48 protein-coding genes and 1 pseudogene (1 of these 49 running past the window's edge) are annotated in these 57,671 nt (G+C 66.4%); 13 read left to right on the forward strand and 36 right to left on the reverse strand.

Features of this window, described 5'->3' with window-relative positions:
• The first annotated feature begins 108 nt into the window (after positions 1–108).
• Positions 109–615, forward strand: a complete 507-nt coding sequence (locus AB0I12_RS24675; protein WP_359933797.1) for a hypothetical protein — start codon at positions 109–111, stop codon at positions 613–615.
• Between the two features lie 67 nt (positions 616–682).
• Here the strand turns inward: AB0I12_RS24675 and AB0I12_RS24680 are convergent, their stop codons facing one another.
• From AB0I12_RS24680 to AB0I12_RS24700, 5 genes are all read right to left on the reverse strand, one after another.
• Positions 683–1,393 (reverse strand): hypothetical protein, encoded by a 711-nt coding sequence (locus tag AB0I12_RS24680; RefSeq protein ID WP_359933798.1) that lies wholly within the window; start codon positions 1,391–1,393, stop codon positions 683–685.
• A 99-nt stretch (positions 1,394–1,492) separates the two neighbouring features.
• Positions 1,493–2,353, reverse strand: coding sequence for a hypothetical protein (locus AB0I12_RS24685; protein ID WP_359933799.1), 861 nt, complete (start codon positions 2,351–2,353; stop codon positions 1,493–1,495).
• Between the two features lie 158 nt (positions 2,354–2,511).
• On the reverse strand, positions 2,512–2,676 hold the full coding sequence (locus tag AB0I12_RS24690; protein WP_359933800.1) for a recombinase family protein: 165 nt from the start codon (positions 2,674–2,676) through the stop codon (positions 2,512–2,514).
• A gap of 39 nt (positions 2,677–2,715) precedes the next feature.
• On the reverse strand, positions 2,716–3,021 hold the full coding sequence (locus AB0I12_RS24695; protein WP_359933801.1) for a hypothetical protein: 306 nt from the start codon (positions 3,019–3,021) through the stop codon (positions 2,716–2,718).
• Between the two features lie 7 nt (positions 3,022–3,028).
• On the reverse strand, positions 3,029–3,922 hold the full coding sequence (locus tag AB0I12_RS24700) for a hypothetical protein (protein ID WP_359933802.1): 894 nt from the start codon (positions 3,920–3,922) through the stop codon (positions 3,029–3,031).
• Positions 3,923–4,141: 219 nt separating this feature from the next.
• Between AB0I12_RS24700 and AB0I12_RS24705 the strand changes: the two genes are divergently transcribed.
• Positions 4,142–5,569, forward strand: coding sequence for an RICIN domain-containing protein (locus AB0I12_RS24705; protein WP_359933803.1), 1,428 nt, complete (start codon positions 4,142–4,144; stop codon positions 5,567–5,569).
• Positions 5,570–6,109: 540 nt separating this feature from the next.
• Here the strand turns inward: AB0I12_RS24705 and AB0I12_RS24710 are convergent.
• From AB0I12_RS24710 to AB0I12_RS24730, 5 genes are all read right to left on the reverse strand, one after another.
• Complete coding sequence (locus tag AB0I12_RS24710; RefSeq protein ID WP_359933804.1) at positions 6,110–6,922, reverse strand: SDR family NAD(P)-dependent oxidoreductase; 813 nt, start codon at positions 6,920–6,922, stop codon at positions 6,110–6,112.
• Positions 6,919–7,377, reverse strand: coding sequence for a hypothetical protein (locus AB0I12_RS24715; RefSeq protein ID WP_359933805.1), 459 nt, complete (start codon positions 7,375–7,377; stop codon positions 6,919–6,921). Before AB0I12_RS24715 ends, AB0I12_RS24710 begins: the two co-directional genes overlap by 4 nt.
• Positions 7,378–7,647: 270 nt before the next feature.
• Positions 7,648–8,043 (reverse strand): RidA family protein, encoded by a 396-nt coding sequence (locus AB0I12_RS24720; protein WP_359933806.1) that lies wholly within the window; start codon positions 8,041–8,043, stop codon positions 7,648–7,650.
• Positions 8,044–8,053: 10 nt separating this feature from the next.
• Positions 8,054–9,544, reverse strand: a complete 1,491-nt coding sequence (locus tag AB0I12_RS24725; RefSeq protein ID WP_359933807.1) for a M81 family metallopeptidase — start codon at positions 9,542–9,544, stop codon at positions 8,054–8,056.
• Positions 9,541–10,869, reverse strand: coding sequence for an aspartate aminotransferase family protein (locus tag AB0I12_RS24730; protein ID WP_359933810.1), 1,329 nt, complete (start codon positions 10,867–10,869; stop codon positions 9,541–9,543). Before AB0I12_RS24730 ends, AB0I12_RS24725 begins: the two co-directional genes overlap by 4 nt.
• Before the next feature lie 843 nt (positions 10,870–11,712).
• On the opposite strand from AB0I12_RS24730, the gene AB0I12_RS24735 reads away from it, so the two are divergent.
• Positions 11,713–12,480 (forward strand): IclR family transcriptional regulator, encoded by a 768-nt coding sequence (locus tag AB0I12_RS24735; protein ID WP_359933812.1) that lies wholly within the window; start codon positions 11,713–11,715, stop codon positions 12,478–12,480.
• Positions 12,481–12,851: 371 nt separating this feature from the next.
• On the opposite strand, the gene AB0I12_RS24740 is transcribed toward AB0I12_RS24735, so the two are convergent.
• Genes AB0I12_RS24740 through AB0I12_RS24755 form a run of 4 tightly spaced genes read right to left on the reverse strand, consistent with a single transcriptional unit; the run spans position 12,852 to position 19,306 of the window.
• The gene (locus tag AB0I12_RS24740; protein ID WP_359933814.1) at positions 12,852–13,556 is read right to left on the reverse strand and encodes a GntR family transcriptional regulator; all 705 of its coding nucleotides are present in this window, start codon (positions 13,554–13,556) and stop codon (positions 12,852–12,854) included.
• A gap of 26 nt (positions 13,557–13,582) precedes the next feature.
• Complete coding sequence (locus AB0I12_RS24745; protein ID WP_359933816.1) at positions 13,583–14,629, reverse strand: SGNH/GDSL hydrolase family protein; 1,047 nt, start codon at positions 14,627–14,629, stop codon at positions 13,583–13,585.
• Between the two features lie 21 nt (positions 14,630–14,650).
• Positions 14,651–16,477: a hypothetical protein gene (locus tag AB0I12_RS24750; RefSeq protein WP_359933818.1), complete on the reverse strand. Its 1,827-nt coding sequence runs from the start codon at positions 16,475–16,477 to the stop codon at positions 14,651–14,653.
• A gap of 39 nt (positions 16,478–16,516) precedes the next feature.
• A complete protein-coding gene (locus AB0I12_RS24755; protein WP_359933820.1) occupies positions 16,517–19,306 on the reverse strand; it encodes a DUF4838 domain-containing protein in 2,790 nt (929 codons plus the stop codon).
• A 200-nt stretch (positions 19,307–19,506) separates the two neighbouring features.
• On the opposite strand from AB0I12_RS24755, the gene AB0I12_RS24760 reads away from it, so the two are divergent.
• On the forward strand, positions 19,507–20,721 hold the full coding sequence (locus AB0I12_RS24760) for a GntR family transcriptional regulator (protein WP_359933822.1): 1,215 nt from the start codon (positions 19,507–19,509) through the stop codon (positions 20,719–20,721).
• Between the two features lie 61 nt (positions 20,722–20,782).
• Here the strand turns inward: AB0I12_RS24760 and AB0I12_RS24765 are convergent, their stop codons facing one another.
• Complete coding sequence (locus AB0I12_RS24765) at positions 20,783–20,917, reverse strand: hypothetical protein (RefSeq protein WP_359933824.1); 135 nt, start codon at positions 20,915–20,917, stop codon at positions 20,783–20,785.
• A 44-nt stretch (positions 20,918–20,961) separates the two neighbouring features.
• Between AB0I12_RS24765 and AB0I12_RS24770 the strand changes: the two genes are divergently transcribed.
• Positions 20,962–23,214, forward strand: coding sequence for an FAD-dependent oxidoreductase (locus AB0I12_RS24770; RefSeq protein ID WP_359933826.1), 2,253 nt, complete (start codon positions 20,962–20,964; stop codon positions 23,212–23,214).
• Positions 23,215–23,288: 74 nt separating this feature from the next.
• Positions 23,289–24,559, forward strand: a protein-coding gene (locus AB0I12_RS24775) for an IS3 family transposase (RefSeq protein WP_359933828.1) whose coding sequence is annotated in 2 segments (ribosomal slippage) — positions 23,289–23,562 and positions 23,562–24,559 — 1,272 coding nt in all. Because the reading frame shifts where the segments join, the coding sequence is not laid out codon by codon here.
• A 42-nt stretch (positions 24,560–24,601) separates the two neighbouring features.
• Here AB0I12_RS24775 and AB0I12_RS24780 read toward each other — a convergent pair.
• From AB0I12_RS24780 to AB0I12_RS24810, 7 genes are all read right to left on the reverse strand, one after another.
• Positions 24,602–26,071, reverse strand: coding sequence for a right-handed parallel beta-helix repeat-containing protein (locus AB0I12_RS24780; protein WP_359933830.1), 1,470 nt, complete (start codon positions 26,069–26,071; stop codon positions 24,602–24,604).
• Between the two features lie 94 nt (positions 26,072–26,165).
• Complete coding sequence (locus AB0I12_RS24785; protein ID WP_359933832.1) at positions 26,166–28,961, reverse strand: DUF4838 domain-containing protein; 2,796 nt, start codon at positions 28,959–28,961, stop codon at positions 26,166–26,168.
• Complete coding sequence (locus AB0I12_RS24790; protein WP_359933834.1) at positions 28,958–29,692, reverse strand: NAD(P)-dependent oxidoreductase; 735 nt, start codon at positions 29,690–29,692, stop codon at positions 28,958–28,960. The genes AB0I12_RS24785 and AB0I12_RS24790 overlap by 4 nt, the downstream gene beginning before the upstream one ends.
• A 25-nt stretch (positions 29,693–29,717) precedes the next feature.
• The gene (locus tag AB0I12_RS24795) at positions 29,718–30,914 is read right to left on the reverse strand and encodes a hypothetical protein (protein ID WP_359933836.1); all 1,197 of its coding nucleotides are present in this window, start codon (positions 30,912–30,914) and stop codon (positions 29,718–29,720) included.
• A 33-nt stretch (positions 30,915–30,947) separates the two neighbouring features.
• Positions 30,948–31,826 (reverse strand): carbohydrate ABC transporter permease, encoded by an 879-nt coding sequence (locus AB0I12_RS24800; RefSeq protein ID WP_359933838.1) that lies wholly within the window; start codon positions 31,824–31,826, stop codon positions 30,948–30,950.
• Positions 31,827–31,834: 8 nt separating this feature from the next.
• Positions 31,835–32,695: a sugar ABC transporter permease gene (locus AB0I12_RS24805; protein ID WP_359933840.1), complete on the reverse strand. Its 861-nt coding sequence runs from the start codon at positions 32,693–32,695 to the stop codon at positions 31,835–31,837.
• 130 nt (positions 32,696–32,825) lie between these two features.
• Complete coding sequence (locus AB0I12_RS24810) at positions 32,826–34,142, reverse strand: ABC transporter substrate-binding protein (RefSeq protein WP_359933842.1); 1,317 nt, start codon at positions 34,140–34,142, stop codon at positions 32,826–32,828.
• 148 nt (positions 34,143–34,290) lie between these two features.
• On the opposite strand from AB0I12_RS24810, the gene AB0I12_RS24815 reads away from it, so the two are divergent.
• The 3 genes and pseudogenes from AB0I12_RS24815 to AB0I12_RS24825 all read left to right on the forward strand — a co-directional run bounded on the left by AB0I12_RS24815 (position 34,291) and on the right by AB0I12_RS24825 (position 36,053).
• On the forward strand, positions 34,291–35,049 hold the full coding sequence (locus AB0I12_RS24815; RefSeq protein ID WP_359933844.1) for a creatininase family protein: 759 nt from the start codon (positions 34,291–34,293) through the stop codon (positions 35,047–35,049).
• 301 nt (positions 35,050–35,350) lie between these two features.
• Positions 35,351–35,839, forward strand: a pseudogene (locus AB0I12_RS24820) (DDE-type integrase/transposase/recombinase); the annotation flags it as partial.
• The gene (locus AB0I12_RS24825; RefSeq protein ID WP_359934405.1) at positions 35,724–36,053 is read left to right on the forward strand and encodes an integrase core domain-containing protein; all 330 of its coding nucleotides are present in this window, start codon (positions 35,724–35,726) and stop codon (positions 36,051–36,053) included. The pseudogene AB0I12_RS24820 and the gene AB0I12_RS24825, both read left to right, overlap by 116 nt.
• Before the next feature lie 146 nt (positions 36,054–36,199).
• On the opposite strand, the gene AB0I12_RS24830 is transcribed toward AB0I12_RS24825, so the two are convergent.
• The 7 genes from AB0I12_RS24830 to AB0I12_RS24860 all read right to left on the reverse strand — a co-directional run bounded on the left by AB0I12_RS24830 (position 36,200) and on the right by AB0I12_RS24860 (position 44,192).
• Positions 36,200–36,556 (reverse strand): hypothetical protein, encoded by a 357-nt coding sequence (locus AB0I12_RS24830; protein WP_359934413.1) that lies wholly within the window; start codon positions 36,554–36,556, stop codon positions 36,200–36,202.
• 212 nt (positions 36,557–36,768) lie between these two features.
• Positions 36,769–38,322 (reverse strand): amidohydrolase family protein, encoded by a 1,554-nt coding sequence (locus AB0I12_RS24835; RefSeq protein WP_359933846.1) that lies wholly within the window; start codon positions 38,320–38,322, stop codon positions 36,769–36,771.
• A gap of 72 nt (positions 38,323–38,394) precedes the next feature.
• On the reverse strand, positions 38,395–39,633 hold the full coding sequence (locus AB0I12_RS24840; protein ID WP_359933847.1) for an alanine racemase: 1,239 nt from the start codon (positions 39,631–39,633) through the stop codon (positions 38,395–38,397).
• 2 nt (positions 39,634–39,635) lie between these two features.
• Entirely contained in the window at positions 39,636–40,499 is an 864-nt protein-coding gene (locus AB0I12_RS24845) for a Gfo/Idh/MocA family oxidoreductase (RefSeq protein WP_359933849.1), read from the reverse strand.
• Positions 40,500–40,510: 11 nt separating this feature from the next.
• Entirely contained in the window at positions 40,511–41,566 is a 1,056-nt protein-coding gene (locus AB0I12_RS24850) for a Gfo/Idh/MocA family oxidoreductase (RefSeq protein ID WP_359933851.1), read from the reverse strand.
• 17 nt (positions 41,567–41,583) lie between these two features.
• Complete coding sequence (locus tag AB0I12_RS24855) at positions 41,584–42,876, reverse strand: enolase C-terminal domain-like protein (RefSeq protein ID WP_359933853.1); 1,293 nt, start codon at positions 42,874–42,876, stop codon at positions 41,584–41,586.
• A 38-nt stretch (positions 42,877–42,914) separates the two neighbouring features.
• Positions 42,915–44,192, reverse strand: a complete 1,278-nt coding sequence (locus AB0I12_RS24860; RefSeq protein WP_359933855.1) for an ROK family transcriptional regulator — start codon at positions 44,190–44,192, stop codon at positions 42,915–42,917.
• Positions 44,193–44,465: 273 nt separating this feature from the next.
• On the opposite strand from AB0I12_RS24860, the gene AB0I12_RS24865 reads away from it, so the two are divergent.
• The 4 genes from AB0I12_RS24865 (at position 44,466) to AB0I12_RS24880 (ending at position 49,843) form a co-directional block, all read left to right on the forward strand.
• The gene (locus tag AB0I12_RS24865) at positions 44,466–45,491 is read left to right on the forward strand and encodes a helix-turn-helix domain-containing protein (RefSeq protein ID WP_359933857.1); all 1,026 of its coding nucleotides are present in this window, start codon (positions 44,466–44,468) and stop codon (positions 45,489–45,491) included.
• An 83-nt stretch (positions 45,492–45,574) separates the two neighbouring features.
• Complete coding sequence (locus AB0I12_RS24870) at positions 45,575–46,633, forward strand: Gfo/Idh/MocA family oxidoreductase (protein ID WP_359933859.1); 1,059 nt, start codon at positions 45,575–45,577, stop codon at positions 46,631–46,633.
• A 627-nt stretch (positions 46,634–47,260) separates the two neighbouring features.
• Positions 47,261–48,874: a right-handed parallel beta-helix repeat-containing protein gene (locus AB0I12_RS24875; RefSeq protein WP_359933861.1), complete on the forward strand. Its 1,614-nt coding sequence runs from the start codon at positions 47,261–47,263 to the stop codon at positions 48,872–48,874.
• A gap of 21 nt (positions 48,875–48,895) precedes the next feature.
• Positions 48,896–49,843, forward strand: coding sequence for a hypothetical protein (locus AB0I12_RS24880; RefSeq protein ID WP_359933863.1), 948 nt, complete (start codon positions 48,896–48,898; stop codon positions 49,841–49,843).
• A 47-nt stretch (positions 49,844–49,890) separates the two neighbouring features.
• Here AB0I12_RS24880 and AB0I12_RS24885 read toward each other — a convergent pair whose 3' ends face one another.
• From AB0I12_RS24885 to AB0I12_RS24915, 7 genes are all read right to left on the reverse strand, one after another.
• Positions 49,891–51,177 carry a Gfo/Idh/MocA family oxidoreductase gene (locus AB0I12_RS24885; protein ID WP_359933865.1) on the reverse strand — a complete coding sequence of 429 codons (1,287 nt, stop codon included), beginning with the start codon at positions 51,175–51,177 and terminating at the stop codon, positions 49,891–49,893.
• Positions 51,087–52,709, reverse strand: coding sequence for a hypothetical protein (locus AB0I12_RS24890; protein WP_359933867.1), 1,623 nt, complete (start codon positions 52,707–52,709; stop codon positions 51,087–51,089). Before AB0I12_RS24890 ends, AB0I12_RS24885 begins: the two co-directional genes overlap by 91 nt.
• 78 nt (positions 52,710–52,787) lie before the next feature.
• On the reverse strand, positions 52,788–53,714 hold the full coding sequence (locus AB0I12_RS24895; RefSeq protein ID WP_359933869.1) for a carbohydrate ABC transporter permease: 927 nt from the start codon (positions 53,712–53,714) through the stop codon (positions 52,788–52,790).
• The gene (locus AB0I12_RS24900) at positions 53,711–54,703 is read right to left on the reverse strand and encodes an ABC transporter permease subunit (RefSeq protein ID WP_359933871.1); all 993 of its coding nucleotides are present in this window, start codon (positions 54,701–54,703) and stop codon (positions 53,711–53,713) included. Before AB0I12_RS24900 ends, AB0I12_RS24895 begins: the two co-directional genes overlap by 4 nt.
• Positions 54,704–54,784: 81 nt before the next feature.
• Positions 54,785–55,765: a dihydrodipicolinate synthase family protein gene (locus AB0I12_RS24905; RefSeq protein WP_359933873.1), complete on the reverse strand. Its 981-nt coding sequence runs from the start codon at positions 55,763–55,765 to the stop codon at positions 54,785–54,787.
• The gene (locus AB0I12_RS24910; protein ID WP_359933875.1) at positions 55,765–56,796 is read right to left on the reverse strand and encodes an epimerase; all 1,032 of its coding nucleotides are present in this window, start codon (positions 56,794–56,796) and stop codon (positions 55,765–55,767) included. Before AB0I12_RS24910 ends, AB0I12_RS24905 begins: the two co-directional genes overlap by 1 nt.
• Positions 56,793–57,671, reverse strand: partial view of a right-handed parallel beta-helix repeat-containing protein gene (locus tag AB0I12_RS24915; protein ID WP_359933877.1) — the 3' portion only. 807 nt of this gene lie beyond the right edge of the window; only the last 879 of its 1,686 coding nucleotides appear in the window; the start codon falls outside the window, past its right edge; the stop codon is at positions 56,793–56,795. Before AB0I12_RS24915 ends, AB0I12_RS24910 begins: the two co-directional genes overlap by 4 nt.

The following is a 57,671-nucleotide window of genomic DNA, read 5'->3' on the forward strand; positions in this document are numbered from 1 at the left end:
ACGACAAGTACGCCCTCACCTACCTCGGTGGCGTACTCCTCGCCGCCATAGTCACCCACCACCGCATCACCAATTAACAGACACGACCTAGTCGCATTGTGGACGGTCATGACGACTGTCAGCCTCGCGGCGTCGCGCGTCGCGCGGCTCTTCGGAGCCGAGCACATTGTCGACGTCGGGCTGATCGGTTTGATTGCTCTCGCCCTACCGCTGTCAATCTGGGCGTATCTGCTCGGGCGTAACCACCAACTCGCCCAACTCGAGTCCGCGACTCCGCCCGCGCTCCGGCGCGCACATCGGCTCCATGATCAGGCAAAAGCCCTCGAGGACGCCATGCACGAGGCGACTCTGATGGCCGACGATCTCCAGGAGGTGATCGACGCGGAGAAACGTCTGATCACCGAACTCTTGGAGGAGTCGACTGAGGCCCGGAGGATCGCGGAGATCGAGTCCGGCCAACTGAACGCGCTGCTGGCTCACCAGGAGCGGCAACAACGCCGCTCCACACTCCGCGAGCGATGGATCAACATCGCTGTCGCCGCGGTCAGCCTCGTCGCGGGATATCTCCTGAACCTGGTGAGTCCGACGTTCCTGAAGGACCTTCTCCACCACTGATCGACAAGCTCAGCATCACCTCACCCCAAGGCCAACGCTCCGCGTCACCGGGCCGTCGGCGGGCTCACTATGGGGTCGCTGCACGGCTGGGCTGGCGGGGATCGGTGATAAAGGCGAGGAATCGGTCGCCGAGCGGAGTTGTGGAAGGCGCCCACATACCCGATCCGGACATGGTGACGTGCAGGTTGGACTGGGTCAGAGCGGCGGATTCGAGGTCGTGGGCGAGTAGGTCGTACCACGAGCGGTTGTCTCGGAATTCCGGGATGGCGTTCTCCAGGAGGTGACTTCTGCCGCCCATCATGTAGGTCTCCTGCTGTAGCTTGCGGTCGTCGAACCAGCCGCGAGGGTCGTGCAGGAAGGTCAGCATCGTTAGGTGCGCGACCCCGAACTCGTCGACCAGACGGAAGAATCTGCTCTGTTCGTCGACCGGCGGCGCTCCAGGGCCGAGGCTATTCAGTACACCGTTGCGGAGTGCGTCAAGTTTCTCTTGCTGGTGTGTCGCCTGGGCGGCGCGGGTTGCATTGATCACCGCGTCGGTGAAGATCGGGTCATCGGCCAGTTGGTCGAAGGTCAGGCCGGAGCCCTGCTCCTGCAGCTCGGTAACGGCTTCAGCTAGATCCTCGAGCCATTGCGTCATTCGTTTGTTGTGGGTCCACCCCATCGCGACCGCGAAGGCAACGGCCAGGGGGCTGCCGACCACCGGAATCATGCCTGCCGCGCCCTCGACGGTGGCTTCGACAACTTCCCGGGCAGTGGTCTTCTGGGGCGGCTTCTCCATGCTCTCCTCCTAGCAGCTCAAGTGGATTCGAGAACAAGGTCGCCTGTCGCTGCCGGTGATACGTCCGGCCGCACGGAGATTTGCTGTCATGCAGGCGCTCTATCCAAAGTCCAGTCTTGCGAGCACGTCTGTGTCTCGTGGGGTGATCCGAAGGCACTCGAGCGGTCTGGTTTTGGTGGGATGCACGACCTCGATCCATTCCTTGCCTCCGAACTCCGTCAGGCAGCGCGGGATGGAGCGAAAGTAGCGCAGGTTGAAGCCGGCGAAGTACGGCGTGACGGCCTTGTCGACATCCACGCCATGCAAGTGGCCACGCCTTGGATTGACGCCGCAAATCTCCCAGTACCGGAGAACTGCCACGCCTGCGCGGAACAGCGGGCTGGATGGCGTCCAACGATCCTCAGCGTGCTCCATCGCGAACCGGCTACGGACAGAACCCTCTTCGAGCGTAAGTCGTTCGAGGCCGATCGCTCCCTTGTCGAGCGCGTTGCACAACACCTCACGGTCGGCTCGTGGAATCCAGTCCTCCAGGCCTTCGAACTCCGGCAGCATCGCGTGACGCGGCGCCCTGCCGGCGGTCGGATCGATCGGGATCGCTCGGAGCCGCTGCCGCGCGGTCTCGACCGAATCACCGACCCGCCACAAGACGATCGGGCTGAGTTCAGCTGAATCACCGTATTCGAAAACGAGCTGACAACCACGGCGTCGCCCGATCAGCTCCTGCCGGAACACGCTGTAGGGATCTCGCCCGTAGGACAGACAGGAGACAAAGTGCGAGACCCAACGTTCGTCCGTATCCCGGGTGATCAGGAGGTCGATGTCCTTGGGCTGCACTGCTCCGCGCGCGAACGACCCGAACACAGCGACCTCGCGCACCAGGCTGAGTGGCCACTCCGTCTTCCCGGCGTCGAGGTGATCGAGCATCACATCGACCAACGCGATGGCCTTCTCACGCTCCATTCCCCACCGCCTCACACAGCTCAGGGAACGACTTGCCCAACGCGATCATCCGGAATGCCTCCATCTCGCGCACATGTGCGGCGTGAACCAACGGAGCTATCGCAGCCCGTACCGCGGCCTTGCAAGCGCCATAGCCAAGCTCGTACACCGGATGCCCGTCAGCCGGCGCCGGGTCGTCCGGCGCGATCCCCGGCGCGGTTGGTGCCGGAGTAGGCCTTGTCCAGGTAAATCGGTTCGACCGCGACGCCGAGCTCGAGCAGGATCTGCCGGTTCGCTTCGAGGTCTTGTTTGTCGGTCGAACAGCGGGCGTAGCCGATCAGCATGCCCGCACTGTAACGGATAGCCCCCGCTCACCGGACAAATCACGGGACACCTATGTGAGACACCGTGTCAAGCGTGAAGCGATGGCCGTCGATGGCGTCGGCCGGGTGTCCGGTGGGGGTTCGTCTAACGGACACCCGACACCGCGCGGTCTCCAGCAGTGCAGGCGACTTCGATACATCGCAATGACTCGCACTCGCCTGCAAACGATTCGCTCTGAGCGCTGAATCTGTGCAGCCGACTTCGGACATCGACATCGGTGCGATCCGGTTCACGCCGGCGGCCAGTTCTACCTGGATGACCCGCGGATCCACGTGCATGCCGTAGTTGTTGATCTCGAGCAGCATCGAATCCTCACCCGGTAGCGCCGCTGCGGAGCCACAGCGTGAGGATCCAGTCCTGGTCGTTGGCCAGCGAGTCGGCGCGGTAGCCGGGGATGCCGTCCACGCAGCTGGGCATCACGAACGCGCAGGTCGCCGAGCCGTCCGCGGCGAGGTTGGCGAGGTTGGCCCGGAGAATCCCGTCGGCTTCCGCGGAGGCGGGAACCGGCAGCTGGGTGAGGGCAACCGCGTTCAAGATGCTCCAGTAGTGTGGGAAGACATCACCCCACTGGCGGTTGCGGCCGAACCAGTAGCCGTCCCAGTGCCGGATTGCTATGCCGCGCAGTCGGACATGTGGTTGGGGGCCGGCGAAGGCTCGCATCCAGCGAAGCGACCGTTCAAGGGCGGATTCGAAGGCTGGTGACGGCCAGTTCCGCACGGTGAGTGCGAACAGCGACACTAGCGGCGCCACCAGGGATTGTTCGTAGTTGACCTCGTGACTTGGCAAGACCTGGCCCACCGCGGCGAAGTGTTCTGCGCTGTCCAGCAATGCCGCCCGCAGAGCATCGGCGCGGGCCGTATCTCCTTCAGCGTCCAGCACGGCTGCGATGTGCAGGACTGCTTCGGGCTGGCCGATGGACAGGTGCCTGCGCGCGTCCAGTTCGTATGATCGCTCCAGCAGGCTGGCCGCGAGTTGAAGGTCGTCAGTGTGACGGTAGAGCTGGAACTGGTCGGCGAAGAAGTGCGCCAACCAGGGGTAGTTGTATAGCCGGGGCTTGGCGACTGTCGTGTCGCTGCCCCAGCGGACGTCGCCGGTGGCGTCGATGAGTTCGGCGCGGGCGAATCGGGCCCAGTCGGCCAGGGCACCGTCGATCCGCGCGGCGTCACCCCAGTCGCGCAGCCGCATCTGCTGGAGCAGCGCGGCCATGCCGACTCGCTCGGCGCCGTCGGACCAGTCGGCCCAGCCGGCTGTCGGCTGGGTCAGGCCCGTGCAGTTGTCATACGGGACGAACCCCCACCTCTCCGGTTCGGCGACGGCGACCAGCGGCTGTTCGCGGACCCGGCGTCAGGCTACTTCTACGTCTACTACGGCACCCGCGTCGTCCCAAAGGGCGGGGTCGGCGGCAAGAACGGCGACCTGGCACACGTGGCGCGCGCCCCGATGTCGGGCAAGATGGCCCCCGGGACCTGGCAGAAGTGGTACGACGGCGCCTGGTCCCAGCCCGGCGTCGGCGGCCGGGAGAGCAACATCGTGCCGGTGGACTCGTCCAACGCCAACGGATACACCCCCGTTGCCGACGACTACGACCCTGCCAACACCGGCAACGTGGACCAGCAGATCGCGGCCGGCACCCTGCCGGCGAACTCGAAGCTGACCCTCATGAGCGTCGCCTACAACGCCCAACTCGGCCTGTACCTCGGCGCGCCGCAGGTGATGACGCCGACACCAGGGCCCCAGGACTTCTACGTGACCGACGACCTATCGACACAGAAGTGGCACCTCATCGGCAACACCGGCAACTACAAGCACCAGGCCTGGTACCGGTGGTTCCTCGACAGCGTGAACAAGACCAGCTCCACGATTCTCGGGAAAAGCTTCCGCATCTACTGCTCGATCGATTGTTCAACGGGCGGCGGTGAATACGTCAACGTGAGCATCGACTCGTCCTCGCCCGCGGCACCGCCCGTCGACTCGTCCACGACCTACGCCATCGCCAACGGGGGCGGACGAGTTCTGGCGCAGGTCTCGGGCAGCTCGGCGACCACATCCCTGTCGGCGGCGACGGGGTCCGGCCTGGAGTCATGGGTGTTCCGCGGTAACGGCGACGGCTCCTACCGGATCGTCAACGCGAGCACCGGGCAACTCCTGGGCGTCGACTCGTCCTCGGCTGCCTACCGGGCCTGGGGCACCAAGCCGACCGTCACCGCGCCCGGTCCGGGCGGCCCCACAGTGGGGCAGCAGTGGTTCATCGTCGCCGACACCTCCCCGGCCAACGTGAAAAGCGGCGCGTACCGGCTGGTCAACCGCTACAGCGGCCTCGTACTCGGCCTGTCGTCGGACTCCACCCGGCTCGCTGAGACCACCCCCCAACGCAACTGGACCGACAGCACAGGGAGCACGGTCGGCAAAGGCCGCAGCGCCGCCGAGCAGAAGCTGACCTTCACCCCGACCGGTACAGCGCCCGGCACCGCGTCGGGCCCGATCACCGGCGTCGGCGGCAAGTGCGTCGACGTCACGAACGGCGACAGCGCCGACAGCACACCGCTGCAGCTGTACGTGTGCAACGGCACCCCCGCACAAACCTGGACCGTACAAGGTGACGGCACGGTGCGGGCGCTCGGCAAGTGCATGGACGTCCGGGACGGAGCCACAACCGCCGGCACCGTCGTCCAGCTCTACACCTGCAACGGCACACCGGCGCAGAACTGGACCTACCAGACCGACAAAACCCTGAAGAACCCCCAATCGGGGCTGTGCCTCGACGCCAGCGGCGGCAGCAGCGCCGACGGAACCCCGCTGATCATCTGGACCTGCACCGCCACCCAGAACCAGCAGTGGACCCTGCCCAGCTAACCGGGAACCAGCCGCTCCCCGGCTCCCCGCCGCCCGGGCGACGGCGGGGAGCCGGCGTCAAGCGGCGGCCGGTGCCCGCAGGAGGTGGCGTGTCATCACCGAGATGCGGGGGCCGTCCGCCGCGCGCGGACGCCGGCAGATGACGAGCCACCCCGAATAGCACGGAAGCGTGCTCGTCCTGGTTGCGGAGCAAGTCCACTAGGCCGGTGGACCTAGCCACGAACCCCGCCGGCACCCACGCCTTCTCCACCGGCACCGGCGGATCGACCCTCCGGATGTGATCCGTCGACCGCAGTCCGCACACGTCGTACTGCAGCTCGAGGTCCGCCTCGTCGATCGACTACAACGCCCAGACCTGCTGAGCCACAGCGGAAGGGGCCCGCTGCGGAGGGGTCTCGCTGCAGGAACCCTCCCCCGTTACCTTCTCGGACTGAAGGCCCTCGCACTCCCCACCCCCGTTGACTCCGTCACCACCGCCGCACCCGCCTCACCGACTTCCACAGCCGCTACCCCGACCTGGCACAACTCCTCCGCTGAAAGTCAGTAGTGCACCCAGCCGCCGTCGACGCACAGGACCTGGCCGGTGACGAAGGTCGAGTCGTCGCCGGCAAGGAACAGGAAGGCGCCGGATAGGTCGTCGGGGGTGCCTCGGCGCTGTAGGCACTGTAGGGGGAGGATCTGGGCGGCGACGGCGTCGGCGTCCGGCATGGTTTCGGCCTCGTGCTCGGTGCGGATCGCCCCGGGCATGATGGCGTTCACCCGGATCCCGTCGGGGCCCCATTCGCGGGCCAGCGTTCGGGTCATTCCGAGTATCGCCGCTTTGGAGGCGGTGTAGTGCACGGCGCCGGGTTGCCCTGTCGCGACCATCACCGATGACACGGTGATGAGGCTGCCGTGACCAGATGCGACCAGGTCCGGGTAGGCGGCCCGTGCGAGCAGCCAGGTCCCGCGGGTGTTGACCGCCTGCACAGCGTCGAACTGCTCCACGTCCAGTTCCACGGCTGCGCCCCGACCTGTCGCCGCGGCGTTCGCGACCACGATGTCCAACGGCCCCATCGCCTGTCGGGCTGCCTCGACGAGCGCGGCCGGACCGTCGATGGTGCCGAGGTCGACCGGAAGCGCGACAGCCTCGCCGCCGTCCCCCCGGAGCCGGGCCGCCAGTTCTTCGGCGAAGGCGGTCATGTCCGCCCTCGGGTGATGGGCGAGCACGACCCGCGCGCCCTCGGCGGCAAACCGCTGAGCAACCGCTGCACCGATGCCTCGCGAGGCCCCGGTAATCAGCGCGGTACGGCCCGCCAGCCGCCCGAGGGCGGCACCGCCGGTATCCGCGGCCGGCATAGTGGACCCGATCACCGGGCAGTCTCAGCGACGCGGCCAGACAGCTCGCAACCCATGCGATCCGCGAGCCTGTCCACCGGACAGATCTCCGACGGGGCGCCGGAATCCGTCTGCCGCCGGAGATCCTTGGCCGGCTGCAGGCCGGATATCATCGTTCGACCTTCCGCGACCACGGCGCCCTCGAGGTCGCCGGGCGCGGCCAACTCAATGGGCGCGCAGCCCTCCGGCTGGCACGCGATCACCGCAGAGCCGGGCATCTTCGTGTCGGCCAGTCGCCTGGCCGTCCCCGCCGGCAACCCACCGGCAGACTCAGCGATCCGCTCGAACTCGTCTGTTACTGCGGGGCCCATGCCGGGAACCTCGATCATCAGTACGGCGTACGGACGGATCGACGCCAGCTTCTTCGCGGGCGTCCCGGACTGCACGCACAAGATGCCGATCGGCCCGACTCGCCGTCCGTACGCCGCCATCGCCGCACCACCATCACCGCGCGACGTGGCCCCCAGTCCCGCAGGCCCCGTTCGGTGGCGTGCTGTCTCGAAGCCGCGGTGATCCAGTCCTTGGAGGAGCCAGTCGACTTGAGGTGTTCGCACGTTGCCACAGCCCGCCTAGTCCCCCAGCGCCGAGCCAGGCCGTCGAGGGACACCAGCGGGGCGTATCCTCCGCCGAGAACGCTCTCTGCCGCACGAGTACCGTTCATGAAAGTCCTCCGAAGGATCCGGGTACAGCAGCGGGGTTGCTCATCGGTTCGCTCCATCGGTCGCCGGGATGTGTGCGATGACATCGATCTCGAACTTCAGGTGACCGATGCCGCCGAAGGTGGTGGTCCGCGCCGGGTACGGTTCGGAGAAGTACTGCGGATACAGTCGATTGAACTCGTCCCGGTCCTCCCATTGGCCGACGTAGCAGCGCACGGAGACCACGTCGTCCATCGACCCGCCGGCGGCGGTGAGGATCCGCTCGGCGTTGGCCATCGACCGCGCCAGTTCGCCGGCAAAGGTGTCGTCGACGATCTGGCCGGTCTCGTCCACGGATGCCTGTCCGGACACGAAGACGAGATCCCCGGCCCGTACGGCGGGCGAGAACGGCAGGTGCGACCGAGGTGTCCCCGGTGGGCTGACAGCTGTGCGTGGCATGGTTCGTTCCTCAGTTCGGATAGGTTGTGTCTAGCTCGTACGGGTACATCGGGACTCGCCGATGTTCGTACCTCAACTCGGTCACGGAATTGCGGGTGATGCCCGGGGAGTCGGCCACCACAACGTCCGGCGCGCAGACGCTCGCGTACCCGGCGCGCGGACCGTTGACGCCCTTGGCGACGTGCGCCCGCAAACCGGCAGGTTCGATACCGACCGCGCGGTACTGCGCGGGCGAGACAGGCTGGATCACCTTCGACGTCAGCACCACCAGCACGCCTTCGTCGGTGCGGACGCCCACCATCTCGCCGCCGTCGAAGAACCGGAAGCCTCCGTGCGCGACGTGTTCCTCTTCGTAGAGACCGCGGTGCCGGCCCACCAGCACCCCGGTCAGGCGTACCGGCGTACCCTCCTGGTCGACCGACCGGCCGCCCGCCGAGACGTCGACCTGGGCACCGACGGCAACACCGGTCAACTGTGCGACGGCGGCCGGATCGTGCAGCGTGGTCCCGGCGCCGGAGGCCCCGCGCCGCAGCGCCTCCGCGAGCAGCACCGTGGAGTCGCCCGGACCACCGCCGCCGATGTTGTCGCCGACATCGAGCACCAGCAACGGCTGCTCCCCCTGGTGATCGAGGATCGCCTGGATCGCCTCGGCCACGCCGACGCCGCGTCCTTGCAGTTCCCGCCGCTGCGACCACACGATCGCGGCGACGCATCGAGCCGCGGCGACGGCCCGGGAGCGATCGTTGTGCATGGCAATCACCGACATACCCATCTGCGGCGCGTCGGCGTACGGGAAGCCTTCCAGGATACTCACGTCCAGCATCCCCGGTTCGGCCCCGATCTCCGCCGCTGCCGCGAGCAGGCCGGTCATTGGTTCCAGACCGGTGTCCTGGCGGACGATCGTCACCACCAGCGGCAACTGCTCGACCACGAGAGCCGGACGCCGGCCGGTCCGGACGGCGTCGATCACCAGACGCCGGCAACGCACCGCCTTGACGCGCGCGTCGACGTGCGGGTTGGTCTGGTACGCCGTCATCACGTCAACCGCGTCGACCAGCCGTTGATCGACGTTGGCGTGCATGTCCAGCACCGTGCCGATCACCGCCTCGGCGCCGACGACCTCCCGCACCCGTTCGGCGATCTCGGCGTCGGCGGCCGGATGTCCTTCCGCGACCGCGGCGCCGTGCAGCACGAGCAGCACGCCGTCGATCCTCCCGGCCGCGGCGAGCTCGTCGCACATCTCGTCGACCAGGACCTCGAAGGCCTCCCGCGCCACCGGTCCGCGCGGTGTCACATAGGCGACCGGCAACGGCAGGATCTCGACATCAGGCTCGACGGTTGGTTCGAGGAAGCCGCCTGGTACGGCGTGCGACTCGCGGTAGTGCTCGATCAACTCGGCACCGGAGTGGACGCCGCCGTCACGATAGGCAGCAAGATCCGCCAGGTCGGAAGAGAACGTGTTGGCCTCGTGCAGCAGACCGACGACGGCGAGCCGGATCATCCCACGACGCTCTCGTCCCGCATCGCGCTGCGCGGCTGCCCCTGCGTCAGAACGGTCGCGGCGACCGCTTCGTCGAAGGCCGACACCGTGGTGTCGACGTCAGCCAGGGTGTGCGCTGTCGACAGGTACCAACGGCCGCCCGGCAGCACGAAGACGCCGCGGCGCAGCAGTTCCACGATCACCGCGTCGTACCACTGCTGGTCTCCGGCGAGGAACTGCGTGAACGTGTCACACCGATCCATCCCCGGTAGCACCTGCACGACTGGGCCGACCTGGTTGACCGCGCCGACCACGCCGTGCTTGTCGAGTGTCGTGCGCATCCCGTCGGCCAGCCTCCGCCCGGCGTCCTCGAACGCCGGGTAGACACCCGGCGCGGACAAGGTCTCGATGGTCGCCTGCACGGCAGCGAGCACGACCGGATTGCCGTTGTAGGTGCCGGCATGGACGACACCCTGCGTGGTCTGATCCAGGATCGACGCCCGGCCGGCGACCGCCGCCACCGGATACCCACCCGCCAACGCCTTCGCGAGCACCACGAGGTCGGGCAGTACGCCGTAGCGCTCGGTCGCACCGCCCCGCGCCAGGCGGAACCCGGTGATCACCTCGTCGAAGACCAGGACCGTGCCCGTCTCGTCGCAGAGCGCCCGCAGGCCCGCCAGGTACCCGTCCGGTGGCGCGATCACGCCGGAGTTGCACAGCACCGGCTCCACGAAGAGGGCGGCGATGTCCTGCGCGGGATCGCGCAGGATCGAGGCGACCGAGTCGAGGTCGCCCCATGTCGCCAACGCGACGTCCGCGAGCGCGCTCTTGTGCTGCCCTTTCGTGCCTGGCTGGTCGAGCCGGCCGTTCGCGTCCGGCCGGTAACCGAGCAGGAACGTGTCGGACCAGCCGTGGTAGTGGCCGGTCATCTTCACGAACCTATGCCGGCCCGTGGCCGCCCTCGCCAGCCGCAGGGCGATCTGGTCCGCCTCGGAGCCGGTGTTGGACCACAGCACCCGGTCCACGCCGGGGATCGCCTCGATGACCGCCTCAGCTGCCAGATACTCGAGCTCGTGGCCGGCTCCGAACGTGGCACCGTGCGGCAGTCGCCGCGCGACCGCGTCGGTGAGTGCGGGATGGCCGTGTCCGAGGATCACCGGTCCCCAGCCCAGTACGTAGTCCAGGTAGGTGTGGCCGTCGACATCGGTCAGCGACGGGCCCTGACCACTGCGGAAGAACAGCGGGTGCGGAAGCATCGACGCGCGCATACCGGTGGAGACGCCTCCCGGCAGCGATGCTTTCGCCCGATCCCACAGGCGGGCGGAGGTCGGCCAGCTGTCAATCATTCGATGCATCCCGGTCCCGTCGTCGCAATCACGTTCCAGCTGATGGAACACTAGTTTTACTGGACCGAACGCTATCCGCGTCCCGACGACGCCGTCAACGGTGTCTCACCCGACCCGCCAGGTATCAGCCGGGCGATACTCTTGGTTCGACGTCCAAAATTCGAGGTTCACTGACCGAAACACGGCAACCAAGATCCAATGACCATTCCGGTGTTGCGCCTAGGCCGATCGACGCTCCTCGACAGCGGCTCGCCGAGAGCCCCCGCCGAGACCGCGCCAGGTTTTGGCGGGTGGATGTCACAGCCGACACCTGCATTGGGCGGCTCCAGGCGACTCAACTCGTCTGGCGTTCAGAACCAGGCGGTGCACCTCGCAGCTCGCCCCTTGTCCCCTGGCTCTCCGATCGTGGCCGAAGGTACGCAACTGCGCCGGCCGACGCTCACTCGCGACAACGCCGTCCCGGTCAAGCCCACGTCGGCTCGGTCTCGCAGGCCGACGGCCGTTCGACGAATCATTGGTTCGCGTCGGCCCCGGACGGACCACTCCGGAACCGGTGTCCGGGTTTACGCTGTCCAACGACCTTGCCTGGCTCGATCGACGCTGCTGCAAGTCGACATTGAAAGTGGCGTCGGCTGGCGGCCTTGGTTCGACGACACGTCACCGCCGCGGACTCAACGGAGGACGTCCCGATCCCTGCCGGGGAAGGGCTGCCGTACAGCCTGGCAGTCAGTAGCTTCTGCCTGTTCCGGCTGGCGAGGCACAGAGCTGGCCAGGTCCGTCGTCCGCAATCGGGCCCGGCTGGTGACTTACGATGACCACATCGGGAGAAGGGGGTTGACCGCGATGGCAGCCACGACCGAATCCGGCTCGGCCTATCAGATCCGGAGCGTGGATCGGGTGTGCGACATTCTCGACACGCTGGCCAACTCGGCCGACGGCGTGAGCCTCAAGGAGGTAGCGGCCGCGACGTCGCTGCCGAAGAGCTCGGCCTTCCGCTACCTGACCGCGCTCGAGACCCGCCACTATGCCGAGCGCGACGGTGAGACCTCGATGTATCGGCTCGGCCCGGCCTTCCGCCCGCAGCACACGCGCAGCATCGAGCACCTCGCCGAACTTGCTCGACCGGTGCTGGAACAGTTGCGGGACAGCACCGGCGAGACGATCAACCTGGGCCTGCTGGACGGCACCACGATCGTGCACTCGATGGTGGTCGAGAGCCCGAAGACAATGCGGCTGGCCGCACGGGTGGGCGAGCGCGGATACGTCCATGCCACCGCGCTCGGCAAGGCGATGTGCGCCGAGCTGCCGCCCGAGCGTGTCCGGTCGATCCTCGACGCTACCGGCCTGCCGCGGTTCACCGCGACGACCATCGTCGACGTCGACGAGTACTTCGCCGAGCTCGAGCGGGTCCGCGCGCAGGGGTACGCCGTCGATGACCAGGAGAACCAGGACGACGGCCGTTGCGTCGCGGTCATCGTCCCGGGGCTGACGTTTCCGGCTGGGATCAGTCTTAGTGCGCCAGCCAGCCGGTTCAAGGCGTCCGACGTACCGGCGGTTGCCCGCCGGCTCCGGAGGGCAAGCGCCGGACTCCGCAAGCGTCTGAACGCCTGATCACCTGTTCCCGAAGGAGAATCGGCGGCCTCCATCTCGCTCCGGACCGGCCGAGCATCAGCAGATGGGTCATCACCTCGGCCGGAGCGAAGATCAACACGGTCTTGGCGATGGTGTCAAGGCTGAGGTCGCGCGCTTGTCGTTGACGAGGTGAACGCGGTGTCGGACTTGCTCTGCGCGATCTTGACGTACCCCTTGGTGACGGTCGGCCAAGACACCGCGAACGCACCGCCCGAGGCTCAGACAGGTCGGCCGCAGTGAGCCGGCTCGGGCTGCCCGGTCGTCGAGAGCCACGCATGCTCCAGTAGGTCGCGGACTCACCCTTGCATCGTGAGCGGGAAGAAGCACATCTCTGGAGACGAGGTCAGTGGTCACTCAGCCGAAGAAGCGTCCTTGACTGCGCGGACACTCTGGAGGACAGCATCTTGCGCCCATGCGAGATGCTTGCGCATTAGGTCTTCAGCGCGATCAGGGTCGCCCTGTTCGACGGCGGCGAGGATCGCGCCGTGGGCCTCGATCGCATGCGCCAAGCCGTCGACCACGGCTCTGTCCGATCGCGCCTGCACCGACTCGATCTGCCGGGTGGCCCGCTCGACGAGCTCCGCGATGAGTGGATTGCCCGCCAGCATCATCATCTCCCGATGGAAGTCCGCGTCGACCAGAGCGGGTCGCCGCCGGGTCTGCCGCGACGACCTCTCCTGCGCCCGGACCACCTTGCGCGCAGGCTCCAGCGCGGCCTCGTCGGGCGCGCTCTCGGCGGCCTTGCGGATCGCGTGGCACTCGAGCACGGTGCGCACCTCGTAGAGATGATCGATCTCCGCCGACGAGATGGCGACGACTTCCGCTCCTCGCCGTGGATAGATCTTGACGAGTCCCTCGTGCTCTAAGTGGCGGATGGCCTCGCGAATCGGGGTCGTGGACACGCCGAAGTGGGCGGCCAGCGGTATCTCGCGCAGCCGGAAGCCAGGCGGAAGACTCCCCTTGAGGATCGCAGAACGCAGTGATGTCTGGATGCCCTCCACCAACGTCGGAGCCGTTGCGGACGCCGCCGGAACAAGGTCCGCGAGCTCAGTCATGACTACATTATGCATGATCTGGCGGGCTACTCCCGAAGGCCGCCGGAGGTCATGAAACCGGAGAGGATCGGCGCCAACGCATTCGCGATGCGGAGGAAGCCGGCGTCGGACGGATGCACCCCGTCGACTGTGAGCTCGGGAAAGTCCACTCCGTAGAGCTCAGAGCCGCGGAAGGAGTGGACGTTCTCCCGACCTGTTGATCGAAGACGGGAGACGATCGTGTCGATGACGCGCTCACCCTCCTCGCGCCGGCTACGGAGCTGACTGTCGTAGTGCTCGGTCGATCGCTGCGGCCGTGACAGTACGACGACCGGCGTACCCGGATGTCGCTCATGAAGAGCATGAACAAAGCCGGCCAGCGAGTCGCCGAGTGCCTCCGTCGTACGCACGTTCGCGTCGTAGTCGAGTACGTAACAGCCCGGACGTTCGATCTCCGCCACCAGCTCGGCGACTTCTGGTTTGCCCAGACCGTTGCCGGAGAAGCCGAGGTTGACGACCTCGTACGGGAGCCTGCGACTCAGGATGTTCGTGTACGCCATCCCCGGCCGGGTGGCACATCCTCCTTGTGTGATCGACGTACCGTAGACGATCACCCGCTGGTCGCCGGCATAGCCTAGTGGAGCGAGCACCTCGGCGGTGGGATCGAGCCCGATCCAGAGTTCCGCAACGCCTTGGTAGAGCGGAAGGTTGATGGTGAACTCTCTACGGACACTGGTCGCGGCGGTGAACAACTCGTAGCTGAACTCCACCGAATCGAGCACCTCGCGTCCGGTGGCGTGATAACGCGCTGGGCCGCGTTCAGCGACGTAACAGTCGAAGCCGCACTCGCCCGTGCGGGCCATGTGGTCGAGTTGCGGAGGACCGGACAGGCGCCCCTTGATCGCAACGGCGGAGGAATCGGTGATGAACCGCACCTGTCCGCCTGCGGCGTGGTTCGCGAGATCGTCGACGTCCGGTCGCACGGTCCGCCCACGCGGGAGGCGTCGCAGCGGCCACTCCGTGGGACGCCAACCGAATCCGGACACGCGAAACGGCTCGCTGAGCGGGTCGAGCCACTGCAGTTCCGTGAGCACAGGAATCCTTCCAGGGTCGGGTCAAACCAATGCACCGTCGAACTGGGAGAGTCGCCAGTTCTTGGTTGCTCTGATGTATTCCGCGAAGAGCATCGCCGGACCGTTGAGTACGAGCACAGCCGTCGGCGCCGCGGCCGCGCCGATCGTGGTGCCGGTCCCCGCCGTGATCGTGACGGTGCGGGTGCCGCCCTTGGGGAACATCATCATCCGGTGGGACACCCCGGCCGCGATGAAGTCGTCACGGCTGAAGCTCAAGGTGTAGCTCGTGCCGAGGACGACCGTAGTCGGCACGGCCGGACCGTAGACGCTCCGATCCACGATCGGTGCATCCAGATGCTGGAAGGCCGTCGCGACCGCCGGCACCTGGTAGTCGACGTCCGCGGCTTCGACCGCTCCTTTGGCGACGTCGAAGTCCACCAGATAGCGAGCGGTACCGTGGCTGATCCGCTGGGCACACGTCATGGGGTCGATGTTTCCGATCACGTACTCGCCCGTGACGTTCTGATTGGACACGGCGATGCGACCGGCCTCCGCGTACAACGTCCCGATGGAGCCGCCGAGGTGCCCCGTGTACGGTGCGGCGCCCAAACGAACCGTGACCAGGTTGGACTCACCGCTCAGCTTGCCGACGAACCCGGGGTACAGCTGGGTGATGAAGTACCCGATCGAGCAGCCCAAGGTCGTCATGGTGGTGATGGAGAACGGTCCTGTCGAACTGCCGAAGACTTTCAGCCCGGCACCGATACACCAGAACGCGTCGCCGGCGGTATAGGCGAAGTCCTCATTGGTGACCCACAGTCGAACCGTCACCGTTCCCGCCGCGCGATCGATCGCAGTGATGGTGTAGTCGTTCTTGCCGATCACGATGCTGTCACCGACCACCGCCTCCGCCGGGATGGACGTGACTCCGGTGAACTCGGTGTACTGCGCCGGCCCGACGCCTCCTGTCAACGTGTGGCCGGCGAAGGTGAACACCTGACCGATCGTGGTGTTGATCCCGTATCCGCAATACCAGATCTCGGCCGCGGAGATGAGGGCGTGATAGGCGTTGGTGTTGACCTCGATGCCTTGGACCTTCATGTATCTGACCTCGACTCGGCGGATCACGCTGCCGGTGATGTCACGCAGCAGGAGCCCCCGGTGGTTCGTTCGCGAGGCGATCGACGCGCTGCCCTTGCCGATCAGCACCACGCTGTCAATCTGGGTCGCCGGGAAGTTGTTCACCTCCAACATCCAGTCGGTCGAGTCGTACGTCGACGTGAGGCGCAAGGTGCCGTGGATCGCGGCCGGGTGCACCGTGCCGCCGTGGAAGGTGATCTTCGCCGAGACCAGCGCGTCGACGCCCCAGTCGACATCACCGAGGATGTTCGAGGCCCGGTCCGCGAACGCCTGCAAGGAAGCAGTGCAGTCGGTTCCGTCGAGACAGCCGAACATGTACGGGTTGAGCATGTCGTACTGCCGGACGAAGCACCCGCTGCCGGAGGGGTCGGTTTCCCCGGTCCCGGCGAGGAATCCGGCGATCGTCGCCGGTGTCCCATCCCACGGGACCGTCGCGCTGATGATGTCGCCACCGTTGTGCAGGTTCTTCGGAACGGTCGGGTCGTGGACGAACATTCCGCCGCCAGGCGTCTCGCCGGCGTGGTACGCCCCGACGAGGTAGAGAACCTGCGGGTTCGGTACCTCGGCCAGCAAGTCGTGGATCGCGGGCACAGCGACCACCGTCACGGATGCGGTTTGGCGTGCAGGCGCCGCGTGCGCGGCGGTCGAGGCCGAAGCCACGGCAACGGCGGCGCCAGCGGCCATGGCCGGGCCGAGGATCTGTCGTCGGGTGATGGCGTTGTCTGACATGTGCGTCCCTCAATTCCGTTGACTGGTTGGAGGCGGAGTTCAGGAGCGGTAGATCTCGACGGGTCCGGCCAAGCCTCCGTCGCCGACCCAGATGGCGAGGTCGTTCGGCTGTCCGATCCGCAGGGTGTCGGCGACCCGGAACTGCCAAGCGGCACGAACGCCGCCAGGCGACACCAGTGACAACTCGGTCCCGTTGATCCAGCAGCGCGCCAAGCCACCGGCAGCAGACAGTCGGAGGATCCCCCGTTCGCCGAACTCCGGTCCGACGCGGAAGGAGTTCCGGTACACGGCGTGTCCGGTGTAGTTCTCGAGACCCTGGTCACGCCAGGACTTCCGTAGGGACACCGGGAGCCACGAGGTGTTACCCAGGCCGGCTCCCACCAACCCCAGTTCCACCGCGTTCGCGTCCGGGTCGAGGAAGATCCGCCACCCGTTCTCGATGGCGATCGACGGGCCGGCGTACGGTCCGCTGGGGACCGGACTAAGTTCCTCCGCAGTCCGGGGCGGTGTGGTCAACTCGGCGGCGAGCTTGCTGGGAGCCAACGGTGGCGCGCTGGGCGCCGCGAGCGGACCCGTCCACAGCATCGACGGACCGAGGATGCCGCCGGTGCCCAATTCGTTCAGGAAGGATCGCTGTACGGCGATCACGAGCGTGTTCGACCGGCCCCAGCGCGCCGCGGTGCTGGCGCCGAATTCCCAGGGCCCACCGCCGTACCCGGCGATCTTCGGCAACGGTTCACCGTTCAGCCAGGCCTCGGCGTACCCGTCGATTCCGGCGAGCCACAAGCGGAGCGGGCCATCATCTTCCTCAAGGGTGAAGTCGGCACGCTGCCAGAGCCACCCGTGGTAGTAGCGACCGCCCTGATCGCCGAGGGTGCTGTCCCGCGTCTGGAGCTCCCGCCACCCCGAGATGTCGATGCCCGGCTTCCAGAACCCCTCCGCGAGCCCGATCCCGTCCGGGTCGAATCTGGTGAGCCACCGATCAGGGAGGGTGGCCACTGCGCGGTTTCCGTTGGACTGACGCTGCGCTCCTTGGGTGATGATCGGCTCGAGCAGGATGCTGAAGTAGTAGCGCACCGCGAACGGCGACAGCGCCACCGGCTTGGTGGTGGACGCCTCCTTGGCCAGGGTGACTCCCTGCGTGAGCTCGGCTTGCGCCGCCACGAAGTCGAAAGACTGGTAGCGATTCATGGCGTTGAGGACATGCTTCGTGAAGTCGAACACCAGGCGCAGCATCCTGACGGCGTACCGCTCATCCGGCAGCGAGGCGGTGACCTCCTCGGCGCGACCCAGTGATGCCTCCAGCTTGTCGAGCACACTGGTCGTGAACACCGTGGGGTAGTCCAGGACGTGCCCATTGTGGCGGTCGGCACTCTCGAACGCCGATTCGAGGGTCGCGAAGTGCTGACGAACCACGTCCGCCGCCGGCCCGTAGACCCCTTCGTAGTAGTCGTCGAGGACCCTCTCGGGATCGACGTCGTCGGCCCACAACAGCTTGGTTGCCAAGTACAACCCCGCGCCCTGGTATGCCCACGCGGGCAGCACCTCCGGCAGGAAGTACGCCGCCCCCTTGGACTTGAGGTACGGCACCTCGTTGCGGATCTGTGGCGTGACGGAGAACGCGAGCCCCGGATCGGCGAGGTTGTAGTAGTAGCTGTAGTTGCCGACCTCCCGCACTCCGGCCTCCTTCCAGCCGTCGACGACCCACTGCAGATAGGCGTGCCGCTCCCACGAGAGGGTGTTGTTCACGTGGTGAAGGCGCTCGACCGTGATCGGCGCGAAGACCGGCATGATCTTCGGGTTCGGAACCTCCCGCACGGGTGGGCGCATCGTCACGTAGTAGGCCAAGGTCATGATGCCGACCTCGGGGTAGTCGGGCTCGAGCTGTTCCAGCACCAGGTTGTAGAACTTGATGTACCGGTCGGTGACCGAGTAGGCCAACGACGCCGGGTCCCAGTCGTTCGCGTCCCACTCCGAGACGCCGAATCCACTACCGTCCAGGGGATTCATCGACAGGTACCGAAGGTTCGGTTCGGCTGTCAGCTTCGCTCGCGCTGCCGCGACCGCGCGCCGGAGTACCTCGGGATGTGTCACGTCGAGCTGCTTGGAGCGGGTCCCGTTCGGCTGAATCTGGAACAGCTCTGGCTCGGTGTTCGGATTCGCGGCGGGCAGCAGCGGAATCGACTGTCCCGTGTAGTAGTTGGGTCCGCCGAGGCGGTTCCGTCGCGCCCAATCGGCTGCCTCGGTGTTGTTGGTCGTCGTGTACTTCACGAGCAGCGCCATGTTGCGACTGCGGATTGCCGGGTGCTGGATGGTCTCCTGGATCCGGAGCCGGATGGTGTCCAGGCTCGGAACGAAGGTCCCGACGGCCTGCGGGACAAGCCAACGCACACCCAGCTGTTCGAGGAGCTCGTAGCCGGCGTACAGGGTCCCTTCGTCTCCAAGGCCGATGACCTCGACGTGGGTACGAGTCACGGTCAGGCGAAGCGCGCCGGGATCCTCTCCCCCGGCGCGGATGGTCTCGAGCCGGGGTGCTGGGACCGCTCCTCCGATGTAGATCGGTGTCAGGTCGGCCGGCGCCGAGCCTGTGGTGACGGCCAGACTCGTGCCCGTGATCAGCTCGAGGTGGCTGCGGATTTCCTCGGCGGCGAGCTTCTCCGAAGCAGAGGCCTCGGCGGCCAGCACGATCACCGCGCGGGCCTGGCGGTTCTCGACCAGGGCCAGGGTTTCCTCAGGCAGTGCCCAGGCGTTGGTCGAGGACAGCAGAGCGGCACCGGAGACGGCGGTCACGCCACCGACAAAGGCTCTGCGGCTGATTCCGTGCACCATGACTACTCCTAGAACGAGGGGTGACACGCGGATACGCACCGGGTGATTGCGTGGTGTCCCGAGGGTGTGCGGGATCGCGAACGATCCCTCCGGGAAGGGCGAGGCGACGGCCGATCCTGTCGTCCGGCACGGGGATCCCGGACCTCCATGGCGGTCAGCGGCCCTGTCGTCCGGGGAGTACAGCACAGGCACCGGCAACTGTGAAGAGAGATTGCCGGCAGAACTCGTTTCCCGCGCGCTCGTTGACTTTTGCCGGACCCCGTGGTCTGTTTCCCCTCACCAGGATTTGCCGGCAATTTTCGGAATCGAAAGGGGGACAGATGACGACCAGGCAGGACGCCGCGGAGCGCGCGCGCCGCCTCGTGGCCGAACTGCGAGCAGAGATCAGCCGGGGGAAGCTGGCTCCCGGTGTCCAGATCCCGGCGGCCAGCACTCTGGCGCGCCGCTACCAACTCTCGCGACCCACGGCTCTGAAGGCGCTGCAGCCGCTGATCGATGACGGCACGCTGCGTGTCGTGTCCTCGGTCGGCATCTTCGTCGCGGAGCCCAGCGGTACCCGATCCGGCTGTTACGTGCTGCTGGTGGAGTCACTTCGATCGATCAGATGGATCACTCATGCCGCCGTTCGCGGATTCGAGGAGCGGATCACCCAGCGAGGCGGCCGATCGATCGTCCTCGACCTTCCCACCCTTCTCGACCCGAGTGCCCGGTCCCGGCTGCCGGCGGTGCTTGGGGTGTTCGTCTTCACCGAAGCCGATGTGACTGAGGCTGTTCTCAACGCCCTCGACACCTCGATCCCAGTCGCCACCTACCTTGCCGGTGCGCCGCCTGCAGCGGTGCGGGAGGGTCGCCAATTGACGTACGTCGATGTCGACAACGTGGCAGGTGGCAGCCTCGCAACCGCGGACCTGCTGCGTGACGGCCACACGGACGTGTTCTTCGTCGGCCTGCACATCGATGGGCAGGCGCCGTTTCCGTGGTCGGCTCAACGGGCCGAGGGTTGGGCGCGCACTCTGCGTCGGCACAGCCGCAGGGCGCGCCTGGCCTGTGTGCAGCCACCTCGTCACGAGCCCGGGAAGACGATTCGCCTCGCCGCCGCGGCGGCTGTCGAGCCTGCCCTTCAGCACAGCGCGTGCGTCGGCGCCGACGACCTGGTGATGATCGCGTTGAGCCAGCAACTGTCGGCGTCCGGGATCCCTTCCGCCCGATGGCCGATCATGGTTGGTTTCGAGGGCCTACCGGAGGCTGCTGATCTGGTGACCACATCGGTACGGCCGCGATGGGAGCAACTTGGTGCGAAGGCGGCCGACCAACTGTTCGACGGCTCCCGGGGCCGCCCACACGCCAACGGCACGGTTGCCCTGGCACCCATGTCGCTCGTCAGTCGGCCGTTCGTCGCGAACCGCGCACCATGACCGCGTCACGGTAAGCCGAGCACCACGGGGCATCGCCGCTCCGATCCTTGACGGGCGAAGTTCACTCCACCCATCGCCGTACGAGTTCCGGCGCAGATGAGCGGCTGATGTCGGTCGGACTCGCGATGGCCGGATCGGCGTCGTCGAGCGTCCCGCGATCGTGGTCTTCCCGCTCCTGCGACGCCGGTTCATCCAAGCGCTCACCCATTCCGGACTGAAGTAACCAAGGAGACTCATCTCGTGCAGATCGTGGAACATGACACCGACATCACCGTGGTCGGCGGCGGGCTGGCGGGCGTGTGCGCGGCGATCGCCGCGGCCAGGCAGGGACTGCGCGTCGCCTTGATTCAGAATCGGCCCGTACTCGGCGGCAACTCCTCGTCCGAGGTACGTGTGTGGGTCTGCGGCGCCACCGCTCACAACGTGCATCAGTGGGCACGCGAGACCGGCATCATGGGAGAACTGTGGCTGGAGAACCAGTACCGCAACCCGGAGGGCAACCCGTACTACTGGGATCTGGTGATCCTGGAGGCGGTTCGGGCCGAGCCGAACATCACCCTGTTCCTGAACACCGACGTGCACGAGCTCGCCGCCCACGGGCCGTCTGACCGTCGGGAGATCACCTCGGTCACCGGGTGGCAGATGGGCTCGGAGAGGATGATCACCTTCAACTCACCGGTGTTTCTCGACTGCACGGGAGACGGGCTGGTCGGGCACCTCGCCGGCGCGGAGGCGATGACGGGCCGGGAAGCCAGGACGGTGTACGGCGAGCCGTGGGCGCCCGATGGGCCTGACAGCAACACCCTGGGTTCGACGATCCTGTTCTACAGCCGCGACGCGGGCCATCCGTCCAAGTTCGTTCCGCCGAGTTTCGCGATCGACATCTCCAGTACGACGATTCCCGAGCATCGAGCCATCCGCAGCGACCAGCGCGGCTGTGCCTTCTGGTGGATCGAATGGGGCGGCGAACTCGACGTCACGGCGAACAACGAGCGGATTCGGGACGAGTTGCAGGGTGTCTGCTACGGCATCTGGGACTACATCAAGAACTCGGGCGCGTTCGACGACGTCGAGAACCTCACGCTGGAATGGATCGGCGCGGTGCCCGGCAAACGGGAGTACCGCCGGTTCGTCGGCGATCATGTGCTGACCCAGCACGACGTCCTCGGGCAGACCGACTTCGCTGATGCGGTGACGTTCGGCGGGTGGTCGATCGATCTGCACCCGCCCGGTGGCATGTACTCGACCCAGCCAGGCTCTCGGCACTGGTTCTCCGACGGCACGTACGACGTTCCGCTGCGATCCCTCTACTCTCGCAACGTCGGCAACTTGTGGATGGCCGGCCGCAACATCTCCGCGTCCCATGTGGCCTTCGGCTCGACTCGTGTGATGGCCACCTGTGCCGCGCTGGGCGAGGCCGCGGGGCTGGCCGCCGCGGTCGCCCTGCAATCGGCACTCAGCGCTCGAGAGCTCGCCGGCGGCGAGTTCGACAGGATGCGGTTCGCCATGATCCGAAACGACACGTCCGCCGTCGGCCTCGTTAATGATGACCCCGACGACGTCGCTCGGACGGCGGCGGTGACGGTGTCCTCGACCCGGACCGAGCTGTCCAGCGAGCCGGGCGAGGGCGACTGGCCGCTCGACTGTGATCTCGGTCTGGTGTTGCCGGCCGATCCCGAGCTTGCGCAACTGGACTTCCTGGTCGACGTGTGTGCCGAGACGACGCTCCAGGTCGAGGTCCATCATGTCGGTGCCCAACGCAACTATCTGCCGGCCGGGCTGATTGCCGCTGTCGCGGTCCCGGTTCGGCCTGGCGCCGCTCAGTGGGTGACGATCGATCCTGAGCCGGTCGCGGAACGGCCCGCGCCGGACAAGATCGGGCACAACGTCTTCGTGGTGGTCCGCGCCGATCCAGCGGTCCGGTTGAAGCGGAGTGCCGGCGCGGTTCCCGGCGTGGCGTGCTTCCGGCGTCGGATTCTTCAGGAGGACGAGGTCTGGACCGAACAGTTCCGGGAATGGAAGGCCGCCGAACCGTGTGACGGCGTCGTGTTCCGGCTACCCGGCCGGACCAGTGCGCTGGCTTCGGACAGGCTGGTCGGCGGGTACGCCAGACCCTTCGGCGGTCCGCAGATGTGGTCTTCGGCCAGCCTGTCCGATGATCCGACCCCGACTGTGCAGCTGGACTGGCCAGAGCCGGTCACGCTGACCGAAGTCCAACTCGTGCTGGATGACGACTTGGACACTGATCTGATCAACCTGCACCACCACTGGACGCCGGACGAGATCATGCCGACCCTGCTCCGCGACTACGACCTGGAAGCGAGCCGGGACGGGAACTGGCGGGTGCTGGCCGAGGTCCGCGACAACCGGCGTCGCCACCGCCGGCACCGGCTCGACCAGCCGACCACCGTCGACGCGCTCCGCATCCGGGTCCTCGCGACCAACGGTGCCCGGTACGCCCACGTGGTGAAGATCCGCGCCTACACCAGATAGACACCTCGCCGCGAGCCGCAAGGTGAACCATCCCGGGTTTGATGCACACCTCCTTCGTTGGGAAGGTGGCATTCATGCCGAGGAAGTACGACGAGCAGACCCGGGCCAAGGCGGTGCGGTTGGTGACCGAGCACCGTGGCGACTATGCCAGTGAATGGGAGGCGATCAGCACGGTCGCGGGCCGACTGGGGATGACGCCGGAAACGCTGCGGCGGTGGGTTCGCCAGGCCGCGGTCGACGCCGGCGAGGCCGAGGGTGTGTCCTCGCAGATGGCCCGGGAGAACCGGGAGCTGAAGCGCAAGAACGCCGAACTGGAACAGACGATCGAGATCCTCAAGGCGGCGACGAGTTTCTTCGTGCGGGAGAGCGACCCGCGACAGCGCTGATCTGCCGGTTCATCGCCGAGCACAAGGCTCGGTTCGGGGTCGCTCCGATCTGCCGTGCGCTGAGTGCGCACGGCTGCCCGATCGCTCCGAGAACCTACTATGCCTGGGCCAGGCGGGCGCCGTCGCGGCGGGCTCTGTGGGAGCTGGCGGTAACCGAGGTGCTGGCCGGGTACTACGAACCCGACGAGCACGGCCGGCGGCCGCCGGAGTCGCTGTATGGGTCGCTGAAGATGTGGGCCCACCTGAACCGCGAGGGTGTCCAGGTGGCGCGCTGCACGGTCGAGCGGCTCATGAAGGCGAACGGCTGGCGGGGTGCAACCCGCGCGAAGAAGCCACGCACCACGATCCCGGATCCGGCCGCGGACCGGGCACCAGACCTGGTCAACCGCCAGTTCCGGGTGCCGGCACCGAACCGGCTCCTGGTCGCGGACTTCACTTACGTGCGGTTGACCGCCGGCGCGTTCGCCTACACCGCGTTCGTCATCGATGCCTTCGCCGGGCGGATCGTGGGCTGGGAGTGCTCGGCGTCCAAGCACACCGCGTTCGTCGAACGTGCCATCAGACAGGCTGCCGAACTGCGTCTCAGAGAAGGGAAACCGCTGCAAAACAAGCCGATTCATCACTCGGACGCAGGGTCTCAATATACCTCGGTGCACCTGACCGAGACGCTGCAACTGAACGGCCTCAGCCCCTCGATCGGATCAGTCGGCGACGCCTACGACAACGCCCTGGCCGAGACCACCATCGGGCTCTACAAGACCGAATGCATCCGCGACGACTCACCCTTCCGCCGCGGACCCCTGACCGGCCTCAGCAACCTCGAGGCCATCACCGCCGACTGGGTCCACTGGTACAACACCAACCGGCTCATGCACCGCCTCGACCGACGCCCACCCGCCGAAGCCGAGGCCGACTACCATGCACAAACCCGAGACGACCAACCGGTCGCACTCACATAACCGAGGGTGCACCAAACCCGGGACGATTCAAGGACCCGGGTTTCAGACCACCTGGAAAGCCGGGTCTAGGGTGTCGGTGATGGTGGCGCCCGCCATCGAGAGCTTCAGGGAGCCGGCCGGCAACGTGGAGCGCCACGAGTTGCCGCGGAAGGTCGCGTACTGACCACGGACAACGAGTTGGTTGGACCCAGCGCAGGTGTCGGCCACCGTGATGACGTTGTCGGACACGATTGACTCCCGCCATCCGGTCGTCGTCGGCGGGTTGAGCTGCAGCCAGGCGAACCAGTAGTTCGCCGGCGACTGGGCGGTGTGGCTCAACTCGTTGTCGTGGATCAGCAGCACGGGTGCCGCATTGCTGGGGAGCATCATCAGCCGCCGGTCCGGCAGGGTGTTGGTCCAGGCCGCGCCGAGGATCTCCACCGTCCAGCGACCGCGGTCCACAGCGGGATAGGTCGTTGTACTCACCCCGTAGAACGGCGCCAGCGTCACGTTCGTCATCGTGCACTGCGCGAAGGTGACCCCGCAGTCGCCGATCAGCCGGGTCCCGCGGGTCGTGTAGTCGAATCGGCACGCCGAGAACTGGATGTCCCGATCGACGACCGCGGTGCTCAGATCGTTGTTGGTCATCCGCGTCGCGGAGTAGACATCACCGCCCCGGTTGCCGACGAAATCGCAGTTGGAGAACCGGTAGTGATAGCTCGTGACGTCGCTCGGCCCCCAGAACCACTCGTCCTCGATGTCGATGCCGGCGTACGGCGCAGAGCCGGAGAAGGTCACGCCGGCCTGCTCGAATCGACATCCGTCCGCGGTGAGGTCGGCGTTCCCGGTGAGCGAGGCGCAGTTCCGGCCCGCGTCGAGGAACGTGCAGTTGGTCAGGCAGACTGTCTTGTTGGCGATCGAGGTACCAGTGCCGGAGTCCTCGTACCGCAGCAACACGTTGTCGCAGATGGCGTTGTGCACGGTGAGGTCGGTGAGGTGGACCTCGGTGTTGCCGCCGATCATGAAGGCGCTGGACCGCGCGTGCACATAGGTCGCGCCGGAGATCAGCGTCGCCGAGGAGTTGGAACCGTCGACGGTACCGTTCTTGATCACGACGAGCTGGTTGTGGGCGAGGACAAAGGTGACGCCGGTGGTCGAGGAGTAGGTCTGCCCGGGCGCCGGCGGGAGCAGAAGGTTGCGGGTGGTGGTCACCGTGCTGCCGTTGAGATCGAGCTCGATGTAGTCGAGACCGTTGAACACCAGGTCGTGGGCCGCCCATTGGGTCGGATCGGCGTACGCATGGTCGAGGTAGTAGTTCTTTCCCGCCTCGAAGACCACTCGGAACTTGCCGCCGGCCTGGCCGGTCAGCTGTTGGGACAACTGTTTGAGCCCGGGGTAGTCGTTGGTCACGCCATCGCCGACCAGACCGAAGTCCTGGACCCGCAGGACCTGGACGCCGACGCCCGGGTCGGGCGCCGGACAAGCGGACGCCGCGGTGCCGGGCCGGACTGTGAGGCCGGTCAGCGCCAGCACGGAGGCACCGAGAATTCGGCGCCGCGTGATGGGCCCTGCGGAAGTCAGGGGCTTACCGGAATCGGACATGTTCTTCCTCCTCGACATCTGACGTTCAATGGAGTACGACCGGACCGACGAGCCCCCCTGTACCGGGAGCCGCATCGGGCGCATGGCCGGCGATCACGAGGACATCTCCTTCCTGTGCGTTGGGAACCGCGAACTCCCACGGCTCGCCGTCCACGCCACGGAGCCTGGTCAGCGGTACGCCGTTCAGCCAGGCCTGCAGCCGACCGACTCCACAGGCGATCCAGAGCTTCTCAGGCGTACCGGCGACTCGGCTGAGCCGCGCCCGCAGGACCAGGCCGCCCTGGTAATACGCGAGGCCCTGGTCCGCGGGAATTCTGTCCGTCCGGTACGGCATCCAGTGGTTGTCGCCGACACCCGGCTCCCAGAGGCCGACCTCGATCGCCGTGCCCGAAGGGTCGATGATCGCCTGCCAGTCCAGCGGAAGTCTGGTCACGCCGTAACCGTTTGGGGCCAACCTGGACAATCCGGCGGCCCGGCGCCGGGCCGTACGCCACGCGGCCGTCAGCGCTTGAGGCTCAGTAGCGGGTTTCGCCGCGCGTACCTCGGTGTCATCCGCCTCGCCGGCCCAGAGGAACACCGGTCCCATGATCCCGCCGGTTCCGATCTCGTCGAGACTCGTGTTGTCGACCCGAACGACGATCACGTTCGACTCGCCATAGCGGATCAGGCCCCGGCCGTCGAACTCCCACGGCGCCAAGCCGGCGAACTTTCCGGTCGGCGCAGCCTCGTGGCCGTTGATCCAGCACCGGGCCTTGTCGTCGACTGCACCGATCCACACCCGGATAGCCCGCCCGCGGACATCGTCCGGCACCGTCAGCTCCGTGCGGTACCAGACACCGCCGTTGTAGTAGTACCGCAGTCCCTGCGCCGACCAGGTGCGCTCGTTGGTCGAGAGTGAACGCCAAGTCAGCGCCTCGTCGCAGGTCGGTACCACGTCCGCGAGGCCGACTGTCCCGTTGTCGATGATCGCTGACCACCGGTCGGGGGCATGAGCAACCAAGGTGTTGCCACTGGTCGTCTTGGTCAGCGCCTGCTGCACCTGAGCGTTCCAGAACCATTTCTGGTACTGCGCGCGCAGCGGATAGACAGCGACCGGTTGTTGCCGTGCGCCACGCTGCCCGATCTCCCAGGCCGCGTCGTAGGCCTCGGCCGCCTCGGCGAACCGTCCGGCCCGCCAGTGGCGCATCATGGCGAGCAACTGTTGGCCGTAGTCGTAGCGCAGCCGCACCTGACCTACCCGGGCTCGATATCCCTCCTCGGCATCTGCGACGGCAACCTCCGCGGCGCGCAGAGATACGTCCAGCCTGTCCATCACGTTCTCGGTGAGGATGTGCAGCGCGTCGTACATGCTGCCGGCGGTCCAGTCGGTGTCTGCATAGACGCGGTGCAGGAGGTCGAAGTGCTCGTTGATCGCATCCGCGGCCGGTCCGTACGCGGCCCGCCGGAACTCCGCCATCAACGCATCGCTGTCCTGCTGCGGATCCCACATCAGGTTCATCGCCGCGTAGAGGGCGGGGGCGTCGTACCCCCATCCGGGTGCGGCCTCCACGCGGATCGCCTCGGTGCTGCCCATCCGGGCGAACTCCGGCAGTTCGGCCATCACCTGGGTGAGGGGCGAGAACGGCAGACCGGGATCGGCGAGGTTGTACAGGTAGGAATAGGTGCTCGGCTGCACTCCGAGCGCCTTCCACTGCTCCATCAGCCGCAGCACGTAGCGGCGTTCGTAGCCGTCGGGATCGTTCGGTGTGTGAATGCGGTCGACGGTGATCGGGGCGAACATCGGGATCAGACGCGCGTTGGGGATCTCTCGCACCGGCGGCCGCATGTAGTTCACGTAAGCGAAGAAGATGATCCCGACCTCGGGATCCTCGGCCTGAAGATCGGCGAGCATCAGGTTGAAGAACTTCACGTAGCGGTCGGTGACACTGATGTCGCCGACCAGGGGGTCCCAGTCGCCGGCATCCCAGGACGTGGCCGCGAAACCGAGGCCGTCGTCGGGGCCGATGCTCAGCCACTTGTGCGCGGGATTCTTGGCCAACAGCTCCCTGGCCCCTCGCAACGCACGGGTGAGCGCTTCCGGGTGGGTGACGTCGATCTGTGGCGATAGCGTGCCGTCCTTGCGCTTGATGAACAGGTACGGCTCGGTCTTCGGATCGGGCCGGGGTACCAACGGCAGGCCGTGTCCGCCGACAGAGAACGCCGGCTCGGTCAGCCGGTGATGCAGCGCGTAGCCAGCCGGCTCATCGGCCTGCTGCGGGCCGTTCGGCAGCGGCGGCGCGTACCGCCACAGCGCCGTCGGTGTCCGATAGGCCCACCAAGGCTGATCGCGGATCTCGCTCTCGGACACGGCCAACGCGGTCCGGTGCCGCGCATCGGTCCAGCGCGGATCCAGCCAGCGCACACCGAGATCGGCGAGCAGACGCATGGCCCCGGCGAGTACGCCGCGGCCCACGTTACCTTGGATCTGGATGCGTCCAGGCTCAACCGCGAGCCGGAACGCATCCCGCCGGTCCGCCAGGTCGGCGACCGGTTCCGGGCAGGCCTGGCCGAGGAAGATCAGCACCGGCCCGGACCCGTCGATCGGCAGCGTCTGGCCGGTGATCATCCGGACGTGGTCGATCAGCTCTCGGGCGGCCTCCTGCTCCTCCGCGGTGGCATCGCCGGCCAGCACGATGCTGGCTCGGACCTGGCAGTCCCGAACCAGGATGACATCGTCGACCGCCAGGGCACGCGGCGGATTCAGCAGCTCCGCACCCCAGAGCGCACCGGCGGCGAGAAGACCGCCGGTCAGTACCGACCTGCGGGCCACGGGGAGGCTCATCGGTTGCCTCCCTCGACGCTCTCGCGGCGCATCTGCGCGATCCACCCGAGGCCGTTGAGAGCGGGACGAGGATCGAGGTACCGGCCCTCCCAGTCACCCGAGATGGTGTACCGCTCGTACGCGCGGGTCTCGCGATCAAGGGCTGCCGCGAACGCGGCGGCGACGTCGCTCGCCGCCGTCATGATCTCGCGGTGCTCGCCGTCGTACGCTCGCCACTCGTCGTCGGACATCGGCATGCACAGCCGGAGGGCGACGACTCCCATCCCGTGCTCCCAACTGGCAGCATCGCAGACCCGCTCCCCCAGCGCCTTGCTCAGCCCGTACGCATCCACCGCGTTCGGCTCGCGCTCGTCCAGGTCGTACCCGAACTCCAGGAACCCGGTGAAGACGGACAGCGAGCCGGCGTAAACCGCCTTCGTCAGACCTGCCTCCCCCGCAGCGCGCAGCGTGAGGTACAGGCCCTTCACGTTGACGTCGAAGTGGCTCTCCGCCCAGCCGTTGGTCGCTCCCCAATCGGCGTACCGCCCCATGGCGAGGTAGATGACGGCATCGTGGCCGCGGACTGCCTTCTCGATCTCGGTGAACCGTGTGACGTCGACCCCGACAGCCCGTGCGGCTTCCGGTGCCGCGCTGGGGTTGAGATCCGCCACTGTCACGTCATGCGCTCGCTGCAGGTGCGGCACCAGCAGGTGGCCGAGCTTGCCCGCACCGCCGACTACGAGAACCCGCATCCGTCAACCTCCACTCTTGATCGACTCACTGAAGAACCGAGACCTCGGCGTCGATGCCGGTGTCCGGAATGTCGGAAACAGCCGCATAGGAGATGTCCAGTGGGAGCACGACCTCCTCGCCGCCCGCGTGGAGCGAGCGCATCGCCGCATCGAGAACACCGGTCGTGAGCAGCGTGCGCTCGACCGGGTACGGCGCGGTTCCGGTCAGGACGAGTGCTTCGACCTGCCGCGCGAGGAAGACGAAATGTCCCCACGGTTCGTCCTCGAGCACCGTCTGGCAGGCCATGGTTCCCCCAGGTCCAGCACAGGCGGCGGCGAAGTTCGCGACCTCCTGACCACAGTTCACCGCAGCGGCACGCAGGCCGTCGGCATACTCGATCAGGATGACGTGCTCGATACCGGCGATCGCCAGTTCGCGTCTGCGGCGGTCGAGGCCGAGTGCGCCGAGCGCCGTGTCGAGCAGACCGGCGTCGACAGTTCCGTTCTGGACGGCGTGCAGAGCTCCGGCCCCGGACAGCGTCCGTACGGATCGCACGCCGGTCTCGCCTCCAGCACGGCGCTCGGCATGAGTCTGCAAGCCCTCGAGGATGTGGAAGTCGTACGCCTCGGCCGGCCCGTAGCCGACGGCGACAGCGGACCTCATCGGCTCACCGATCGGCCATTGAGCACCGGTCGGACTCCGCCAGGTCAGCGGCACGGTGGACCCGGCCAGCAACGGGATCCCCAGACGCCGAGCTGTCTCCCACATCGCGCTAGCGTCGACGAAGTTCCAGGCCAGGTGCTTGTCGTTGAAGACCGGCACGAAGCGTCCGGACGACACCATCGCCGCCACCGCCGCATCGAAGAAGCGCCGCCGCGGGTACAGCTTCTGCCCGTACTGGTTGAGCTCGTAGTCCCCGTGCTCACCGATCAGGACCACACCGTCGACGGCGACTCCCGGGCAGCCGAGTCCGATCGCCTCCGCGATGGTGGCGAAGACCGGAATACCGTTGCGCTGGGCAATCTCCGCTCCGATGTCTGGACGGTGACCCGTTGCCGACGTCGCACCGCTCTGCTCGACGTACAGCGACGCGACCTCGACCCGCGACGGGACGTGCGAGCCCCGCCACTCGTAGCCCTCGATCAATCTGGTGCCGAGCACGTCGGCGTGCGACACCGCATGGTAGGTGGTGGCGATGAGGGCCACCCTGGGACGGGTCGTGCTCGGACCTGCTTCACTCATGAGCACCTCTCCTGAACGTGTGGCTCGACGCGGTTAACGGCTGTAGCCGGCAGCCATCCCCTCGACGATCCGGCGGCCGAGCACCAGGTAGATGACGAACAGCGGCAGCACGACGATCGTGAGTCCGGCGAACAGCACGGAGTAGCGAGCGCCGGTGTACTGCATCGTCTGGGCGAACTGGTACATCGCCAGGCTGACCGTGGTCTTGGTCTGCAGCATGACGAGCGCGAACAGGGTCTCGCCCCAATGGCCGATGGCCTGCAGCACGAAGATCGTGACCAGCCCGGAGCGCGCCTGCGGCAACATGATGCGCCAGAACGTGAGCCACGGGCCGGCGCCGTCCAGGGCCGCCGCTTCTTCGAGCTCGTCGGGAAGGTTGCGAAAGAACGCGGTGAGCAGGAAGACCGCGAACGGCACTCCGGTTCCGACGTAGAGGAGTGCGAGCCCGGGAACCGAGTCGACCAGTCCCACACGGTAGAACGCGAGGTACAGCGGAATGAACAGGGTTTGGTGCGGAATCCCGAGCCCCATCACGAACATGAGCGTCATCGAGGGTGCCCAGCGTGATGGGAACCGGGACAACGCGTACGCCGCCGGCGCCGAGACGAGGATGCACCCCACACCCGACACGAACACCAGGAGGAGCGAGTTGAACACGCCCTGGCCGAACCCGCCGACATCCCACGCGTCGGCGTAGTTCCGCCACTGCAGCGATCTCGGCAGCGCGAACGGCTCGAACATCAGCTGGCGGGTAGTCTTCAGCGACCCCAGGACCATCCAGGCGAGCACCGCGAGGTTGAAGGTCGCGACGGCCCAGCCGACCGGTGTCAACAGCCAGGCCGTCCAGCCTCGACGCCGTAGCAACGATGGCCGCCTCGAGGTGCCCTTCGGCACCGTCTCGACCGAATTCATGCGACTCCTTAGAAGGTGGTCCGGTCGCGTCGCATGACACGACGCGCCAGGACGGTGAGGACTGCCGTCAGCATGAGCACGATCACGGCCGAGGCCGCGGCGGCGCCGTACTCCGGTACGCCGCCGGGATCGAACGCCTCGGCGTATGAGTACATCGCGAAGTTCCAGATCTCGACCGGTGGCAGCGTTCCCGACGACGCGGCGAAGACCAGCAGGAATTCGAAGGTCTTCAGTGCGGCGACGCACCACAGCACCGCGCAGACAGAGACGACGTCCCACATCAACGGCAGCGTGACATGGGTGAACCGCTGCCAGATATTGGCACCGGCCAGTTCCGCCACCTCGTACAGCTCCTTGGGAATGCGGTCGGCCGCGGCCATGAAGATCACTGTGTAGGTACCGGCCGAGAGCCACACCATGCCGAGCAGGATGGTGTTGAGGACGTTGTCCGGCGCCAACCACAACGGCGGATCCTGCACACCCGCCCAGCCGAGGACCTTGTTCACCACTCCGTCCGGATTGAACAGGTATCCCCAGAGGATGGAGATCACGACCGCCGGGACCAGGGACGGGAAGAAGACGATCAGGCGGACCGCCTTCTTGCCCAGGACGTCCTGGAGAATCATGGTGAGCGCGAACGACACCGCGAAGACGGCGACGCCGACTCCTGCCACGATCCAGAACGTGTTCACGAAGGAACGGCGGAAGACCGGGTCGCGCACCATCTCCGCATAGTTGCCGAACCCTTTCCATGTCATCGGCCCCACTCCCGGCCAGGAGTTGAAGCTCAGCCACACGGTGAACAGCGTCGGCGCAACCATGAACGCCAGGTAGAGAACCGCGGCGGGCGTCAGGAAGGGAAAGAACAACCTCCTGCGCTGTCGCTCCAACGGTGACCTAACCGGTGCACCGCGGAGCGACACCTCGGCTCCTCGGTCGCTCGGCGGGGGCCGGCGGGTCGATGCCACGACGGTCATGATCGGCTTCCTCTCAGGCGGCTTACTTGTGGCTCTTCCAGTACGACGCGGTACCGGTCGCCATCTGCTCGACGAACTCCTCGGCGGTGATCTTTCCGAAGATCAGCTGGTCGTCGTTGGACGCGAAGACCTCTTTCCTCCAGTCCGACATGCCGGCCGGGTAACGCGACTCGGAAACACCGCCGTCGTCGAGGAACGTCTTCAACGCGGCCATGCCCTTCGGCGCCTCGGCTCCCGCCCGGAGCGGGAACTGGTTCATCTCGCTCGCGACCCGTCGCTGGACCTTCTCAGACACCAGGTAGGCGACGAACTTCTTGGCGGCCTCGATGTTCTCCGACTTCGACACGATCCCGAAGCCGTCCGCGACCACCGGGGACTTCGGGGCCGACTGCCCGTCGACGCCCGGGAACGGGAAGACGGACGGCTCGAAACCGGATGCGAGAACGGGCTGCACCTCGGCCGGCAGCCAACTACCCATGACGATGAAGTCGGACTGGTTGTCCGCCCACATGTTCTCGACGGCCGGGAACTTCGTCGCCTCGAAACCCTCTACGAAGTAGTCGCCCTTGGCGAGTTCCTCGACGTGCTTGGCTGCCTTCAGGTACGCCGGCTGCCGCCAGGTCTGCCCGGTCTTGTCCGTCGCAGCCTTGACGACCGCGCCGTCACCGGCGAGCGACCTGACGAACGCGTCGTAGTAGCGCCAGTTGTACGCCGGGATACTGCCGTCGACGGCGAGCGGACGACGCCCTGCCGCCTTGCGGCTGTCCAGGAGCTTCTTGAACTCGTCCCACGTCTTGGGCGGCGCCGTCTTCAGCTCCGGGAAGACGGCGGAGTTGTACCAGATACCGTCGGCAGACAGCCAGTACGGCACCGCGCGCACGGCGCCGAGCGTTCCGGTGCCGTCCATGGGCTGAGCCGACGACTTGTACTTGCCGACCACCTCCGCGACGGTGACATCTTCGCCGGGCACCTTCGCCGCGTAGACGTCGCTGAGGTCGAGGATGCCGCCGGTTTCTCCGAGCGACTCGGCGATCTGCTGGACGCCGCCTTCGACGACGTCGGCCGGCGGGTTCGGGGTGTTCAGCGTCGGCAGGATCGCCTTGTCGACACCGCGCCCCTTCCACGCGACCGTCACCTTGATGCCGGTCTCCTTGGTGAAGTCTTCGATGGTCCGTTGCAGGAATCGTTGGCCGTACTCGCCTTCGGACCACATGCTCCAGACGGTGATCTGTCCGCCCGCGGAGGTCCCGGCCGGATCAGCGGTCCCACCGCAGGCCGCGAGCGACAGCGCGAGAACGCTGACTCCCGCCCACGCAACCGAGCGACGCCTCTTGGTCATGGCACAACCCTGCTCTCTTCAGTGGACTTCGGCCGGAACCCTCCTGGCCTGACTGCGGCTCAGTATTATGCAGAAAATCTCGGGGTGGCAAGACCTGACACATAATGCATAATGTTGCGACATCAACCCTTCAGTGAGGCAGCCCACCGTGCTCAACTTCGAGGAACTGACCCGTGATGAGCTCTCCGAGCTCGCGCCGCGCGCGCTGGTCGTCGTACCAGTGGGATCCATCGAGCAGCACGGGCCGCATCTGCCCGTCGGCGTCGACTGCGTGATCGTCTCCGAACTGGCGCGGCGAGCCGCGGCGGAGGCGGGGCGGACGATGCCGGTGCTTGTGACGCCGACCTTGCCGTTCGGCTTCGCACAGCACCACGTCCCGTTCGGCGGCACCGTGAGCATCAACGTCGCCACATACCAGGAAGTGCTGACCGACATCGGGAAGAGTCTCGTCGCGAGCGGCTTCCGGCGACTCTTCTTTCTCAATGGCCATGGCGGCAACGACCCGTCCGTCCAGGCCGTCGGCGATCGGCTGGTGTTCGAACTCGGTCTCGACGTCCACGTGGCCGCCGCGTCGTACTGGACTTGCGCGGCCGACATCCTGGCCGGCCTGGATCTCGGTATCGGTCCGGTCCCCGGTCACGCCGGCGCTTTCGAAACCTCCTGCATGCTAGCGATCGCCCCGGACCAGGTCCGAACGGAAGTTCTGCCGATCGCCGACGGTATCCTCCAGCCGCTCGCCGCCACCGCGATGGGCGAAGCCGTCGTACGACGTCCTGGTGTCTGGTCGGCCAGCGATGGCAGGACCGACGACGCGAGCGGAGCTAGCGCAGCGCTCGGCGAGAAGGCCCTGACCGCGATAGCCGAGCGCGTGGCGCGATTCGTCATAGACTTCCATCAGTCGACCTAAGCTAAGACAGCGGACTCTGGCGCGACAGCGGCACCGAGATCGCCACTGATCAGTGCTGCGCCAACGCATACCGCGCTGAGGTGAGGCCGTGTTCCAGCCCCGGTCGAGACGCCCGCGCCACAACCCGCACGCGGTCCCGGTCGCGGTGGAGGACCAAAAAGTCCGGCTCCGCAAGGAACTGACCAGGCAGGGACTGGACGCCGGCGCGGACACGATCCGCAGCACCTGGCCCGACGCGCCCGAGATCGCTGGCCGCGGTCCGGCAGAGCCTGGACCACCGGACTTGTCCGGGGTGCCAGCGGTGTCCACGATCTGGCGGATCCTGACCCGGCGCGGGTTCGTCACCCCGCAGCCGCAGAAGCGACCCAGGTGGTCGTGGCGCAGCTTCGCCGCCGAACAACCCAAGGAACGCTGGCAGGCCGACACCACCCACTGGCAGCTCGCCGACGGCACCGAGGTGGAGATCTTGAACCTACTCGACGATCACTCCCGCCTCACCCTTGCCGCCCGGCCACGCCGCACCATCACCGGCCCCGACGTGCTGCACACATTCAAGGACTGCTTCCTACGTTGGGGAATCCCGGCCAGCGTCCTGACCGACAACGGCGCGGTCTTGATCGGAAGGCAACACGGCGGGGCAGGTCGCCCTGGAGGTCGAGCTCGGCCGCCTCGGGATCCGGTTCGACCATTCCCGCCCCTACCACCCACAGACCTGCCGCAAGGTCGAACGCTTCCAGCAGACCGAGAAGAAATGGCTGGCCACACAACCACCCGCCAAGACCATCGCCGGCCCGGCTCGCCAACTGTCCCGGTTCCGGTGCTACCACAACGAAGTCCGACCCCACCGGGCGATCGGCCGCAAGCACCCTGGCAGGCCTACACCGCCCGTCCCAAGGCCACCGCCACTGGCCCCTACCTCGACCCACACTGGCAAGTCCGGCACGACCGCATCGACACCGGTGGCAACGTCACCCTGCGCCACAACAGCCGGCTGCACGACATAGGCCTGGGCACCCGCCGAGCCGGAACCCGCGCCACCCTCTTGGTCGACGACCACACATCCGCGTCATCGGCACACGTGCGTTCTCACCCCTATCGTGCGATCACGACCGGGAGATGCACACGAACCCCCGGCCGCATCCGCGCCAGGTCACTCGACATCCTCATCGCCGGGTGCGCCATCGCGAACGACGCGAACGTACTGGCCGCGGACCACGACTTCGACCACATCGCGACCGTGAGCGACCTGCGGCACGAGTACATCGCGCGCTCGCCATGACGGGCGCCAGCAGGCCTGACCCGTGCCAGACAGCAGTTCCGTCACCGTGACCCCGACATGCTTCGTCATGCTCCGCATGTCGCCCACCAGAGCCCCCAGGGCCAACACGGACAGCGGGTTCGTGAATTCCAAGAACATCGGCTTGCGGCGGCTGGGCAGCCGGACGACGCAGCAGCCGGGCATCTGCAAGTTCGCGACGGCGTCCTCCTCGCCGATCGCCGCGTCCACCAGTATGTCGTGCAGCCTGCCGTCGGTGTCCCCGCCGTCGCCTGCGAGTGAGGTGACCTCGGCATCTAAAGGCGCAAGAGGTCGCCGGCCTGTTCATGCGCCCCGCCGCACCGTGGCCCGTCGACGATCACACCGATGGGACGTGTGCCAGGACGGTAATCTCGTCGCCGAGCGGCGCGTGACCCACGCTGCCCGGAGCTGCGGGTGTGGTCCTACTTCGATGCCTTCGACCTGCGTAGACCGCCGCCGGTCAGAGCGCCGGTCAGGTGGCCGGCGGTCATTACCGGGACACCTCCCAGCAGTACGTCGTCGACACCTTCGGCGAGCTTGCGTGAGTCGTCGTACGACGCTGTGTCGCGAACTGTCGCCGGGTCGACGACGATCAGATCCGCGACGGATCCGGCCTGGATCCGGCCGCGCTGGCCGAGGCCGAACAGATTGGCCGGGGCCGCGGCCAATCGTGCGGCGGCGGCGCCCCAGGATATGTCCTTGCGGTCTCGGACGTGGCGACCGAGAACGCGGGCGAACGAACCCCAGCCACGAGGATGTGGATGACCGCCGAGGTAGATGCCGTCGCTGCCGACCATGTACCCGTCTTCCCTGATCAAGGCGGCAAGTTCGTCGACGGTGCGGCCGGGCGGCAACGGCATCACAGCAGATACCGCGAGTCGTGTCGCGGTCAGCAGATCGAGTACAAAGTCGCCGACGCTGCTGTGGGCACGAGTCGCGGCCTCCGCCACGCTCAGTCCCTCGGCCCAGACCCAACCGTCCGCGGCTATCTGAGCCAGACGCATGCGGCTAGCCCAGCCCTCGCCGAGCGCCGGGTGCTGGTCGAGCGTCGGTAGATGATGCTCGATGACCTTCCGGCGCACTGCCGGATCAGCCAACTGCGCGGTAGCCCGGTCCGTGCCGAGCGCCAGCAGTTCGGCGGGCAGCGTTGGCATGCTCAGCAGTGTGCATCCGGCACGGTACGGATAGGCATCGAATGTGAGCCCAGTGTCCAGGAGGTCGACAACCAAAGGGATCGGTCCGTGGTAGTGGGAGATGTGTGCCCGCACGCCTGTATTCGCGCGGATCTCTCGTACCTCGGCGACGCCGACCGCCGCGTTGTCTTCGTAGCCGCCACGCATGTGGGTGACGTAGACGCCGTCCGCGGCTGCCACGGGCCGGCAGAGAGCGGAGAGTTCGCCTGTCGTGGCGTGCTGGCCAGGGAGGTAGTCCAGGCCGGTTGAGAAACCGCAGGCGCCCTCGGCGAGAGCCTCCGCTACGAGGTCGGTCATCACGGCGAGCTCGCGCGCACTGGGTGCGCGGTCCGCTAGGCCCATCGCCTCGACGCGGACCGTGCCATGAGGAACGAGATACGCGACGTTGAGCGGAATTCGCCCGTCATAACCTGCGAGCAGGTCGCCAACACCCCCGCCGCGGTACGTCGGATGTTCACCGATCAGTGCGCCGAAGTACTCGGTGGCGTAGCTTCCGTCGCCTGGTGCGTACGAGACACCGTCCTGTCCTGCGATGATCGTCGTCACCCCCTGACGCAGTAGTGCGAGCTGTACGGCGGGATCGAACACGGCTGCATCGGCGTGGGAGTGCGTGTCGACGAGTCCTGGCAGGATGTATCTCCCGGTGCAGTCGAGGACCGGCGCCCGTTCGCTCACCGTTCCTACTGCTGTCACTCGGCCGCTCTCGACCAGGACGTCGGCGCGGACCGGTTCAGCTCCGCTGCCATCGACCAGGTGGCCGCCGCGGAGCGCGATGGCGGTCATGAGACCACCAGCCGCGCGGACGAGAAGATGTTGCTGACGGCGACCAGGTCGCGGAACCGCATGCCTGCTCCTCTAGAAGAAAGTGTGGGCGAGGTCGACGACGACGCCGTCCTCGACGACGGGTATGACGCGCCACCGCTCGAGAGCAGTGCACGGATGGGAGACTCCGAAGGCGATCCAGTCGCCGACGTCGGCGACCCCACCGCTGAGGTAGGCGTGCTGGTCGTTGAGCGCGGTCACCTGCGCCGTGAACGGTTCCGTTCGTCCACCGGCTCGCGAGCGCAGCGTCAGCGGGATCGGGAGCCGGTCGTCGTACGACGTATCGCGGCGTCCTAACGTCACGAGCAGAAGGTCGGGCTCGGGACGTGAGGAGACCTGTCCCCAGATCCGGAGAGCTGGGCGGAGCCGCGGTGCGTCGCCGGACCGGAGGCTCGGTGTGGAGTCGGCGTAGACGCCGTCGTCGTGCGTGACGTAACAGCCTGAACGAAGGATGACCCGGGCCGGAAGTGGCGCCGTCGTCAGGATGGCAGCGACGCGGTCGAACCAACTGCTTCCGCCGGCAGTGATGATCAGCTGGTCGAGATGGTCGAAGACTCCGGTCGCGGCGAGGCCAGTGGCCACGTCGACCATCGCCTGCAGGTAGGCGTCGATCCGACCGGCCGGTAGTACGCCTTCGTAGCCGGCGATGCCGGCGAGCCGGAGGTGGCGGCTCGCGGTGACGGCCTGGGCAACATCTATGGCGTCGTCGACCGTCCGGCACCCGCCGCGGCCGCCGGTCGTCCCGTATTCGAGCAGAACCTCCACCTCGACCCCGCTGTCGCGAAGCATCCTGTCCGCGACTTGCACGCCGGCGATCGAGTCCACCCAGAACAGAATCCGATCGCCCGCGGCAACTCGTTCACCAATCCACCGCAGGCCCGCCTCGTCGACCACCTGGTTTGCGATCAGCACGGGGGTGATGCCGAAGGCAACGCAGACGCGGGCCTGCGACACTGTCGCGACCGTAAGACCCCAGGCGCCCGCGGCCAATTGCTCAGTGAAGACGCTCGGCGCCATGGTGGTCTTGCCGTGCGGCGCGAGCTCGACTCCCTCCGTCGAACACCAGTCGGCCATCGACCTGATGTTGTGCTGGAGGGCAGCCTGGTCGATGGTCAGCACCGGCCCGGTGAATCCGTCGTCTAGCAAGGATCTGCGCTGGGCAGCGAGGTCGCTGACACTCAGCCCGGCGGCATCGGTAGGCAGACCCTTGTCGAGGCCGGACAGCGGCTCGGCGCGCAGACGGTCGAGGGCGCGCTGGTCGAACATGGCCATGGTCAGCGCTGACCTTCCAGCACCGACACGATCGCTGACAGGATCTTCACCGGCGCCAGCAGTTGCTCGCCGGTCAGCCGCGGGCTCTTGCCCTCGCAGATGTTGACGAACTCCTGAAGGGCTGGCGCGTTGTAGTCGCGTCCCGGTACCAATGTGCTGCCGGCGACGCCGTCCGCGCCGATCAGCGACGCGTGGAACGGGACGCGATGGTTGTCTGCCGGCGTGATGAAGGTCAAGTTGACCTGGACACCGGCCAGGTCGAAGGATGCCGTGGTCAGGTCGTCGCGGCGGCCGGCTTGGAGCCGGTCGATGCGGTTGGCGACCGGGTTGCCGAGGAGCTCCAGCGCTGCTTCGACATGATGGATCCCGTAGAAGAACAGGCCGGAGTACGAGCTGTCGGGATCCGCCGGGCCGACCACATTGATCTGCCTGAGCCGGCCGATCGACTCGGCACTCGACAACAGGCCAGTGACTTCCGGAACGAACCGCATCGCGGAGGCCGACAGCACCGACACACCGGACTGTGCGGCCGTGTCGAGGATCGCCTCGGCGTCGCCGACTGACGCTGCAAGCGGCTTGTCGACCAGGACCGGGATGCCGGCCGTGATCAAGGGGCATGCTTCGGCTTTGTGCTGGGAGCCGTCTCGCGAAGAGATGATCACCGCGTCCACCCGGTCGATCAGGTCTTCCGGTCGCTCCACGATGGTGGAGACGCCCGTAGTGGCGGCGAGTTTCTCGTTGCGCTCGCTGCGGCCACCGGCCAAGGCTGTCACCCGGTACGGCTCGTGGCGGTCCTCGATGTTCAGGAATCTGATGAAGTCATCGGTGTGCGAGTTCTCGGTACCGACGAATCCGACGCGTTTCATCCCTGCGCTCCTCAGCGGATCTCGACGGTGTGGGTTCGCGGAGAGCGGCCCGCGTGCCGACCATCCGGTTGTGCGTCGCCGAGGACGAGTGCTGCCACGGGCTCCGGCCGATGGCTGGCCGTCGAGGCCATCGCCTGCAGTGCCATGACGGTCGAAAACAGTCCGTCGTTGACATCGATCGGCGCAGCCACTTCCTCGCGGATGGCCCGGACGAAATCGAGGTTCTCCTCCCGGAACCCCGTTTCCGTCCCCCGATAGACGACCGGATCCTCACCCAGTACGTGGTAAGTCAGGGTCGTGAGGCGGTCCGAGAGCGTGACCGACCGTCCTTCGTCGAAGAGCTGGGCGAAGAACTTGCTGGTGTGCGGGGGTGTGTCGGCATCTCCTTGGATCCAGGCCCCGCTGACCTCGTCGGGAAACCGGAACACCGCGGCCAGATTGTCGATTACTCCGCTCGGCTGGTAGTAGTTGGCACCAGTGGCGAAGACCTCGATCGGGTCGCGCTGAGCGAGAAAGCGCAGTAGGTCTGTGGCATGGCAACCCTGACCGAGCACGTTGCCACCGCCACGAACAGGGTCGTTCGGCCAGATGTCATCGCCCCACCGGTTGTCCATCAGCTGCATGCTCACCATGAGCGGCTGGGGGATGAGCTCCCTTGCCTTGAGCACCATGTCGAAGTAGCGCAGTTTGAAGGCGACCATCAGGATGCTGGAAGCCTGCTCGGCGGCCTCCTTGATCCGCAGGCAGTCTGCCACCGTCATCGCGAGCGGCTTCTCGACCATGACATGTTTTCCGGCGGCAAGAGCCTGAACGGAGATGTCGGCGTGGCTGTCGTGCTGAGTGGCGACGTAGACGGCGTCGATCGAATCGTCGGCCAGCACGTCGTCCAGGCGATCGGTGGCATAGCCACCGCCGTACTCGTCGGACAGGTGCTTGGCGTTGTCGAGGTTGACGTCGCAGAAAGCCTTGGCGGTGAGGCCCGGGACGTCGCTGATGTGCTGGGCGTGGGTACGGCCGAGATTGCCGCAGCCGACGATGGCGGCTTGCAGATCTCCCATGACGGTCATTCCTCCGGTGGTAGTGGTCAGTAGAGGCCTGGGGCAATCGCATCGCCGATGCCGATCCGGCCGCCCCGGACCTTGACGATCTCGGGGTCGGTACGGGCGAGTTCGGCATTGGCGTGCGGTGCGTACTGGCGGCTGTTGTATTCGAACTGCGGCGCCGACAGGTTGAGAACACCCGCCAGCCGAGCAGAATGCCGCAGCGCGAGATCCACGGCGGTCAGGTCCTGGATCGTGACGAAGAGACCGAACTGACACAGAAAGGAATGGGCGAGCAGCGCGAGCGTCTGACCCTTTGCCGCTTTGATCACCGAGCCGCTCCAGCCTTCGGCGCGCAGGGCGGTCAGGTCGTCGAGACCGCTCAGTCCCTCGTCCAGAAGAACAGGAACGCGTGCGGACAACTCGGCCATGCCTGCTGGATCCGAGGGAGCAGCTCTCGGCGTCGGCTGTTCGATGTAGCGCGTGGCCGCGAGCGCGTCCGGCTCGATACGCCGCAGCCGATCGAGCATCCTCAGGGTCGTGCCCGGATCCGGATGCGACTCGTTGGGATCGATGGCCAGCTCTGGCGAAGTGTCCGGCCACACCGCGCGAGCGACGCGGAACACCTGAGCAATCCGCTGAGCATCGGTCCGTCCATCCGATCCTGCCAACTTGATCTTGAGGTGAGAGAGTTGCTCGCTGCGGATCCAGTCGCTCAACGGACGCCCCGGTAGCGGGTCCAGATCGTCCAGCGGATCGGCCGGGCTGATCACGTGCTGCACGGGTAAGTGCTGCCGTGAGCCGCGCAGATGGTCACTTGGGAACGTGCCCTTGAACTCGGGTCCAAGTGTTGACGACAGGTCGGCGTTGAGAAACGTTGCGTCGTACATCGACCACGCGGGCCGCTCGGCCAGGCGCGACCAGGCGTCGTGGAGAGCATTGTCGACGGCGCCCAGAGGGAGCGTGAGCGCGAGGTGCGGGATGGACTCCCCGATCCTTCCCCAGCCGTGGAGCCCGGCGGGCTTCGTGATCAGCAACGCGCTGAGGTGCTGCCAGTGCTCGATCGGATCGGCGAACCCGGCGCTCTTCGTCGCCTCGGTCAGCGAGAGTGCCAGCTTACGCATTACGGAGTCACGCTCCCGCACGGCCAGCGACGATCGTGGCCAGGACCAGGGGACCGACAAAACGCTGGCCCCCCGGCCGGTCCGCTGCTTTCCGGTGCGGTCAGCGCAGGTCAGTTCGACGATGACGAGGGTGAAGGAAGTGATCGTGCCGTTCGCGATCTCGAACGGCTGGCTGAGCCGGACATCCCGATACGTTATGCGGCTGGACTGCACGGCTACGTCTGTCGATCTCATGGAGGTCCATAGGTCGGCTAGCGATGGAGGGTCGGTGCGAGCACACTGACCCGGGGTGCGGGTTCGAGCAGAAGAGTCAGGCTGGAATCCGTGACATGCCTGCTGAGCCAGAACCCGGCGGCGCCGACAGCGCCGAGGTCAGTGCTCGTCAAGGACAGCTCCAGGCCGGCATAGGTCTCGCCAAGGGCGCGCCGTTGTACTTCGGCACGAATCCGCTGCAGTAGTTCATCGCCGAGCTCGGCCAACGGACCGCCGAGCACGACACTGTGTGGATTGAGGGTGTTCAGCAAGTTGGCGATGACGATTCCGAGTGTCGTCGCGACGGTGTCGAGAGTCGCCGAGGCCGCCCGGTCGCCACGCTCGGCGGCGACCGCGATCATGGGGACCGACAGCAGCGACAGCTGCCCGCCGCTGGCTTCGTAGAGCAGCGAGCTGTTGTCTTCCCGGGCGTTCGCCCTCGCCAGCGACAGCACGGCGTCCTGCGCCGCGACGGTGTGCAGACATCCACGGTTCCCGCACCCGCACAACGCGCCGTCGGGGTCGACGGTGAGGTGGCCGATGTCGCCGGCGGCGCCGTTCCGCCCGACACACAGACGGCCGTCGGACACGATGCCCGCAGCGATACCGGACCCGAGGAAGATGTAGATGAAGTCGTGATTGTCGCGCGACCTCTGGGCGGCAAGGCCCAGCGCCGAGACTTTGGCGCGATTGGCGGCCGCCGACGGCAACCCCGTCGCCTCCGCGACCCGGTCCGCGATCGGCACGTCTCGCCAACCGTGCGAGATCGCCACGCTGATTCGTCCCGACGTATCGACGTACCCGGGGACGCCAAGGCCTACTCCCATCACCGGCGAGGTCGCGTTCGCGACCACGTCCCCAATGCAGTCGATCAGGACCTCGATCACCCCGTCGGGGTCGGTAGCGTGCAGGGGGCGGCTGACCTGCGTGTAGGGCCGCCCGCGCAGGTCGGTGAGGACCGCATCGCATTGATCGTCGCCGACCTGGACGCCGATCACCGATCGAGCCATCGGGGCGACCTCCAGCAACGCGCTGCTGCGTCCGACACCGCCCTGCCGTTTGCCCACAGCACGGACCAGGCCCGCGTCCAGCAGATCCGTCACGATCGCTGCCACTGTCGCCTTGCTCAGGCCGGACCTGGCCTGGAGCTCGGACCGCGTGGCCTCCTGCAGGCCCCACAGGAGCTCCAGCAGCCTACTCATGTTGAGATCGCGGACCCCACCGATGAGTTTGTCTGGCACATAGGCTAAATTCGCAGAGGGATCGGCGGTTGTCAACACAACCGTCTGAAGGAGATTCCGCCTTACCCATTGACTCTTCGGCACGCACTCTTGCCAGCAGCCCCGGTTCACTCACTCCATTTGTCCGACGATCACACCTAACGCGATCCACCACCGCGTCCATGAACCGGAGCGAAGGCCCGTCCCGGACGCGATGGAGGAAGATGACATCGGCGTCACACCCGCGACGCGAAGTCACACAGCGGCAACCCGCCGATCACAGCCCGATCAACCGACCGTTCCGGAGCGCCGGCCGCAGGAGGATGCCGAATGACGTCCGCTTCCCCACCACTCGTACTGCGACCCGGCGATCAGGACCGGCTCGCCGGCATCTTGTCAGCCGAACCGGATCAGAGTGTCCGACGGCGAGCACAGATCATCCTGCTGGCTGCTGAAGGCATGTCCAACAACGCGATCGTGCGCGAGACGGGATTATCGCACCCAACCGTACGCATGTGGCGGAAGAGATATCAGCGCGAAGGAATTGCGGGCCTGAATGATCTCCCGAGGATCGGGCGTCCGGTTCGAACGAGCGAGCCGTCCGTGCTGATGGCGACCATAGCCGGCAGAACACTGACAGCCGATCAGTGGTCATCGTGGACGGCCCGTTCCCTGGCCGCTACGATGCGCCTCAGTCCTCACACGGTGCTCCGGATATGGCGGAAGTGGAGCATCGCAGGCGACCCGATCGATGGAATTCCTTTGGACCCACCGTTACGGAACACTCCGCATTCGCTCATCGGAGTCTACCTCAGCTCATCGCAGTACTGCGTAGCATTCCGATCGGACGAAGCACCGCTCGTTGAAACCATGAGGAGCGATCTTGGATCCGCCACGGGCCGGCGCAGCGGGCAGGGCCGGCACCGAGACGAACTGGCGCCCGTCCTGGAATCATTGGTCGCCCACGGACGTAGAACGGCGGACGACTGGATGATTGCCGGACACAGCGCAGAATTCAGATCCTTCGCGGAAGATCTGGCCGATCTCGGCACGCGCGGCGACATACATCTGCTCCTCGGAGGACGTGAGACGCAAGACTCGCTCAATGCGGTCCGATCGGCATCCACATCCGCGGCGATCCGCGTCCACAAGCCACCGCGGAGCGCCTCCTGGTGTGATGCCGTCGAAGCCGTCGCAAGCGCGATCCTTGTGAGACAGCGGCACTCTTCCCCGTTCAGCGCGGCTGCGAGCTTCCGAGCGGCAGCGGAGCGGAAGTTGGGGGCGTGGGAGGCGAACTGGCAGCCGTATCGGTGGGTAGCGCACCATGCTCCCGACGGCGACGAGGCTCTTGCTTGACGGCTCAGGTACCGCAACCCACAATGCGTCCAAGGTGCGCGTCCAAGACCGGCTCGTCACAGTTGAGGGTGTAGTTGGGATACATGAGGTATCGCTTCGCGGTTGTGGGATGCGGTGGTATGGAGGGCGCTCACGAGGAGGCCTTCGCGCGCCTGCGCGATCGCGTGCACGTCGTCGCGACCGCTGATCCGATCAGGGAGCGCGCCGAGCAGGCCGCCGAGGCCCTCGGCGCCGAGGTCGCCGTGACGGACTATCGCGACGTCATCGAGGACGTGGACGCGGCCTTGATCGTCGTTCCTCATCACCTGCACCATCCGATCGGGATGGACTTCATTCGGCGCGGGAAGCATGTTCTGATCGAGAAACCCCTGGCGGTCAGTGAACAGGAATGTCTGGAGTTGATTCACGCCGCATCGAGCGAGGACGTCCTCCTCATGGTGGCCTATCCATTGCGCTATCACCCACTGGTCGTGGCGATGAAGAACGAGCTCGACGCGGGACGGATAGGAGAGGTCTTCCAAATTGCGATTTGGACCGAGCAACTCACGCAATGGCCGAAGGGCGATTGGCACAGTTCGAGAGAGACATTGGGCGGCGGCCAGCTTTTCAGCCACGGATGCCATTACGTGGACCTCCTGCTCTGGATGCTCGGCGATCCGATAGAAGGGGCTCACTTCGGCTGCCGGAAAGGCACGCCATGGATGGAGGGCGAAGGCACGTCGAACATAACCATCAAGTTCGCGTCAGGGGCGCTCGGCTATCACTTCGGCACCTGGGGTGCCCGCGGAACCAAGCACGGCTACGAGTTCCAGGCCCATGGTTCGGACGGCATGCTCGCCCTCAATCTTGCAACGTCCACCCTCATGCTCCACAAGGGCAACTCCGCGGATCTGATCCATGAACACCGCGGGAGCACGAAGTACGTCGAAGGCGAACTGAGCCATTTCGTGGCATGTCTCGACGGAAAGGCATCGCCGCTGACCGACGGACCGAGTTCCCTTCAAGGCCTACGTGTCATCTGGCGACTCTACCGGGCAGAAAACGAGGGCAGAATCGCAGATCTGTCCGGGCTCGGCTTGCACGCCGAATGGGAGCAAGCCGGCCTCGACCTCCTCCCACCGGCAAGGCGCAGGCAGGGCTGAGCCGTACGGGCGTTATGGAACCGTGACGTAAGAACTTGCGGATCCCGTCTGTGCACCAAGTCCTTTCCGGGTGGTCGTGGACTGTGCCACCTGTGCACGGCGGCGGTGAAGTCGCCGGCCGGAGTCGCCCGGCACTCGGAAGTTACTTCCTGCACGAGGCCGCCGACATGAGAGGTTTCGTCGCTCTCGGGTGGTCTTGACCAGGCAAACGCGACCAAGCCAAACTCCTCGCTGTCCAAGGGTTTCAGAGAGAAACCCGCTTCCAGCGCCCGTTGTCTCCATCCGCCGCTGCTCGTCCGTTCACGGCAGCCGAGACGGTCGATGTGCATGCCGATGGAGTCCCGTGCCAAGCACAAGCCAGACGGCGCTCTGCAGCACTCAAGGCAACGCCCGAGTGCGTCGCCTGAGCGCCTGACTGCATCACCTGACTGCATCACCTGAGTGCATCGCCGATCATCAGCAACGCGGAGGGATGACGCCATGAGTTCAGTCGATCGACGTCGGCTACTAGCGGCAATCGGACTGGGGGCCGTGCCGGCCGTGACTCTCGCGGGTGCCGAGCCGGCGTGGGCCAGCCCCACGAGCGCCAGCAGCGCCGCGAGTGCTGCGAGTGTCACGGCTCTCACGATGACCGACCTGCGTGCCCTGAGCACGCCGAGCGCCGACACCGTCTACTTCCTCACCGATCCAGGACTCGAGGGACCGTTCCGCTACCTCGCCCAGGACACGTCCTCGGCCGAGAACTACGGAACCGTGATCGTCGGCGCCAACGCCGCCCGCTACCACCGGATCCTGCTCGACAACGAGATCGACACCGGCTGGTTCGGAACCATCGGCGACGGCGCAAACCACCCACTCTCGGAACGGTTCACCACGCTGACCGAGGCCCGGGCCATCTACCCCCACGCCACAGCACTCACCGACGAGATCGACTGGTGCGCCATCCAAGCCGCGATCAACACTGCGAAGTCGGCGAACGCGGTCACCACCGCGATCCGCATCCCGCGGGGCGACTACGTGATCAACCAAGCGCTGCGTGCCGAGGTCGACGGGTTGCTGCTGCGCGGCCTGGGCGGTGCGTCGATCTCCATCGAGATGGACTACTTCGGCCTCATGGTGAACCGCGGTACCGGTGGTACGGAGGCGGACCCCCAGCCGGTGTACGGGGTCCAGGTACGCGACCTGACCTTCCGCGCGATGAAGGGCTACGGCCCGACCAACGGCGGCATCATCATCTTCAACAACTGCCGCGACCTGCTGCTGGACAACGTCACCGTGGTCGGTGACGCCGCCAAACTCACGGAGCGCCAGCGCCTCACCAACGGCATCGGCACCTCCCAGGGCACCACCGGCGTACTCCGCAACTGTCTGGTCGACGGCACCTCCAAACCCGGTTACTACATCGCCAACGGTTCGCACCACATCAGGATCGAGGGCTGCGAGGCGCGCAACGTCTCGGGCTCCCTCGGGTATCAACCCGGTTTCGGTGTCTCCGGTGCCGACAGCATCACCTTGGTCGACTGTCAGGGCCATGACAACCAGGGCGCCGGACTGCAGATCACCTGTGACGGGTATCCGGCGGGAGTGGGTACTCCGTCGACGAACATCCAGGTGATCGGGGGGCAGTACTCCCACAACCGGGGCAACGGCATTCTGATGGGTACGAATCTCGTGCCGCAGTACCCGCGTGATGTGCAGCTTGTCGGGGTCGACACGTCCGACAACGAGCTCAACGGTTTCCTCTCGGGCGCCGGCACGCGCGTGGTGCTCGCCGACCACGTCGCCCACGGCAACAAGAACAGCGGCATCGCGATCGTGAACTACTTCGCCATCACGAGCAGCTTCCAGGTCATCGACCCGCAAGTTGCGAACAACGCCATCCACGGCGTCGAGATCCGCTCGGTCGATCGGGTGACCATCCAGGGTGGGCGGACCTTCGACGACCAGGCAGTCGCCACCCAGGGGGCCGGTGTCGCGCTCGTCCCGATCGCGGGCGAAGCTGCCCCGTCGAACATCCGCATCCTCGATGTCGACGCCTTCGGCAACCGTCTCGGCGCTGTGAGCAGCACCGGCGCTGACGCCATCAGCGGGCAATACCGGCTCACCGGCACCGGATCCCCGGAGAACGTCGTCGCGGCACCGGTCGGGTCGCAGTTCACCGATCTGGCTGCCGGTCTGCACTACGTGAAGACCGTCGGCACCGGCAAGATCGGCTGGAAGGCGCTGGCGACAGTTCTCTGACCGGCGCCCGACAACACCCAGATGGAAGCCGACCGCATGCTCATCGACCACACCGCGGATTCCGACCGTTGCATCGTCTTTGAGAACGCGTCGATCCGCGTCGGGATCAACGTCGACTGCGGAGCGCACATCTATGAGCTGGTCGATATGCGCTCCGGCAGCGACATCCTGTACCGGGACCCGGCCGGCAGTCGCGACTACCGCGTCGGGGCCTGGTACGAACTCTTTCCGAACGCCGGACCGGCATGCCAGTTCCAGGGACGGCAGTTCTCACGCCACGGAGACCTGCAGCACCAGCGGTGGCGGCTCCTCCGAGCCAGCCTCTGCGGTCACACGGCTGAGCTGTCGTTCGCCGGTCGCAGTCGCGAGATCCCTGTGCTGGTCACGCGGCACATGCAGATCGGCCCGGCGGGGCGGATCAGAGTGCGGGAGTCGCTGAGCAACGAGTCGTCGCTCGACCTTCGCTATCTCTGGGGGCACCACATCACGTTCGGCGAGAACATGATGGAGGGGAGTGCCCGGGTCGAGCTTCCGGACATCGACTTCACCGCCGAACTGGACGCCGCCCCGGACGCGCCGTACCCGCCCTCCGCCCGGGGCCGGGCGAACCGATTTCCCAGCAAGGACGGAGCCACTGTTGATCTGACCCGCTTCGACCAACTGCCGTACTCGGCGATGCTGTTCGCTGACCTGAGCGACGATGCCCACTACACGGTCAGCTCCCCGACGCTCGGGCTGACCGTGCGCGCCGAGTGGGATCCGCACGCGTTCGGATCGCTCTGGATGTGGACGACCACGCACGGAACCACAGTGGACTCCGATCTGGTGGCGTGCGCGCTGGAGCCGCAGTCCAGCGCAGTCCCAGCTCTTGCCGACGCCTGTGCCGCCGGCACCGCGCCGAAGCTGGCGCCGCACGCCCGCCGTACGGCCTGGCTGAATCTCGAGGTTGCACACGACACCCGATCCTGACCGTACGACGACGCTGTTCCGCCCTGTATGCGTGGGCCTCTGCCCGGTCAGCGCGCCTGGTCGTCCGCCAGGGCGGCGATGTCGGTTTCGTTCACGATGAGCGGCGTGAACTCGATCGGGGCCGACGGCGGAGGCGGGCCGGTGAGTTCAGGGTGTTTCACGACGCCACGCAGATCGGCGACGATACCGGACTGCTCGGCCTCGTACAGCTTCCAGATCAGCTGCAGTCCCTGGATCGACTGCTCGGCGTCCGTGTGGGGCGGGCGTCGCTCGTCGATCGCGTCGAAGAACTCGAGGATCTCGCCCAGCACGTTCTTGGTGATCGGGTGCTCGGCCAGCAGGGTCTCCTCGGGACCGACGATGAGCTTCAGGGTGCCGGCGTGGAAGTCCAGTTCGACCATGCCCTCGGAGAACTGGGCGTGGATCGCGTACTTCAACCGGGAACCCTTCGCTCCCCAGGTGCCCCCGTGGTAGCCGAGGATGTCGTTCTCGAACTTGATGACCGCGTCACTGGTGCCTTCGCCTTCCATCCACGGCGTACCCAACGTCGTGCCCATGTGGATGCCCCGGCTCGGCGGACCGCAGAACCACAGCAACAAGTCGATGTAGTGGCATGCGTGGCTCACGAACTGACCGCCACCAAGGGTCGCCTTCTTCAGCCCCCAATGCCCCTCGGCATAGCGGGTGTACTGCTCAGTCCAAATGTGCATGTGGAACAGTTGGCCGAAGGCGTAGGTGTCGACCAGCTCCTTCAGCTTGATCACCAGCGGGTGGTAACGCATCGGGTACGCCGTCATCAGGGTCACGCCCTGCTTCTCGGCCTCGGCCTGCAGCTCGCGACACTCCTTCTCCGTGATCGCGAGCGGTTTCTCCATCAGGACGTGCTTTCCGGCGCGCAGGCAGTCCATCCCGATCGGGTGATGCAGGTGATGCGGCAGCACCCCGAGCACGCAGTCGACCTTGTCGAGGATCTCCCGATGGTCGGCGACAGCGTATGGAGCGCCGAGTGCATCGGCTGCGGTCTGGGCACGTTCGAGGACCGGATCGACGCAGGCGACGACCTCGACGCGGTCGGCCAGGTCCGCGAACACCGCCTGGTGCGACTTCTCCATGCCGCCGCACCCGAGGATAGCGAGGCGGTGTCGATGTCGTGGAGGCACAGCTCCGCTGTCGGTCATAGTGAAACCTTCCTTGCTGGTGGTGGAATCGTTCGACGGAGCCAGAGCAGGCTCGCGTAGGTACCTCAGCGCGGTTGCCGCCCGTAGCCGTCCTCGTACTCGGCGCGGATGGCGTCGCCGCCTCCGGAGCGCCAGTCCTTGACCACCGCGTCCCATTTCGACAGCGGCGCGCGCCCGGTGATCACGTCCAGCGACGCGTTGTACATCTTCAGAGTCAGTCGAGCTCCGACCGAGGAGTCCTTCGAGGAGTACAGGCCGGCGGTCGGATACGGCAGAGCGGTGGGTCCGACCTTTGCCTCATGACCGCACTCGGCGCGGGTGGTGTCGGCATACTCGGGCGAGTACATCACCATCGGTGCTCCGGGAAGGTAGTTCGCCACGATCTTCTCCCGCGGGCCCCGTTCGGTCGAGACGGGTCCGACGCCGTCCTGCCAGTTGTAGTCGACGCCCTCCTTGCCGTACTGGACGTTCAGCCACTCCCGCGTGCCGAACGGCGCGGCAAGTGCGTTCATCAGCCGCAGCAGTTCCTTGACACGCTCGGCTGGAAGGTCCTTACGGATCGCGGTGATCCCGTTGTTGCCCGACCCCACATAGACGGGTGCGGGGCCCCCGCCATCGAACTTCGGCGGCACCACCGGGGCGGCTTTCAAACCGGGGGCTCGTTGCACGAACCCTTTCATCCCGTTGGTCAGGCCCGCGCCGCCCACCTCGAGCAGCACGGCCTGACCGGCCAGCCACAGGGCCGGTCCATCTGGATTGTTGAACGCCTGCGGATGGAAGAGGCCCCCCTTCCACATCCGCGCGGTCAGGTCGAGCCACTGCTTGTACTGCTCGGTCTCCACCTCGTTCACGAACTTGCCGTCGGTCACCTGCCAGGTGTTCGGCACTCCGCACATCTGCCGCAGGAAGTTCGGCGGGAACGGCGAGATCATTGCCCACCGGTTGGCCTTCGGATCGGTTACCGAGCGACAGAAGGCGAGGAACTCCTGTGCATTGGTGAAGTCCACGCTCAGTCCGAGCTTCTCGACGATGTCGAGCCGTGCCTCCATGCGCCACTGGATCGGGAGCAGGTGCATCGGCACTCCCATGATCCGCCCGCCGTAGACCGCCCCCTGCCACGACAGGCTGGGAATGTTCGCGAGCATCGGATACTCCTTGACGGCATCCTCTGCCAGATACTCGGTCAGATCGCAGAACTTCGCCTGCAGCACCTTGTCCAGTTGGGGTACGGGGGGAACCCGTGCGAGCTCCGGCAACGTGTCGCCGGCCACGGAGGCCTGGAAGCGATTCTCCCAGTCCGACTTCGGGACCATCGTGATGTCCAGGGTCGCCCCGAGCTGCTCGTTCAGGTTCTGCCAGAACGGATTGCTGCCCATCGGCGGCGGGGTCCACGAACTCAACGGCGCCAAGACCGTGACCGGTTTGGCGATGCCCAGCTTCTCGGGCAGGATGCTGACCCGATCCTTCGGGAAGGTCAGGTATCCGTCGAGCGCATTCGGGTTGGGCGCCGGAATGTCGGCCGTGGCGCCCTTGAACGGGATGTACTTGGGTAGCATCCCGCTCCCGATGGTGCCCGATCCGGTCGACTGCCGTGATGCGCCGTTGGTACATCCGGCCAGTGCCCCGGCGGCGACGGCGGCCCCTGCTGCCAGGATCGTACGTCGAGATACTGTCGCGTCGTTGTTCATGGCAAATCTCCATCTACGCTCGGTGCCGCACGACCCGGACGGATCGATCGGCCACTCGAATCTGGTTGGCTGCTTCGGTCAGCCCTTCACTGCGCCGGTGAGCATGCCTTTGGTGAAGTGCTTCTGCAGGAACGGGTATACGCAGGCGATCGGGATCAACGAGACGACCAGGATGGCCATCTGCAGCGCGGGCTGCGGCGGCGGGATCTCTTTGACGATGTCGTTGTCGACGGCAACCTGGGCGTTGTCGATCAGGTACTGCCGCAGCACCAGCTGGATAGGCCATCTGCTGCTGTCCTGGAGGTACAGCAGCGCCGTGAAGAATTCGTTCCAGTACGCGACGGCGTAGAACAGTCCGATCGCGGCGAGGATGGGCTTCGACAGCGGGAGCACGATGCTCCAGAAGATCCGCAGCTCGCCGGCGCCGTCGACGAGGGCCGCCTCGGTCAGCTCGGCAGGCAGGTTCTGGAAGAACGCCCGCATCACGATCACGTTGAACGCCGACGCGCACACCGGGACGATGAGCGACCACAACGAGTTCAACAGTCCGAACTGTTTGACAGCGAGGTAGGTCGGGATCATGCCCGCCGAGAAGAACATCGTGACCAGGACACCCATCAGAATGACCCGATTGAACAACATCCCGCGGCGCGAAAGCGCGTAGGCCAGCAGCGACGTCACGGTGAGCGAGATGAGGGTACCCATGATCGTGACGAAGGCCGAGACTCCCAGGGCCCGGGTGACCTGTCCGCCGGTGAAGATCACCCGGTAGGCGATCAGCGAAGGATTCTCCGGCCAGAGCACCAGTCCGCCGCCACGACTGATTTGTCCGGAGTCGGCCAGCGAGGTCGAGATCACCATCACGAACGGGCCGATGACGAACAGGCAGCAGATCGACAGCGCAACGACCTTGAGTGCCTCGAGCCGCCGTGCCGGCCGGTGGCCGACGTACAACGTCGCCTTCGCGGATCTCCTGTTGGTGACGATGCCGTCGGTGTCGCTCACTTGTCCTCCTTCTGGTAGAGGCCGGTCTCGCCGAAGAGGTGCGCGATCTTGTTGGCTCCAAGGACCAGCAGCACCGCGATGGCACCCTTCACCAGACCGACAGCGGCCGAGACTCCCCACTCACCGCCGACAATGCCGTTGTTGTACACGTAGGTGTCGAGCACCTCGGAGACCTGCAGGCCGACCGCGTCCTGCTGGAGCACGATCTGCTCGAAGCCGACCGACAGCAGGTTGCCGATCCGCAGAACGAGGATCAGTACGACGACCGGAACGATGCCCGGCAGCGTCACGTGCCACAGCTGCCGCCAGCGCGACGCGCCGTCGACGGCGGCCGCCTCGTACAGGTTCGCGTCGATCCCGGCCAGCGCGGCGAGGAAGAGGATCGTGCCCCAGCCACAGTTCTTCCAGATGTCCTGCAGGATCAGCAGCGGTTTGAAGAAGTCGGGGTTGCCGATGATGTGCGGCTGGCCTGCCCCGATGGCTGTCATCACCTGCTCCAGCGGCCCACTGAACCCCAGTACGTGCTGGAACAGCGCCACCACCACGACCCAGGAGAGGAAGTGCGGCAGGTAGAGGATCGACTGAACGATCCGCTTGAACCGCTCGGACACCAGGCTGTTCATCAGCAGCGCCAACGCGATCGGTGCCGGGAACGTGAAGATCAACTGCAGGAGCGTGATGATCAACGTGTTCGCCACCGCGTTCCGGAACGCCGGGTCGCTGCTGACCAGAATCCGGAAGTTCTGCAGCCCGACCCACGGCGACTCGAGGATCCCGACGTACGGCTGGTAGTCCTTGAACGCGATCACGTTGCCCAGCAGCGGCAGATAGGTGAAGCACAGGAGCACCGCTGCTCCCGGCAGCACGAACAACAACAGGACCCGGTCCCGCCGGAACCGCTGCCAGAACGTCTTGCCGGTCGGCGACGAGGGGACGGCATCGGACATCGACGCGTCAGATGCTCTTGGTATCTGCACCATCTTGCTCATGCGATTCCTCTCGTCGTCGGATGTGGGTGCGTACGTCGGCCCGGCCAAGGAAGGTCGCCACCTGCCGGGTCGACGCCGGAATCAGGCGTCACTCGTGCCGCGGGACGCGATGACGCGACTGATCTGGTCGGATTGGCCGGGAGAGAGGCACTCGTGGTCGGCGAGACACCAGTTCCCCGCCAGGTGCCCTTCCCGGGCCAGCACCTCGTTGACCCCTGCGATACTCCCCATGAAATCGTTGGCCGCATCGAACACCGCGGCATTCGCGTCGGTCAACCGCGCTCCTCGCGCCAGCAGTTCGAGCGGTACCGGCTCATCGGCGCGGACGATTCGTCGTACCTCCGCATGCAATGCCACCGCCTCGTCCGTCCACACCGCCCACTGCCCGAGCAGCCCGCCGACAATGTGCACCGTCGTTCCGGCAAAGCGGTACGGCGTCAACAGGTCCGCGACGATGTTGTCGTCGTTGCCGGTGTAGAGAGCGATCTCGTCGGCGCGGCCCGCATCGATCACCGCGCGGACCACATCCACGGTCGCGTACCGGTCGAAGGGTGCGACCTTGATCGCCTCGACGCCGGAGATTCCGGCGAACGACCGCCAGAAACGGTAGCCGAACCGTCGCTTGCCGATCGCCGGCTGAAGGTAGAACCCGAACACCGGCAGCACTTCGGCGACCGCCCGGATCCCGTCGAGAATCTCCTCGTCGGGCGCGCTCCCCCAACCATGCATAGCTACCAAGGCCAGGTCGTAGCCAAGACCAGCGGCGACTTTCGCCTCGCCGACTGCCTGCTCCGTCGGACCTACGACACCTGCGACCAGCAGCCGACGTTCTGCTTCCTCCGCGGCCAGGGCCAACACGTGATCATAGAGGCCGAACTCGCGGATCTCGAACTGTGTCGTGTGCACACCGACAGCGACACCGCCGGCCCCGCAGGCAACGTAGTACCGGGTCAGATCGCGTTGCCGTCGCTCGTCCAGAGTCTTGTCGGCGCGCAACGCCAACGGGTGGGCGGGGATCACCAGCCCGTCGCGCAGACGCCGGCGCTTCTCTTCGTCAAACATCAGAACCGCCCGTTGCGTTCGGCGAAGTGCGTGGGCTTGTCCAGCAACGGACCGCCGTCCCGCAGCCAGGCCACGGTCCAGTCGAGCATCTGCGACAGGCTGACCGACGGGTATCCGAAGCGACCGAAGCACTGTGCGGCGTTCGCGAGCAGAGCAGTCGGCGACGGCTCGTTCACGAACAGCGGATCCCGTCCCAGCCGCCGGCCGAGTTCCGTTGCAAGCCAGTGAACGGACGCGGTCTCCGGTCCGGTGACATTGAGCACGGTGGAAGGAGTCGAGGCCAGAGTCAGTGCGGAGAGTGCGTACCGGTTGGCATCGCCTTGCCAGATCACGTTGATGGCGGCGGTCGCCAGGTCGACCGGTTCGCCTGCTTCGACCGCTCGGACGATGTCGGTCAGCACGCCGTATCGGCAATCAACGGCATAGTTGAGCCGGACGATCGCCAGCGGCGTGTCGGTGGTTTCGGCGTGGTACGTCAGTACCCGCTCCCGGCCGAGGCACGACTGCGCGTACTCACCGATCGGGCCCGGTATGACCGTCTCGTCGGCGCCACCAGAGGTCGCCGGGACCAAGGGATACACGTTGCCGCTGGAGAACGCCGCGATCCGCGAACCGGCGTATCGTCGCACGACCCGGCCAGGCAGGTAGGAGTTGACTGCCCACGTGGTGGCAGCGTCGAAACTGGTACCGAACTTCCGGCCGACCATGTAGACGACGTTGGCCGCGTCTGGCAGCGACCCGAGCGCCTCGTCGTCGAGTAGATCAGCCGAGATCGTCCGTACGCCGGAGTCCTCGAGCTCGACGCGAGCCGCCGGATCGGAGAACCGCGAGACCGCGTACACCTGACGATGACCCGGCAGACGGTCGAAGACCGAGGCGGCCATCCGGCCGAGACTGACGCCCATCTTGCCGGCGGCACCGAGCACGACGAGGTCTCCCTCGATGCTCGCGAGGTCGGACACCAGGCGTTCAGCAGGCTCGTACACCCGGCTCGCGATGTCGTGCAGCGATGACGTCGTCGAGCCTGTCATGACCCAGCAACCAACGTCCGCCAACCGCTCTTGCCGGTGCCCTTTCCCTTGATGTACTTCACGCCGCCGTCGATATCCGAGTACTCCGACCCGGGCGGCGCCGGGACAATCCCTTCGGGCTTGCCGCTCCCCGTGATGCGGATGTATCCACTCGTGGGTTCCGCCGCAGCGAGATCGAACGCATCCGCCGGGCTTCCTTGAAAGTCGAGGTCCAAGACCCGGAAGGCACGCGGCGCGGGCATGTCCACGATGTCTTCCGCGCGGACGCCGCCGTAGATGGTCGACACCACGTTCCTGTTCTCGGCGGTATCGCCACTGGTGATGGGGAGCGTCTGTACCCCGTGGAGCTGGGTGGGCTCGGCCTGATCGTCGAACGCATACCCGCCGTCGATCGTGACGTTGTCGACGGCTCGGATCTCAACACCGGCCCCGCCGTTGTTACTCAGCTTGGGGTGAGCGATGTGCACTTGGTCGGTGAGCTCGAAGTAGTTGAGGACAACGATGCCCTTGCCCTTGTTGTTGCGGGCGATGTGGTCAGTGAGCGTCAGTCGTTGCACCGCGCCGGTGAGGAACCCGGTGAGTTCGTTGTCGCTGGTCTCCACGCCGATGAGATGAATGTCGCGCGGCGTTTGCGGCACGAGATTCGTACCCATGAGGATGCCGTGTCCGCGGTTGTGCGAGTACTGGCCGCCGATGACCTGGATGTTGGTCGATGGCGTGCCGACTCCCGGCGGGTAGCCGTCGCAGGTGATCTGGAGACCGGCTCCTTGGTTGTGATGCCCGTGGCACCCGATGAACATGATGCTGTCGGCGCCGGACACGGCGAATCCCGGCTGGTAGCCGAGGGAGCCGGAGACGTTGCGGGCCTCGCATGC

The organism is Kribbella sp. NPDC050459 (genome assembly GCF_040655315.1).
Taxonomy (GTDB): Bacteria; Actinomycetota; Actinomycetes; order Propionibacteriales; family Kribbellaceae; genus Kribbella.

Bases quoted from the DNA above. Each gene is read 5' to 3' on its own strand.
- AB0I12_RS24680 (WP_359933798.1), bottom strand. From the start codon at position 1,393: ATGGAGAAGCCGCCCCAGAAGACCACTGCCCGGGAAGTTGTCGAAGCC.
- AB0I12_RS24750 (WP_359933818.1), bottom strand. From the start codon at position 16,477: ATGTCAGACAACGCCATCACCCGACGACAGATCCTCGGCCCGGCCATG.
- AB0I12_RS24890 (WP_359933867.1), bottom strand. From the start codon at position 52,709: ATGAACAACGACGCGACAGTATCTCGACGTACGATCCTGGCAGCAGGG.
- AB0I12_RS24685 (WP_359933799.1), bottom strand. From the start codon at position 2,353: ATGGAGCGTGAGAAGGCCATCGCGTTGGTCGATGTGATGCTCGATCAC.
- AB0I12_RS24795 (WP_359933836.1), bottom strand. From the start codon at position 30,914: ATGAGTGAAGCAGGTCCGAGCACGACCCGTCCCAGGGTGGCCCTCATC.
- AB0I12_RS24870 (WP_359933859.1), top strand. From the start codon at position 45,575: ATGAGGTATCGCTTCGCGGTTGTGGGATGCGGTGGTATGGAGGGCGCT.
- AB0I12_RS24840 (WP_359933847.1), bottom strand. From the start codon at position 39,633: ATGGCCATGTTCGACCAGCGCGCCCTCGACCGTCTGCGCGCCGAGCCG.
- AB0I12_RS24695 (WP_359933801.1), bottom strand. From the start codon at position 3,021: ATGCTGCTCGAGATCAACAACTACGGCATGCACGTGGATCCGCGGGTC.
- AB0I12_RS24740 (WP_359933814.1), bottom strand. From the start codon at position 13,556: ATGACTGAGCTCGCGGACCTTGTTCCGGCGGCGTCCGCAACGGCTCCG.
- AB0I12_RS24725 (WP_359933807.1), bottom strand. From the start codon at position 9,544: ATGATCCGGCTCGCCGTCGTCGGTCTGCTGCACGAGGCCAACACGTTC.
- AB0I12_RS24865 (WP_359933857.1), top strand. From the start codon at position 44,466: ATGACGTCCGCTTCCCCACCACTCGTACTGCGACCCGGCGATCAGGAC.
- AB0I12_RS24905 (WP_359933873.1), bottom strand. From the start codon at position 55,765: ATGTTTGACGAAGAGAAGCGCCGGCGTCTGCGCGACGGGCTGGTGATC.
- AB0I12_RS24790 (WP_359933834.1), bottom strand. From the start codon at position 29,692: ATGCGGGTTCTCGTAGTCGGCGGTGCGGGCAAGCTCGGCCACCTGCTG.
- AB0I12_RS24755 (WP_359933820.1), bottom strand. From the start codon at position 19,306: ATGGTGCACGGAATCAGCCGCAGAGCCTTTGTCGGTGGCGTGACCGCC.
- AB0I12_RS24880 (WP_359933863.1), top strand. From the start codon at position 48,896: ATGGAAGCCGACCGCATGCTCATCGACCACACCGCGGATTCCGACCGT.
- AB0I12_RS24690 (WP_359933800.1), bottom strand. From the start codon at position 2,676: ATGCTGATCGGCTACGCCCGCTGTTCGACCGACAAACAAGACCTCGAA.
- AB0I12_RS24675 (WP_359933797.1), top strand. From the start codon at position 109: ATGACGACTGTCAGCCTCGCGGCGTCGCGCGTCGCGCGGCTCTTCGGA.
- AB0I12_RS24900 (WP_359933871.1), bottom strand. From the start codon at position 54,703: ATGAGCAAGATGGTGCAGATACCAAGAGCATCTGACGCGTCGATGTCC.
- AB0I12_RS24735 (WP_359933812.1), top strand. From the start codon at position 11,713: ATGGCAGCCACGACCGAATCCGGCTCGGCCTATCAGATCCGGAGCGTG.
- AB0I12_RS24720 (WP_359933806.1), bottom strand. From the start codon at position 8,043: ATGCCACGCACAGCTGTCAGCCCACCGGGGACACCTCGGTCGCACCTG.
- AB0I12_RS24850 (WP_359933851.1), bottom strand. From the start codon at position 41,566: ATGACCGTCATGGGAGATCTGCAAGCCGCCATCGTCGGCTGCGGCAAT.
- AB0I12_RS24875 (WP_359933861.1), top strand. From the start codon at position 47,261: ATGACCGACCTGCGTGCCCTGAGCACGCCGAGCGCCGACACCGTCTAC.
- AB0I12_RS24810 (WP_359933842.1), bottom strand. From the start codon at position 34,142: ATGACCAAGAGGCGTCGCTCGGTTGCGTGGGCGGGAGTCAGCGTTCTC.
- AB0I12_RS24845 (WP_359933849.1), bottom strand. From the start codon at position 40,499: ATGAAACGCGTCGGATTCGTCGGTACCGAGAACTCGCACACCGATGAC.
- AB0I12_RS24835 (WP_359933846.1), bottom strand. From the start codon at position 38,322: ATGACCGCCATCGCGCTCCGCGGCGGCCACCTGGTCGATGGCAGCGGA.
- AB0I12_RS24715 (WP_359933805.1), bottom strand. From the start codon at position 7,377: ATGGCGGCGTACGGACGGCGAGTCGGGCCGATCGGCATCTTGTGCGTG.
- AB0I12_RS24785 (WP_359933832.1), bottom strand. From the start codon at position 28,961: ATGAGCCTCCCCGTGGCCCGCAGGTCGGTACTGACCGGCGGTCTTCTC.
- AB0I12_RS24910 (WP_359933875.1), bottom strand. From the start codon at position 56,796: ATGACAGGCTCGACGACGTCATCGCTGCACGACATCGCGAGCCGGGTG.
- AB0I12_RS24700 (WP_359933802.1), bottom strand. From the start codon at position 3,922: ATGGCCGCGCTGCTCCAGCAGATGCGGCTGCGCGACTGGGGTGACGCC.
- AB0I12_RS24800 (WP_359933838.1), bottom strand. From the start codon at position 31,826: ATGAATTCGGTCGAGACGGTGCCGAAGGGCACCTCGAGGCGGCCATCG.
- AB0I12_RS24885 (WP_359933865.1), bottom strand. From the start codon at position 51,177: ATGGGACGCGGTGGTCAAGGACTGGCGCTCCGGAGGCGGCGACGCCAT.
- AB0I12_RS24730 (WP_359933810.1), bottom strand. From the start codon at position 10,869: ATGATTGACAGCTGGCCGACCTCCGCCCGCCTGTGGGATCGGGCGAAA.